The 57,263-nt window shown below is 60.1% G+C and carries 54 protein-coding genes and 2 riboswitches (1 of these 56 running past the window's edge); of the genes, 27 read left to right on the plus strand and 27 right to left on the minus strand.

Going from position 1 to position 57,263, the window contains the following annotated elements:
• Positions 1-545 precede the first annotated feature (545 nt).
• The 9 genes from FHT82_RS00005 to FHT82_RS00040 form a co-directional block, all read right to left on the minus strand.
• Entirely contained in the window at positions 546-1,667 is a 1,122-nt protein-coding gene (locus tag FHT82_RS00005) for a hypothetical protein (protein WP_183725098.1), read from the minus strand.
• Between the two features lie 290 nt (positions 1,668-1,957).
• Positions 1,958-2,416: a M15 family metallopeptidase gene (locus tag FHT82_RS30205; protein WP_348647578.1), complete on the minus strand. Its 459-nt coding sequence runs from the start codon at positions 2,414-2,416 to the stop codon at positions 1,958-1,960.
• A 52-nt stretch (positions 2,417-2,468) separates the two neighbouring features.
• On the minus strand, positions 2,469-3,080 hold the full coding sequence (locus FHT82_RS30210; protein ID WP_246698013.1) for a hypothetical protein: 612 nt from the start codon (positions 3,078-3,080) through the stop codon (positions 2,469-2,471).
• A gap of 2 nt (positions 3,081-3,082) precedes the next feature.
• The gene (locus tag FHT82_RS00015; RefSeq protein ID WP_183725101.1) at positions 3,083-4,741 is read right to left on the minus strand and encodes a hypothetical protein; all 1,659 of its coding nucleotides are present in this window, start codon (positions 4,739-4,741) and stop codon (positions 3,083-3,085) included.
• Positions 4,742-4,960: 219 nt separating this feature from the next.
• Positions 4,961-5,785 (minus strand): hypothetical protein, encoded by an 825-nt coding sequence (locus FHT82_RS00020; RefSeq protein WP_183725103.1) that lies wholly within the window; start codon positions 5,783-5,785, stop codon positions 4,961-4,963.
• Positions 5,786-6,205: 420 nt separating this feature from the next.
• Positions 6,206-7,405 carry a mandelate racemase/muconate lactonizing enzyme family protein gene (locus FHT82_RS00025; protein WP_183725105.1) on the minus strand — a complete coding sequence of 400 codons (1,200 nt, stop codon included), beginning with the start codon at positions 7,403-7,405 and terminating at the stop codon, positions 6,206-6,208.
• Between the two features lie 17 nt (positions 7,406-7,422).
• Positions 7,423-8,784 (minus strand): mandelate racemase/muconate lactonizing enzyme family protein, encoded by a 1,362-nt coding sequence (locus tag FHT82_RS00030; protein WP_183725106.1) that lies wholly within the window; start codon positions 8,782-8,784, stop codon positions 7,423-7,425.
• 55 nt (positions 8,785-8,839) lie between these two features.
• Complete coding sequence (locus FHT82_RS00035; RefSeq protein WP_183725108.1) at positions 8,840-10,006, minus strand: mandelate racemase/muconate lactonizing enzyme family protein; 1,167 nt, start codon at positions 10,004-10,006, stop codon at positions 8,840-8,842.
• A gap of 54 nt (positions 10,007-10,060) precedes the next feature.
• Positions 10,061-10,771 (minus strand): GntR family transcriptional regulator, encoded by a 711-nt coding sequence (locus tag FHT82_RS00040; RefSeq protein WP_183725110.1) that lies wholly within the window; start codon positions 10,769-10,771, stop codon positions 10,061-10,063.
• 205 nt (positions 10,772-10,976) lie between these two features.
• Here FHT82_RS00040 and FHT82_RS00045 point away from each other — a divergent pair, with 205 nt between their 5' ends.
• The 6 genes from FHT82_RS00045 (at position 10,977) to FHT82_RS00070 (ending at position 17,451) form a co-directional block, all read left to right on the plus strand.
• On the plus strand, positions 10,977-12,455 hold the full coding sequence (locus FHT82_RS00045) for a sugar ABC transporter substrate-binding protein (RefSeq protein ID WP_183725112.1): 1,479 nt from the start codon (positions 10,977-10,979) through the stop codon (positions 12,453-12,455).
• Positions 12,456-12,530: 75 nt separating this feature from the next.
• A complete protein-coding gene (locus FHT82_RS00050; protein ID WP_183725114.1) occupies positions 12,531-13,490 on the plus strand; it encodes a sugar ABC transporter permease in 960 nt (319 codons plus the stop codon).
• Positions 13,487-14,377, plus strand: a complete 891-nt coding sequence (locus tag FHT82_RS00055) for a carbohydrate ABC transporter permease (RefSeq protein WP_183725116.1) — start codon at positions 13,487-13,489, stop codon at positions 14,375-14,377. The genes FHT82_RS00050 and FHT82_RS00055 overlap by 4 nt, the downstream gene beginning before the upstream one ends.
• Positions 14,378-14,388: 11 nt before the next feature.
• Positions 14,389-15,486, plus strand: coding sequence for an ABC transporter ATP-binding protein (locus FHT82_RS00060; RefSeq protein WP_183725118.1), 1,098 nt, complete (start codon positions 14,389-14,391; stop codon positions 15,484-15,486).
• A 33-nt stretch (positions 15,487-15,519) separates the two neighbouring features.
• Positions 15,520-16,683, plus strand: a complete 1,164-nt coding sequence (locus FHT82_RS00065; RefSeq protein WP_183725120.1) for a mandelate racemase/muconate lactonizing enzyme family protein — start codon at positions 15,520-15,522, stop codon at positions 16,681-16,683.
• Between the two features lie 21 nt (positions 16,684-16,704).
• Positions 16,705-17,451: a ribonuclease activity regulator RraA gene (locus FHT82_RS00070; protein WP_183725122.1), complete on the plus strand. Its 747-nt coding sequence runs from the start codon at positions 16,705-16,707 to the stop codon at positions 17,449-17,451.
• Positions 17,452-17,571: 120 nt separating this feature from the next.
• Here the strand turns inward: FHT82_RS00070 and FHT82_RS00075 are convergent, their stop codons facing one another.
• Both FHT82_RS00075 and FHT82_RS00080 read right to left on the minus strand, forming a co-directional pair.
• Positions 17,572-18,171: a gamma carbonic anhydrase family protein gene (locus FHT82_RS00075; RefSeq protein ID WP_183725124.1), complete on the minus strand. Its 600-nt coding sequence runs from the start codon at positions 18,169-18,171 to the stop codon at positions 17,572-17,574.
• Positions 18,172-18,199: 28 nt separating this feature from the next.
• On the minus strand, positions 18,200-18,580 hold the full coding sequence (locus tag FHT82_RS00080; RefSeq protein WP_183725126.1) for a nuclear transport factor 2 family protein: 381 nt from the start codon (positions 18,578-18,580) through the stop codon (positions 18,200-18,202).
• Positions 18,581-18,670: 90 nt separating this feature from the next.
• Here FHT82_RS00080 and ftrA point away from each other — a divergent pair, with 90 nt between their 5' ends.
• Entirely contained in the window at positions 18,671-19,723 is a 1,053-nt protein-coding gene (ftrA, locus tag FHT82_RS00085) for a transcriptional regulator FtrA (protein ID WP_183725128.1), read from the plus strand.
• 30 nt (positions 19,724-19,753) lie between these two features.
• On the opposite strand, the gene FHT82_RS00090 is transcribed toward ftrA, so the two are convergent.
• The 6 genes from FHT82_RS00090 to FHT82_RS00110 all read right to left on the minus strand — a co-directional run bounded on the left by FHT82_RS00090 (position 19,754) and on the right by FHT82_RS00110 (position 24,901).
• Positions 19,754-20,800: an MFS transporter gene (locus FHT82_RS00090; RefSeq protein WP_348647563.1), complete on the minus strand. Its 1,047-nt coding sequence runs from the start codon at positions 20,798-20,800 to the stop codon at positions 19,754-19,756.
• A gap of 41 nt (positions 20,801-20,841) precedes the next feature.
• A complete protein-coding gene (locus tag FHT82_RS30215; protein ID WP_246698094.1) occupies positions 20,842-21,012 on the minus strand; it encodes a hypothetical protein in 171 nt (56 codons plus the stop codon).
• A gap of 92 nt (positions 21,013-21,104) precedes the next feature.
• A complete protein-coding gene (locus FHT82_RS00095; RefSeq protein WP_183725132.1) occupies positions 21,105-21,518 on the minus strand; it encodes a type II toxin-antitoxin system VapC family toxin in 414 nt (137 codons plus the stop codon).
• On the minus strand, positions 21,515-21,763 hold the full coding sequence (locus tag FHT82_RS00100) for a type II toxin-antitoxin system VapB family antitoxin (RefSeq protein WP_183725134.1): 249 nt from the start codon (positions 21,761-21,763) through the stop codon (positions 21,515-21,517). Before FHT82_RS00100 ends, FHT82_RS00095 begins: the two co-directional genes overlap by 4 nt.
• A gap of 100 nt (positions 21,764-21,863) precedes the next feature.
• Positions 21,864-23,906 (minus strand): NADH:flavin oxidoreductase, encoded by a 2,043-nt coding sequence (locus FHT82_RS00105; RefSeq protein WP_183725136.1) that lies wholly within the window; start codon positions 23,904-23,906, stop codon positions 21,864-21,866.
• Positions 23,907-23,995: 89 nt separating this feature from the next.
• Positions 23,996-24,901, minus strand: a complete 906-nt coding sequence (locus tag FHT82_RS00110) for a DMT family transporter (protein WP_183725138.1) — start codon at positions 24,899-24,901, stop codon at positions 23,996-23,998.
• Positions 24,902-25,015: 114 nt separating this feature from the next.
• Between FHT82_RS00110 and FHT82_RS00115 the strand changes: the two genes are divergently transcribed.
• Positions 25,016-25,891 (plus strand): LysR substrate-binding domain-containing protein, encoded by an 876-nt coding sequence (locus FHT82_RS00115; protein ID WP_183725140.1) that lies wholly within the window; start codon positions 25,016-25,018, stop codon positions 25,889-25,891.
• Here FHT82_RS00115 and FHT82_RS00120 read toward each other — a convergent pair.
• Entirely contained in the window at positions 25,866-26,915 is a 1,050-nt protein-coding gene (locus tag FHT82_RS00120) for a GlxA family transcriptional regulator (RefSeq protein WP_183725142.1), read from the minus strand. The genes FHT82_RS00115 and FHT82_RS00120 overlap by 26 nt on opposite strands.
• A 41-nt stretch (positions 26,916-26,956) precedes the next feature.
• Here FHT82_RS00120 and FHT82_RS00125 point away from each other — a divergent pair, with 41 nt between their 5' ends.
• The 9 genes from FHT82_RS00125 (at position 26,957) to FHT82_RS00165 (ending at position 38,631) form a co-directional block, all read left to right on the plus strand.
• Positions 26,957-27,859, plus strand: a complete 903-nt coding sequence (locus FHT82_RS00125; protein WP_183725144.1) for a 3-keto-5-aminohexanoate cleavage protein — start codon at positions 26,957-26,959, stop codon at positions 27,857-27,859.
• A gap of 7 nt (positions 27,860-27,866) precedes the next feature.
• Positions 27,867-29,357, plus strand: coding sequence for a carnitine 3-dehydrogenase (locus FHT82_RS00130; RefSeq protein WP_183725147.1), 1,491 nt, complete (start codon positions 27,867-27,869; stop codon positions 29,355-29,357).
• Between the two features lie 10 nt (positions 29,358-29,367).
• Positions 29,368-30,528, plus strand: a complete 1,161-nt coding sequence (locus FHT82_RS00135; RefSeq protein WP_183727181.1) for an acyl-CoA dehydrogenase family protein — start codon at positions 29,368-29,370, stop codon at positions 30,526-30,528.
• A 3-nt stretch (positions 30,529-30,531) separates the two neighbouring features.
• Positions 30,532-32,586, plus strand: coding sequence for an acetate--CoA ligase family protein (locus FHT82_RS00140; protein ID WP_183725149.1), 2,055 nt, complete (start codon positions 30,532-30,534; stop codon positions 32,584-32,586).
• A 6-nt stretch (positions 32,587-32,592) separates the two neighbouring features.
• Positions 32,593-33,375 carry a carnitinyl-CoA dehydratase gene (locus tag FHT82_RS00145; protein WP_183725151.1) on the plus strand — a complete coding sequence of 261 codons (783 nt, stop codon included), beginning with the start codon at positions 32,593-32,595 and terminating at the stop codon, positions 33,373-33,375.
• 119 nt (positions 33,376-33,494) lie between these two features.
• Positions 33,495-35,084 carry an ABC transporter substrate-binding protein gene (locus FHT82_RS00150; protein ID WP_183725153.1) on the plus strand — a complete coding sequence of 530 codons (1,590 nt, stop codon included), beginning with the start codon at positions 33,495-33,497 and terminating at the stop codon, positions 35,082-35,084.
• Positions 35,085-35,175: 91 nt separating this feature from the next.
• A complete protein-coding gene (locus FHT82_RS00155; RefSeq protein WP_183725156.1) occupies positions 35,176-36,183 on the plus strand; it encodes an ABC transporter permease in 1,008 nt (335 codons plus the stop codon).
• Positions 36,180-37,007, plus strand: a complete 828-nt coding sequence (locus FHT82_RS00160) for an ABC transporter permease (protein WP_183725158.1) — start codon at positions 36,180-36,182, stop codon at positions 37,005-37,007. The genes FHT82_RS00155 and FHT82_RS00160 overlap by 4 nt, the downstream gene beginning before the upstream one ends.
• Complete coding sequence (locus FHT82_RS00165) at positions 37,000-38,631, plus strand: ABC transporter ATP-binding protein (RefSeq protein ID WP_183725160.1); 1,632 nt, start codon at positions 37,000-37,002, stop codon at positions 38,629-38,631. Before FHT82_RS00160 ends, FHT82_RS00165 begins: the two co-directional genes overlap by 8 nt.
• 59 nt (positions 38,632-38,690) lie before the next feature.
• On the opposite strand, the gene FHT82_RS00170 is transcribed toward FHT82_RS00165, so the two are convergent.
• A complete protein-coding gene (locus tag FHT82_RS00170; protein WP_183725162.1) occupies positions 38,691-39,476 on the minus strand; it encodes a helix-turn-helix transcriptional regulator in 786 nt (261 codons plus the stop codon).
• Positions 39,477-39,597: 121 nt separating this feature from the next.
• Here FHT82_RS00170 and FHT82_RS00175 point away from each other — a divergent pair, with 121 nt between their 5' ends.
• Both FHT82_RS00175 and FHT82_RS00180 read left to right on the plus strand, forming a co-directional pair.
• Positions 39,598-41,178, plus strand: a complete 1,581-nt coding sequence (locus tag FHT82_RS00175; protein ID WP_183725164.1) for an ABC transporter substrate-binding protein — start codon at positions 39,598-39,600, stop codon at positions 41,176-41,178.
• A 21-nt stretch (positions 41,179-41,199) separates the two neighbouring features.
• The gene (locus tag FHT82_RS00180; RefSeq protein ID WP_183725165.1) at positions 41,200-43,203 is read left to right on the plus strand and encodes a CocE/NonD family hydrolase; all 2,004 of its coding nucleotides are present in this window, start codon (positions 41,200-41,202) and stop codon (positions 43,201-43,203) included.
• 3 nt (positions 43,204-43,206) lie between these two features.
• On the opposite strand, the gene FHT82_RS00185 is transcribed toward FHT82_RS00180, so the two are convergent.
• On the minus strand, positions 43,207-44,121 hold the full coding sequence (locus FHT82_RS00185) for an alpha/beta hydrolase (protein ID WP_183725167.1): 915 nt from the start codon (positions 44,119-44,121) through the stop codon (positions 43,207-43,209).
• Positions 44,122-44,535: 414 nt separating this feature from the next.
• On the opposite strand from FHT82_RS00185, the gene betC reads away from it, so the two are divergent.
• Positions 44,536-46,050, plus strand: coding sequence for a choline-sulfatase (betC, locus tag FHT82_RS00190; RefSeq protein ID WP_183725169.1), 1,515 nt, complete (start codon positions 44,536-44,538; stop codon positions 46,048-46,050).
• 95 nt (positions 46,051-46,145) lie between these two features.
• On the opposite strand, the gene FHT82_RS00195 is transcribed toward betC, so the two are convergent.
• From FHT82_RS00195 to thiC, 6 genes are all read right to left on the minus strand, one after another.
• Entirely contained in the window at positions 46,146-46,409 is a 264-nt protein-coding gene (locus FHT82_RS00195; RefSeq protein WP_246698014.1) for a hypothetical protein, read from the minus strand.
• A gap of 51 nt (positions 46,410-46,460) precedes the next feature.
• Positions 46,461-46,925: a YbhB/YbcL family Raf kinase inhibitor-like protein gene (locus FHT82_RS00200; protein WP_183725171.1), complete on the minus strand. Its 465-nt coding sequence runs from the start codon at positions 46,923-46,925 to the stop codon at positions 46,461-46,463.
• 367 nt (positions 46,926-47,292) lie between these two features.
• Positions 47,293-48,066, minus strand: coding sequence for a thiazole synthase (locus tag FHT82_RS00205; RefSeq protein ID WP_183725173.1), 774 nt, complete (start codon positions 48,064-48,066; stop codon positions 47,293-47,295).
• Between the two features lie 3 nt (positions 48,067-48,069).
• Positions 48,070-48,267 (minus strand): sulfur carrier protein ThiS, encoded by a 198-nt coding sequence (gene thiS / locus FHT82_RS00210; RefSeq protein ID WP_183725175.1) that lies wholly within the window; start codon positions 48,265-48,267, stop codon positions 48,070-48,072.
• A complete protein-coding gene (gene thiO, locus FHT82_RS00215) occupies positions 48,267-49,238 on the minus strand; it encodes a glycine oxidase ThiO (RefSeq protein WP_183725177.1) in 972 nt (323 codons plus the stop codon). The genes thiS and thiO overlap by 1 nt, the downstream gene beginning before the upstream one ends.
• A 1-nt stretch (position 49,239) precedes the next feature.
• The gene (gene thiC / locus FHT82_RS00220; RefSeq protein ID WP_183725179.1) at positions 49,240-51,066 is read right to left on the minus strand and encodes a phosphomethylpyrimidine synthase ThiC; all 1,827 of its coding nucleotides are present in this window, start codon (positions 51,064-51,066) and stop codon (positions 49,240-49,242) included.
• A gap of 92 nt (positions 51,067-51,158) precedes the next feature.
• Positions 51,159-51,291, minus strand: a riboswitch (TPP riboswitch).
• Between the two features lie 410 nt (positions 51,292-51,701).
• On the opposite strand from thiC, the gene FHT82_RS00225 reads away from it, so the two are divergent.
• Positions 51,702-51,905 carry a cold-shock protein gene (locus FHT82_RS00225; RefSeq protein WP_183725181.1) on the plus strand — a complete coding sequence of 68 codons (204 nt, stop codon included), beginning with the start codon at positions 51,702-51,704 and terminating at the stop codon, positions 51,903-51,905.
• Between the two features lie 116 nt (positions 51,906-52,021).
• On the opposite strand, the gene FHT82_RS00230 is transcribed toward FHT82_RS00225, so the two are convergent.
• Positions 52,022-52,315, minus strand: a complete 294-nt coding sequence (locus tag FHT82_RS00230) for a DUF2934 domain-containing protein (protein ID WP_183725182.1) — start codon at positions 52,313-52,315, stop codon at positions 52,022-52,024.
• A 325-nt stretch (positions 52,316-52,640) separates the two neighbouring features.
• On the opposite strand from FHT82_RS00230, the gene FHT82_RS30220 reads away from it, so the two are divergent.
• The 6 genes from FHT82_RS30220 to FHT82_RS00255 all read left to right on the plus strand — a co-directional run.
• On the plus strand, positions 52,641-52,946 hold the full coding sequence (locus tag FHT82_RS30220; protein ID WP_246698063.1) for a hypothetical protein: 306 nt from the start codon (positions 52,641-52,643) through the stop codon (positions 52,944-52,946).
• 220 nt (positions 52,947-53,166) lie between these two features.
• A riboswitch (guanidine-I (ykkC/yxkD leader) is annotated at positions 53,167-53,278 on the plus strand.
• A gap of 71 nt (positions 53,279-53,349) precedes the next feature.
• Entirely contained in the window at positions 53,350-54,423 is a 1,074-nt protein-coding gene (locus FHT82_RS00235; RefSeq protein ID WP_183725184.1) for a putative urea ABC transporter substrate-binding protein, read from the plus strand.
• 58 nt (positions 54,424-54,481) lie between these two features.
• The gene (locus tag FHT82_RS00240; RefSeq protein ID WP_183725186.1) at positions 54,482-55,300 is read left to right on the plus strand and encodes an ABC transporter permease; all 819 of its coding nucleotides are present in this window, start codon (positions 54,482-54,484) and stop codon (positions 55,298-55,300) included.
• Complete coding sequence (locus FHT82_RS00245; protein WP_183725188.1) at positions 55,297-56,121, plus strand: ABC transporter ATP-binding protein; 825 nt, start codon at positions 55,297-55,299, stop codon at positions 56,119-56,121. Before FHT82_RS00240 ends, FHT82_RS00245 begins: the two co-directional genes overlap by 4 nt.
• A complete protein-coding gene (locus FHT82_RS00250; protein ID WP_183725190.1) occupies positions 56,118-56,939 on the plus strand; it encodes an urea amidolyase associated protein UAAP1 in 822 nt (273 codons plus the stop codon). The genes FHT82_RS00245 and FHT82_RS00250 overlap by 4 nt, the downstream gene beginning before the upstream one ends.
• 10 nt (positions 56,940-56,949) lie before the next feature.
• Positions 56,950-57,263, plus strand: partial view of an urea amidolyase associated protein UAAP2 gene (locus tag FHT82_RS00255; RefSeq protein ID WP_183725192.1) — the beginning only. 337 nt of this gene lie beyond the right edge of the window; the window shows 314 of its 651 coding nt (coding positions 1-314); its start codon is at positions 56,950-56,952; the stop codon falls past the right edge of the window.

The following is a 57,263-nucleotide window of genomic DNA, read 5'->3' on the forward strand; positions in this document are numbered from 1 at the left end:
CGAGGGTCAATTGCAAATAGCATCGAGACATTCCAAAATCTCCAAAGGGAAGCCATTGTTTTTCTGGCATGTCGCGCTTGGAAATAGAATGTACCGTTTGTGCTTTTAGTGTCGCATAACATACGGTATGGAATTTCAGGGGTTTAGTGACAGTGTATTTTCAATCACTTAGGGAGTTTCTCGCCGCTACAACGCGGCGAACAATTCATGTACATCTGATTTGCAGGTTTTCGTCAACTACCCACACCACGGAATGTACTTTTTTCCACCGCCGCCGCCCTTAGAACGGGCTGCTTTTTTGCTGTCAGGACGCTTTTTACACGTATTTACTTCGCGCGCCACAGGGGACGACTTCCTAGCGTCAGGCTCAGTGTGAGGCGTCAGAGACAGCTTGGATTGAGGACGGTGTTTTTCCGTTATGGTTTTTTCCGCCTTCCTCGCTTGCGCCGAGGAGGGCAGGGAGGTGGGAGCGGGGTCACGATGATTAGAGACCCCAAGCGACGACCGCACATCCAAGTGAACCGGAGCCGACTTGGATAGCTGCATTACTCGCCTTTTGACTGTTGCCGGTAGCCCGATAAGTACCCGCTGTCCGGGTCTTTCTTCGCGCGCGGATTGCCTTGGAGCAACACGCGCTTTTGCGGCCTCCGGTCGGACGTTCTGTTTGCGTCTGGTCTTATGCTTTCGTGCCATACGGCATCTCCATCGGTATCGAATGAATACCACAGACGCTTGTCGCCTGTGTCAGTGAAATAGCAGTTTGCTTTCTCGCAAAACTGCACCCTCGCACCTTCGAAAGGAGCCGCCACAGGGACGGCACCCTTCGCCTTGCGCTCGAAACGAGGTTCTTCGATTCGGGCGAGATACGCTTCGAGGAGCTTATGTTCATAGGCCCACAATGGTTCCGATCGCGGCGGATCGTCCTGGTAGACTTCCCGCCACCGATCGAGGAAATAGCCGAGAAAATTCTCGGCCGTCTTTCCACCCATGCGGAACTGCACAGGCTTAGCCTTCTCACGCAGCGACTTAGCGCCGGAGGCGCGCACGTGCTTATTGATCCGCCGAACATCGGGGAACGAATAGAAAAGGCTCTGAGGGGATAAGCCTTGCTGGACATGCTCATCCGCCAACCAGCGGAAGTAGTCATGCCCCAGCGGCGGCTTTTTAGATGGCATTGGCCCCCAGCCCTGCTGCTCTTCGTCCGCAGGGTCTTTCAGCAGGTACTTGCACGCATAGCGCACCGCCTCAGGCGATGCTTTGTCCCAATAGGACCAACCGTGCGGCCAATGCTTCTCCATGAAGTTTTCACGGAGCTTATGGTCAGGGACTTCGCCCTGCCAATAGAGGATGATGTGCCAGTGTGCGCGGCCCTTCATCGAGCCGTATTCGCCCACAACGAAATACCTCGGAGGATACCCGTTTGTACGCAGACGCTTGAGGTATTTTTGCACATCGGAGTAAGTCAGCACGGCTGCGCGGATATGGTCGATATCGCCCGTTGTGCGATCCTGCCCGTAGGTCAGCGTGACCACATGCGAGGCCTTTGCAGTCTTACTTTCGGCAATGTTCCGGCCAACCCAATCATCGATTTTGGTTTCCCGGCATTGCCAGCATTCGCGACAGGCCACAAAGCCGACATCAGCGATTTTCACGGGGTTCAAGCACATGCGTTTTGGTGTCCTGTCACTAAATGCACCTAGTACCAAGGGGAGGGTGTGCCCGCCGCGCCTATCCCCCAGCCCTACAGCCAGCTTTGATCCAAGCGGGCTGGGGGATAGGCACGACTACGCGACCGCCGAACGAACGGCGGGCGCGCTTCTCATATGCCGAAGGGGAGCTCTACAACTTACGGGATGCGGCGCGGCTCATAGCACGCTGATCCGATATCCCGCTAGTTTCGCTACGCTCAATTCACCGGGGCCATGCAAGCATGGCACGGCCCCGGTGCGGCAGGCCGCTAGACGCGGCCTTCAGGCGTACGCAGCGGCTCGTACCATGACGTGCCGATATCTCGCCAATTGGCGATCTCCCAGTGGGCCGGATCGTAGAACTTCCAGTCGCCGCCCCACTCGACATTAACGCCGAGTTGGCGGGCAACCTCGTGACCAACATGGCCGACCAGCTCCCACTGTTTGCGCGTCAGGTCCCACGCCTTCGTGCCATGCACGATATCCACCGCGAGGCCGTAGTTATGCGGGCTTTGCCCGCCGTGGGCCTTGGACAGGCCAGCCGCAAAAAGGCTGTCCTGTTCCACCATGCCGCGCACGAAGCAGTGCGCGAACATGGGCACGCCGAGTTTTCGAAACCGCGCTGTGAAGCGCCGTTCAAACTCGACGATGTCGGGGTGACTGCCCGCGCGATCCGCGCGGGCTTGCTGCGCCCTGTAGCGCTCCGCCAGGCAAAACGACCTGTCCATGATGGCGCGGAGTTCCGCGCCATAGGTAGATCCGTCAACCACGCCGAGTTCGTCAGGCGCTTGCACCGCTGCCGCCTCCCGGTTGTTCGCCTGCAACAGGCGCTCCGGCAGTTTCGCCGGGTTTTTCACCGGCTGCGCCTTGTGCTGGTACTTCACTTCCACCAGCTGCAACAGGCGCTGGCGCAACGACGGTTTCGGCTGCTCTTGCATCCTCGATTTCCTTGAGTTGGCGCGCATACTGCGCAGCGATTTCATCCGCTTGGAGCGCGAAACGCCGCTCCATGTTCGCTTGCATACGGAACATCATTTCTTCCAGTTCCGGATTGCGATGGCGGCGCTGTGCGATCTTGGTGAAAATCACCGGATCGACCACTTCCGCATGCGTGGGCTCGAGGTCCGCGCTCTGGTATTGGACAATGCCGCTACCCTTCTCGGCGTAGACCTTGAACGAACCGGCAATATTGAACTCGACAGTGTCGAGCCCCGGCCCAAGCGTGCAGAGGAAGCTTTCGCCAGTTTCGTCACCAATGAAAAACGAGGTGACGGCTTCCAAATTGAAATTGATCCGCACGCGGCGCTCCGCAACATCCGAGCCATCGAACACGATGGCATCCGTTGCGGGCAGGGCGGTCCAACGGGCCAGAGAGTTAAGTTTCACGACCATGGTCAAGCCTTCTCGATACGGGCTTGCGGCACCTGCGCAAGCACCTGTTCATAATCATTCGTGGCCTCGACCAGATGGCCGCCGAACACGGTGTTTCCTTCGATGTAAACATCGCCCTGGGAGACGACTTCGAACGGATCGCGGTTCGTCACGACGAACGGCTTGGTGTGCATGTTCGTGCACAGATAGAAGTCCGTCGAAAGCGTCGGGTTGAGCGTCTCGACCGACCAGATACGCTGGCGATCCTCGTCAAACGACGAATTCACCGTCGGACGGTAGAAGACGCCGCCGACGCGCGGGGCGTCGATATTCCACCGCGCATTCAGCGGCTCATATGCAAACGTCCCGTTGGGCGTTGCATGGGATACGTCGATGCGGCTGTTTTTCACGACATCGACCTTTTCAGGGTCGAGCGTGTCGCGCAGATATTGCGGCAGATCATCGACTGACAGCGCCGTCAGGAAGGGGTCTTCCTGCCGCTCGAACAACTGATCGGGCGTGATCTCGGCAACGATCATGATGACGCCGCCCATGCCGACGCGCGGCAACTGGATCGACATATCCAGCGCCGTCATTCCGTTGACGACGCTTTCCGTCAGGTTTCCGGCGTCCGACGCGTAGCGCTTCGCCTGCCCGAAGATCGTCCGCTTATCGGCCAGGAGCATCGGCTGCTTAAACGCCTGATCAGGGATATTGATGGCATCCATCAGCAGATTGATGATGTAATCATCATGCTGATTGTATTGGCGCCGAAGTTCGGCAAACGCCTGCGTCTTCCGCGCCATCTCGATATTGGAGAGCGACACGGTAATGCCGTTCGCTTGCAGCTCGGCATAGACGCCCGCCAAACCAGCGGTTAGTCCGGCCATCCCCGTTACCGAGCGATTGTTGGTAGCGGCCGGCGTCGTGTAAACGTCGCCAGTCGTCACTTTGACGGCAATATCCTTGTTGCCTTCTGCCGTCACGAACTTCGGATTACCGCTCACCGGGATCGTGTTGCCGCCGCCTGCCGAATAGACGGCCAGTTGCGACCCGACAATGTTAAGCGGCACCTCGCCGTCGATAATCGCCTGATCGAAATCCGGCACCATGTGGCGGAACTGATCATGCGCCCAAAAGGCTGGTGCCAGATCGGCCTGCAGACGGGTACGCAGGGAAAGGTCCGGCGAACGGTTCTTCGCTCGGAAGTTCCAGATTTGGTTATAGGCCTCGACATAGGCCGAATTGACCATCTGCGTTTCACGGCCATGCATGCCGAGATACCGATAAATGGCGTTCGAGCCATGCGCGCCGAACGCGACCTGCTCGATATATGGCACAACCGCTTCGCCTTCTAGCGGCGGCTTGCCTTCATAGGAGAGGTTGAGCTGATCCATTGAGCCGTTGAACCGGTCGAGGGCCAGCATGGGCACGAAATAGGCCAACATGCGGACGTTGATGGCATTCATGAGGACTTCCGCCGTCTCCATGTGCTCGAAGTTGAACCGGAGACGGCCCGATTTCACAGCGTCTTCACGCAACAGCGGAAAGGCCGCAATCGGCACCATCTTGCCAGCGGGCAGGGAGGTAATCCCGCGCGCCGACTGGCGGCGCATGGTACGCGGCGCAACAAGCGGCTGCGTACGCATACGGTTCATGTCACTTGCATTCGGTGCTTTCACTTTCGAGTTCCTTTCTTGAATACTCGTAGAAGTTTCTTTATCTTCGCCCGTCGCCGCATACAGGCGGCGCAGGGTTTTCTCTTGGAGGACATATGCCGACCCTCATTAAGTTATACATCGAACTATACGTGTGGATTTTCCGCCTATTCTTGCGTTTACTACCGTTTGCACTCGCAATAGGCGCAATCGCAGCCCTCGTTGCTATCGCCACTGACTAGATCAGCGCGCGAGCGATGGCACACTTTCACGTATATTTCTGAAATACTCGTCGCGATACTTGGGATCGAACTTGACGTCGGGCTTAGACTTCCACCACTTCTTACCGGCCTCATAGGCCGACCAGCCGTTGCGATAAACGCTGTACGCACCATCCATCGGTATCTTCACAGCCGAATAGAGGGTGCTCAAAATCTCGTTGTCGCCATAAATGGTCTCAACCGTCTCACCGTTCGGCATAAACGGAGCATGGAACAGACCCCATGTTCCGTCATTCCACCCCATACTCGACACCTCTGGATTATCGCCGCCGACAATGGTTCCTTCGCCCGGCCTATTCGCCTTGCTCAGTGCACCGGCCCCGCCAGACGGGCGGCGCTCAAAATCGCCCTGGGCGAACGATGCGGCACCACGCGGAGCGCCGGAAAGCGCGCCCGCGTTGAGCGCGGAAATCTGGCTTTCAATCAGCCGATATTCCTGCTCGCGCTTCTGATCCGCGAACGGATCAAAGTTTGAGATGAAATCCCCGATCCCGGTCAGCGCATCGCCTACCGCCGAGCCGCCAACCGCCTGCTTCACAGGCGCTTTGCGGGAGAGGGGAGCCATACCGGCAGCGGCGTTATAGTTCGCACCGCCGCCGTTACGCAGCGCGGTCAGCGGGTTGAACCCCGCCGCTTCCGCGTCTTCGACCAGCATTGAATAGACCTGACGAGAATAGGCCCGCGCTTCGTCGCGGTCCTCAAGGTCCCATTGACGCTGCAATTCCATCGCAGCCATGTCATTTTTGAACTGCTGATCGGCCTGCTTTTTCGCAGACTTATCCTTCATCGCCCCGCCAAGAAGGCCGAACGCGCCCCCGATAACGGGAGCGAGGAAATTCAGGAATTAACGACCCTCCTGTGACTTGGCCCGCTTCGCTGACAGCAGCAGGTCCGCCAACAGGAGGACACCGGCAGCGGCCCACGCTTCAACGCGGGCCGACAGAGCCGGATCAACGGCCATAGCGCCGGAGACAGCGCTTGCGCCCAACGCACCAATGCGAGAGGCGAGAGGCCGGATTAGAACGGATACGATACGGTTCATGAACAATCCTCGACAGGTTGTTCACTAAAATCCCCAAAAAGATCGCATAACATACGTTATGGAACTTCTCATCAATTTCGTACCGTGCATTTCAACGGTCGCCTGCCGCATCTCCGCCGGAAACGGTGTCGGTCGCGAGATTGACGACCGCATTGGGAGGCAGGTTCAGTCGAAAAAGCCCGCATCCTCTTCGCTGAGATATCTCCTGGCTCCTTCAGCGTCGATATCGAGACCCAGGCCCGGCGCTTCCAGTAGGTCCACCATGCTGTCCTTCACGATCTGCGGCGGCAAGCCGATTACCAAATCTTCCCACCAGGGATCGGAGGCACTCGGATATTCGAACGCGACGTAATTTGCCGGCAACGTGGCGCAGACATTGATCAACGCGCCGAGGCCCAGCAGGCCGTTGGCGGTGCCGTGCGGTGCCATCAGGATCGAGTGCATGTAGGCGTGCTCGGCAACCCATTTAAGCTCGGCAATGCCGCCAATATCGGCTGGATCGGGGCCGATGACGCGCACCGCCTGCGTCTCGATCAGTTCCTTGAAATTGTGCCGCAGGTAGATCTGCTCACCCGTGTGGATTGGCGTCGAGGTGGAGGTGGTCAGTTCCCGATAGGCCTGCGGATTGACCCACGGCACATAGTCGCCCGTCAGCATGTCCTCGAGCCACATCAAATTGTACTTCTCGACCGCGCGAGCGAACTTGATCGCATCGGGCAGCATCCAGCCCGGGCCGCAGTCGAGCGCCAGGCTGACTTTGTCGCCCAGCACTTCCTTCATTGCGATCACGCAGTCGAGCATGTGATTGAAACCGCGCTCGCTGATCACGCCCTGATCCATGGCGCCGTGATAGCCGGCCTTCTTCTGCGTCACGCCGTAATGGAAGCCTTCGATGGTATCCTTCATGTTGGAGTGGAACGAGATGCCTTGCTTGACCATGAAGAAGTTCTGCGGCTGCGCCATCATCCATTTGACGTCAGCGGCGTAATCCTCCGGCCGGTCACCCGTGCGTTTCTGGCGGATCGAACCGTTGTAGACGCGCACCTTGTCGCGCACCTTGCCACCGAGCAGCTTATAGACGGGCACTCCCGCGGCCTTGCCGGCAATATCCCACAGCGCATGCTCAATTGCGCTCACCGCCGCGCCGTACGGCTTGAAAGAACCCCGCTGGCGGATCTTCAGCATCACTCTCTCGACATCAGTCGGGTCCTCGCCGATCAGCGCCTCGCGGAAATGCAGCACAAAGGGCTTGAGGTAGGACTTGGTGAATTCGACTTCGCCCAAACCATAGAGGCCCTCGTCCGTCACGATGCGGACGATCGGGTGTCTGCCGATAACGGCGCAGCGGAGATCGGTGATCTTCATCTTCGTTCCCTTTCGCTTCAGCTCCACGTGCGATCCCAGGAATACTCATCGTCCCAGTGATCCGTAGGCCGCCAAATGCCGGTGACACCCGGCTGCAGATGCTGCGAGATCACTTCGTCGACGACGTCGTCAATCCCCAGACCCGGCTTGTCCGGAACAGTGATGAAACCATCCTTCACCAGAGGCTTCGGAGGGCCGGTGACGATATCGTCCCACCAGTCGACATCGGCGGAGTGGTATTCGAGCGCCATGAAGTTTTCGGTTGCTGTGGCGACATGTGCGGCGGCCATGGCGGCGATCGGGCTTTCTGCCATGTGGATGGCCATGGCGACGCCATGGTCCTGTGCCATGTCGCCGATCTTCTTGGTCTCCAGGATGCCCCCGCTGGTGAGCAGGTCAGGGTGGATAACGGAGACGCCGCCGCTGTTGAGCAGAGGCTCGAAGCCCTCCTTGAGGTAGATGTCCTCACCGGTGCAGATCGGTACCGTGGTGGCGTCCTGCAGTTGTCGGTATTGCTCGGTATACTGCCATGGGATCACATCCTCGAGCCAGGCTGGCACGTATTTTTCAATTCGCCTGGCAAGGCGAATGCCGTTCTGCATCGAGATATGGCCGATATGGTCGATGGCGAGCGGCACATCCATGCCGATGACCTCACGAACCTCGGCGATGTATTGCTCGAGCAGGTCGAGGCCCTTGTCGGAAAAATGCAAGCCGGTAAACGGGTGCTGGACGTTATGCACATCGTAGGCAGCGTTGCGCAGACGCCGCTCTTCAATGGTCTTCAGCGGCCCGCGACGGGGATCGTCACGGTATCCTTCCAGAGAGCCGGCCGGAAACACGACCGCACCGGGCACATCCGCGATCTGCATCAGCCCCAGATCCATCTTGAGAAAGGTGTATCCGAGCGCCATGCGCTCTCTGAGACGCTTGCCGGTCTCGGTACCGCTCGGCACGGTGGCGTCGGTATCGCAGTAGACGCGCACTTTGTCCCGAAACCGGCCACCGAGCATCTGGTAGATGGGAACGCCATAGGCCTTACCGGCAAGATCCCACAAGGCGATTTCAACCGCCGACACGCCGCCGCCTTGCCGCCCGTGCCCGCCGAACTGCTTGATCCGGCGAAACAGTCGATCGATGTCGCAAGGGTTCTCGCCAAGCAACCGGCTCTTCAGCATCAGCGCATAGGTGGCACTGGCACCGTCGCGCACCTCGCCAAGCCCGACGATGCCCTGGTTGGTGTAAATCTTGAGCAGCACTGAGGTGAACGGCGCGCCGACGATTTCGGCCACCCGCATGTCGGTGATGCGAAGATCGGACGGCCTGGAATGCGTGTTCACCCGATTAAGCGCTTCGTCGGCTCCATCTGCCTCTAGCATGATTTATCCTCGTTCTGGTGGGAGGGCACTTTGGGGTGGCGTCGGGCGTGGCCAGCTAGTCCAGCTCTATCTCGTGATCTTGGAGGTAGTCGCGGTTGATTTCGACGCCGAGACCGGGCTTGGAGGTAAGCGTGAGGCTGCCGTTCGAGACATCGAGTGGTCTGTCGACGAGGTGATCATATTTGCCCAGGTTCCATTCCGACGTTTCGAGTTTGTAGAAATTCGGAACGGTCATCATCACCTGCGCGCCCGCAACCACGTTGATCGGCCCTGCGGCGTCATGCGGCGAGACCGGGATGTAGTAGGCTTCGCATAAGGCAGAAATCTTCTTGAGTTCGGTGATGCCGCCGGTCCAGGTGACATCCGGCATGATGTAGTCGGCGAGCTTGTTTTCGAGCACCGGCACGAAATCCCATTTCGTGTGGCCGCGCTCGCCCCACGAAATTGCGGCGCTGACCTTCTCGCGGACCTGCTTGAGGGCGCTGAGGCTCTCCGGCGGACAGGGCTCTTCGAACCAGTCGATCTGACCAGCTTCCTCGAGACTGCGACAAAGACGAATGGCGGTCGGAACGTCGAACCGGCCATGCGCATCGATGAGGATGTCGACATCAGGCCCCGCCGTTTCGCGGATCAGGGCCGTGAGTTCAGCGGCTTCGCGCTCATCTTTGCGGGTCATGCTGCCATCGAGGTAGCCGTCCCGCTGTTCGCGAGGCAGCCCATCGGCAGTGCGGCCTTGGTAGGGGAAAGGATCGAACTTGAGTGCAGTGTGGCCAGACTCGACGATGTCTCGAATCTCCCGGACGACCGCCTCCTTGCTCGTAAAGTTGCGCTGGTTGGGATGGGTGTAGAGCGAAATTTCATCGCGCAGCGGTCCGCCAAGCAGTTCGTAAATTGGCTTGCCAAGAACTTTGCCGCGGATGTCCCAGAGGGCGATGTCGATGGCGCTTATACATTCGACTGCGGCGCCGCGACTGCCCATGTAGGTGAAGCTGCGGAATATCTTGTGCCACAGATACTCGATCCGCGCCGGGTCTTCGCCGGCAATAGCGGCACCGATCTGCCGCAGGATCGTACAGAGGGCGCGATTGGCGAGCCTTGTCGTGGTGGTGATCTCGCCCCAGCCGCTCACCCCCTCGTCGGTCGTCACTTCAACGAACAGGAACTCCCCCCAATAAGAAGCATCGGATTTGATAAGCCACGGCCGAACGCTGGTGATTTTCATCTCGACTGCCTTTAACTGAAGTGGTGGGGATAACGATATTAAGGGTTATGGATTCTATCCTGCCCGAGCGGCATTACGCGCACGCATATGTTCGAGGATGTGCCGGCCGGAGCCCTCGACATGGCGTGCAATAAGGTCGGCTGCCTCGTTCGCATGTCCCGCTTTTACATGCGCGATGAGCTCGCGATGCTCGCTAAGGATCGCGGCACGTCGGGCGAGCGTGAAGTCGAAACGCCGGCTCACGGCTCGCAGCACTTCGCGATGCTTCCACCAAAGCTCGGCGGCATGGCGGTTATAGTGCTTCTGGTACATGACGGTATGAAAGGCGGTGTCCAGCTCGCTGTGCCTGAACGGGTCGGCGAAGTTATTCTCTTCAATCAGGCTCTGGATGCGTTCGAGTTCAGCAATATCCTCGACGGTGGCCATATTCACGAACCATTTCGTCAATGCGGGCTCGATCAAGACCCCGATCTCGTAGATGTCCCGAACGAAATCCTGATCTATGGGCCTCACGCGCGCTCCGCGGTTGGGAACGAAGGTGACAAAGCCCTCCCCGCGCAACAGTTGCAGAGCCTCGCGCACGGGGTTGGTTGAGGTGCCGTGGCGCCGGGCGAGATCGGTGACAACAAGCCGCTCGTTGGCAGCAAGCCGCCCTTCGATGATGTCTTCCCTGATCAGTTGATAAAGCGAGGCACCCTCACTGGAGGCCCCGATAGCGTCGATGCCTTCGGGTGGCTGCGCTTTAAAATCGCTCGTTTCGGCCAAGATGGTCCCCAATCAATACACAGATCATTCCGATATCACGCGAATTTTCCCAAAACAATGTACGATTTCTCTCATTGACAGACAATCTGTGATCTGAAAACGTATGATCAGGTCGAAGGGATACATCAGGGAAGGTCCTGCGGCCGGGGAGAAGACCGCTCGCCTCGACGCAGAGCGGCATGGGAGAAAACCTGGGAGGTTACCTATGACGAGGATTTCACTCCGCCGTGCGGTTTTGCGCGGCACTATCTCGACTGCTTTGATGGTATCGTTGATGTCCGTGTCTGCGCGGGGTGCGCCGGTCGACCTGAGCAAGTGGTCGCCGGAATACGTACGCTCCATCGCCGGCACACAGGAGTTCGACACGGCCGGCGATTGCGCCAAGGTCACTCCGCTCGACTACAAGGGGCGACTGACTTTCTGGTATCAGGGCGTGTTCGAGGGCGACCCCGACCTCCTGCGCCAGTATTACAAGGACTTCTTCGAGACTTTCCGCAAAACCTATCCAAACATCCAGCTTGAGGAACAAGCGCTCACCTATAATGATCTTCTGGACAAGTTCCGGACTGCACTTCTAGGCAATGCAGCGCCCATGGCAGTGCGCCTGCAAATCCTTGGTGGCACCGAATTCGCCTCTAAGGGCTATCTGGAACCGCTCAAACCCGAAGATATCGGGTATTCGACCGATGACTTCTGGCCCGGTGCGATGAAGGCCGTAACCTGGGAGGGGGTGACCTACGGCATCCCAACCAATAATGAGACGATGGCGTTCATCTGGAACGCCGACATCTTCAAGCGTGCTGGCCTTGATCCGGACAAGGCTCCGGCAACCTGGGACGACGTCGTCAAATATTCCAAGCAGATCCACGACACGCTCGGCATTGCCGGTTACGGCCTCGTGGCGCGCAAGAATGCCGGCAATACGCCGTACCGTTTCATGCCGCAGCTATGGGCCTATGGCGGCGGCGTCTTTGACGAGGCCACCGCGAGCCCGACCTATAAGCAGGTCGAGCTAAACACCGCCCAGAGCAAGGCGGCGCTGCAAGCCTCGTACGATATGTATGTTCGCGACAAGTCGGTTCCGGTTTCGGCGCTCACCAATCAGCAGGCCGACAACCAGCCCCTCTTCCTCGCTGGCCAGCTCGGCATGATGATCTCGCACCCGTCCGACTATAACGTCATGCTCGACCTGCAGAAGAAGACGACGGGCAGCGACAAGGAAAAAGCGCAGACCGTCATCGACAACATGCGCTACGGCCTGATTCCGACAGGCCCCGACGGCAAGCGTGCCGTCGTGTTCGGCGGCTCCAACATTCACATCTTGAAGCCCGAATATGTCGAGGGCGGCAAGGTAGACGAGCCGGCTGCAAAGGCTATCATCTGCATGTGGACGAGCCCCGAATGGTCACTGAAGATGGCCTATGCCGGCTCTAACCCGGGAAACCTTAACGGCTTCAAGACCAAATGGATGAAGGAGCGTCTTGATAGTATCAAGTTCCTTGATGTCACGACCTCGATGCTGCCATACGGCATCCCGTTCCCGGCGCTGCCACAGTCGCCCGAGATCATGAATATCATCATACCGGACATGCTGCAGAATGCCTTGACCGGCGCCATGTCCGTCGACCAAGCAGCGGACGACGCGGCCAAGAAGGTCAAAGACCTGATGGATGGCGGTCTCTAGTCCGAGCCTGACCACGATCTGACCGGCTGCGCCGAGATTGCAGCCGGTTTCTTCCGAAGAACGAGGGCAGGCACAGTGACGATCTTGACTGATAAGGCCGATGCGCGCCGAGGACTGCAACCCGACAGGTCCGGCGTGCTGCAAAAGATTTGGGAGCATCGCGCTGACTATGCGTATGTGCTTCCTTCGATCGCCGTGATGCTCATCGTCATCGCCTACCCTATCTACTATACGATCGAGCTGTCGTTCTTCAATACACCGCCTGGCCTGCAGCTTCGTGACAAGATTTTTGTCGGCCTCGACAACTACACCGCCATCCTCACAAGTCCGGTGTTCTGGAAAGTCACCTCCAACACTCTTATCTGGACACTGGGATCCACTTTCATCTCATTTGTCCTGGGGTTTGCCTGCGCACTGGCGCTCCATCGCGACTTTGTCGGCCGCGGCATCCTGCGTGCCATCCTGATCATTCCCTGGGTCATCAGCGCGGTCGCCGCGTCCTATATCTGGAAGTGGATCTACCATTCGGACTTCGGGATCATCGGCGCGGTGCTGGTCGGCCTCGGATTGGCCGATCGGCCGCCGAACTTCATCGACAGCGTCAGCACGGTGCTGCCCTCGCTGATCGTCGTCAACATCTGGCGAGAGTTTCCGTTTGCCATGATCATGATGATGGCTGGCCTGCAGACGGTTCCCGACCAGTTGCTGCGCGCCGCGAAAGTCGACGGAGCCAATGCGTGGCAGCGGTTCTGGCACGTCACCTTTCCGCACTTGAGAAACGTCTCGACGGTGACGGTCCTTCTGCTCGCAGTGGCCAATTTCAATTCTTTCATCATCCCCTGGATCATGACCGGCGGGGGGCCGTCGAACGCATCGCATATCTGGATCACCCACATTTATGAACTCGCCTTTGGCCGCCAACGCTGGGGGGTGGCATCGGCCTATTCGGTGCTCTTGTTCCTGATCCTGATGTCGCTCGGCTATTTCTACGTCCGTGCGCTGAGCGGTAACGAACGGAAGGACGGAAGCGAATGAGCGCGATTGCCGAGACGGTTCATCGAAGCCAGACACGTCGCCGTACGCGCATCGATGGATGGCGGTGGGGCGGACGCATCTTCCTCGTGTTCATGCTGCTTTACACTGCATTGCCGATGGTCTGGATGCTTCTGACCTCGATCAAATCCGGCTTCGCGGCCATGCAATTCCCGCCGCAATGGTGGCCGGACCAACCGACCCTCGACAGCTACCAGAAGCTGCTCGATCCGCAAAACAGCGTCGGCCAGGACTTCCTGCGCTTCTTCTGGAACAGCCTTTTCGTCTCCACTGCCACGACCATCCTTTCGGTGATCGTGGCAGTTCCTGCGGCCTACGCCTTTTCGCGCTTCACCTTCCCGGGCAGGAACTTTCTGTTCTTCGCCGTCCTCCTTCGCAACATGTTCCCGGCTGTGATCTTTCTCGTGCCGCTCTTCATCCTGATGCGCGCAATCGGGCTGGTGAACACGCATGGGTCGCTCGTCCTCACCTACCTCACATTCGGCCTGCCGCTGGCAATCTGGCTCCTGAAGGGCTTCTACGACAACATCCCGGTCCAGCTCGAGCAGGCCGCACGCATCGACGGGGCAACGCGGTTCCAGGCCTTCCTCCTGATCGTGATGCCGCTCTCGGCGCCGGGCATCATCGCCACGGCGATCTATTCCTTCATCGGCGCGTGGAACGAGTACATCTACGCCTACACCTTCCTCTCCAAGAACGAGCAATTGACGCTGCCGGTCGGCATCCAGCGCTTCTTCTCGGAAAACACGACGGATTTTCCGGGCCTGATGGCGGCAAGCTTCATGATGAGCGTGCCCGTCGTGGTCCTGTTCCTCGTTCTTCAACGATACTTCGTACGCGCCCTCACGGAAGGCGCAGTCAAGCACTAGGGGAGTTGCCTGTGGCCCACGTGGTCCTCAAAGATCTGGTCAAGACCTATGGCGCCTTCAAAGCTGTCAACGATGTTTCGCTGACGGTCAATGACGGCGAATTCGTTGCGCTTGTCGGCCCTTCAGGCTGCGGCAAGACAACCACGCTCAATCTTGTGGCAGGGCTTATCCCCATCACATCTGGGGACATCGTCATCGGCGACCGGGTGGTCAACGACCTCGACCCCAAGGACCGGGACATCGCAATGGTGTTCCAGAACTACGCGCTCTATCCGCAGAAATCTGTCTACAAGAATCTGGCGTTCCCGCTGCAGATGCGCAAACTGCCGCGAGACGAGATCGACAAAAAGGTCAGGGAAGCAGCGCGCGTGCTCGACATGACGCAGCTGCTCGAGCGCAAGCCACGCGAACTTTCGGGCGGCCAACAGCAGCGCGTGGCGCTCGGCCGCGCGCTCGTTCGCGATCCGGCGGTATTCCTGATGGATGAGCCGCTCTCCAACCTCGACGCAAAGCTGCGCGTGCAGATGCGCTCGGAGATCAAGCGTTTCCACCAGGACCTCAAGGCGACGATCATCTACGTGACGCACGACCAGCTCGAAGCCGTGACCATGGCCGACAGGATGGCGGTGATGAACGGAGGCTACCTGCAGCAATACGATACTCCGGCGCAGGTCTTTGCCCATCCGGTGAACATGTTCGTCGCCAGCTTCGTCGGCAGCCCGGCGATGAGCCTTGTCCCGCTAGAGGCGTCAACGGCAGGCGGCGAGGCCGTGTTGACCAGCGCGGAGGGCTGGCGCCTCGAACTCTCGCCACGCAACGCCCAGAAGGTCGCAAGGTCATCCACCAAGAAAGTCGTGCTCGGCGCACGCCACTCGACGATCAAACTGCATAAAAGTGCGATGCCTGGAAGCGTCCCTGCCAAGGCCTACACGGTGGAGCCGACCGGAGACGTCACCTTCGTGCAGGCGTTTCTCTCCGGCGCCATCGTCAATGTCAGCGTTCCGCCAACCATTGCCGTCACGCCCGACGAACAGATTTGGCTCGAGTTCGATCAGGAGCGGATGCATCTGTTCGACGGCGAAACGGAAATGGCCCTCAAGGCCAACTGAGACCAGGCGGATGCGTGCGAAACGAGGGCGTGGATGACTGCGAAGCTTAAAATCACGGCGATCAAGCCCTATCCAGTATGGGTGGGAACGCGTAATCAGATGCTGGTCAAGGTTGAGACCGACAACGGCATCTTCGGCTGGGGCGAGAGCGGCTTGAGCGGTCGCGAGAAGGCCGTGACCGGCGCGATCGAGCACTATCGCGAGTTTCTCATCGGTCGCGATCCGATGCAGGTTGGCCGAATCTGGCAGGAAATTTATCGCAGCCAATATTTCGAAGGCGGGCGCGTTCTGCAGGCGGCGATTTCGGCGATCGACATTGCCCTTCACGACATCAAGGGCAAGGCGCTGGGCGTGCCGGCCTACCAACTCTTGGGCGGCAAGCAGCGCGACCGCATTCCGACCTTCGCCTCGACCGGCGACGAGGCCGAGGGCGATGTTGCCATCGAACGAGCCCGCGAACTGCGCGCACAGGGGTGGCAGGCGATCCGCTTCTTCCCCATCGGGCAAAGCAGCAACGACATCTTCGAGCCGCGCGAGTCGATCGGCGCGACCGCACGGATGCTGAACAAGGCGCGCGAGGCGCTCGGCGACGACGTCGTCCTCGGCATCGACTATCATCACCGGCTGTCGGTGGCAGAGGCGGCGAGCTTCTGCAACAAGCTCGGCCGTGGCGTGCTTGATTTCCTCGAAGAGCCGATACGAGACGAAACGCCGGAGGCCTATGAATCCCTGCGCAGGATGACTGACATCCCCTTCGCCATTGGCGAGGAATTTGCCAGCAAGTGGCAATTCCTGCCCTATATCGAGCGCGGCATCCATCAGTTCAACCGGCTCGATGTCTGCAACGTTGGCGGGCTCACTGAAGCGATGAAGGTCGCGGGCTGGAGCGAGGCGCACTATGTGGACCTGATGCCGCACAATCCCCTTGGTCCAGTCTGCACAGCCGCGACCATCCATCTCGCCGCTGCGGTGCCGAATTTCGCCTGGCTCGAGACCAGGGCGCCCGAAGCAAAGCTCGGCTTCGATAATTCCGACTTCTTTCCCGTGCAACCACGCCTCGACGGCCCTGACTATCCGGTGAGCGACCTGCCGGGGCTCGGCGTCGAGGTCAACGAAGAGGCGATCAAGGCGGAGAGCTTTCGTTTCTGGGAAGCGCCTCACCTGAAGCGCCGCGACGGTTCTGTCACAAACTGGTAGTTTCATCCACCGGAGCCTAAAATGACGCATACGCCCGATATTACGCGACCGCCCAGAGAGCTGATCGATGCGCTGAAGGAGATCGGCGCCGCGACCATTGCCGGTACGCTCGGCCACATGGGCTTCCGCAATCCGCATATGGTCGGTCCGGTATCGCAGAGCCGAGGGAAGTCGATCGTCGGGCCGGCCCTGACGCTTCAATTCATGCCGCAGCGGCCGGACCTCTTCACCGAAGGGGAATATGCAAATCCGGAGACGCAGTTGCACCGCCATGTGCTCTATTACGTGCAGGAGGGCGATGTGGTCGTGGTCGACGCGCGCGGCGACATGAGCTCGGGCGTCTTCGGCGATATGATGTCGACCTATTTCAAGGGTAGAGGCGGCGCTGGCATCGTGATCGACGGCTGCATGCGCGATCGGCCCAATGTCGAGAAGCTGGATCTCCCTCTATGGCTACGCGGCTGGACGCCCAACTATCATGTGCAGACTGGCATCTATCCCAACGCCGTCAACGTTCCGATTGCCTGCGGCGGCGTCACGGTCATCCCCGGAGACATCATCGTCGCCGACGATGACGGGGTGGTGGTGCTTCCAGTCACAATGGCCTCGAAGGTAATCGAAGAATCGCAAAAGCATCACGATTGGGAAGAGTTCTCGCGCATGAAGCTCATGGGGGGCGGGTCGTTGCAGCGCTACTATCCGCTGCATGACGATGCCCGCGGAGAGTACGAAGAGTGGCGCAAAATGAACAGCTCGGGAACTCCTTAGCCAATGGATTACCCGCTGGCCAGCCTCTATGCAAGGACGATGGCCGACGCCGCCATGGAAGCCCTAATGGCAGCGGTAGAGCCAAGGCGAATCTCGAACCGGTCGGGGTTTTCGTGGCATCTAACAACTGCTTTCGGCTCGATGAATTCCAAGAACATCGGACAAGCGCGACGTAATTGTTTTCATCACATCGGGTGAGCTTCTATCTACGCCATAAACGAAACCGGGAAAGTCCAGTGACTTCTGGAGTGCCCATATGGCTTCGTGCTGATCGGAGGACAGAATTTCCGCCGGGTCACCGACGGCGACCCATCCGATCGGCACGGTTGAGCCCGGCTCCAGCCGCGTTCGCAAATGCACGGTTCCGTTGATGCGGACTTCTGACCCGCGTCCGATCTGCGCCCCGTGAAACACGGCTGCCCCGGTTGCGACGAAAACTTCGCCGTCAATTTGCGCGCCTACCACATGGCTGTTAGGGCCGACTATGCAATGGTCTCCAATGGAACAGTCATGACGACTGGTGGCTCGGATCACGGCATTTTCGAACACGATGCAATTCCGTCCGATGTGGATGGATCCACCGGCTTCCGCCACCAAGCGAGCACCATGCATGATTCTGCTACCCGCACCGATGGTAACATCGCCACAGACCGTCGCGTCCTGCGTTACCCAGGCATCGGGATCGATCGATGGCGACTGTTCTTCGTACGATAAGATCATGTTTTACCCTCCTGCCTCGATCTCGGCGCTACGACGACGCCCTCACACTTTCAAGGTGCCAGACCTTTACGACGATCCGCCAGCCATCAATGCCTTTCACGAAGCAAAGATGATCGATAAAGATGTTGGCGTGGATCCGCAGCCTGACCTTCACGGTGGCCGCAGCTGGCGAAAGCCAATCAATCAGAATGATTTCGTCCTCACGGTCTTGCGAGCGGCTCGCGGGAGACTCTCGCCTGGCGATCACCTGGCGATAATTTGCAATCGGGTCCACCGTGATTGCGCCTTCGTCAGCGTCGAACAGGCTACAGGCTGGATGAAAGATCTGGTCAAAGAGCGAGAGATCGCAAGCGTAGAGCGCATCGAAATAGGTTTGTATCGCATTTAGCAATTCGGTATCGCGGCTCATCTGGTTTCTCCATATTTGTTGGCGGGTGACCGTGTCGCATGCCGACAGCACGAGTTGCCAGCGGCAGGATTGCCAGATAAGACGGCATTCATGCCAAAAACTGAGAACGCACGCTTTCCTGCAAACAGGCGTGTCGTCAGCCTCGTCTATGATGGCCTCTGTACCTTCGAGTTCGGGATCACGGCCGAAATCTTCGGTTTGGCCCGACCTGAGGCAGGACCCGACTGGTATCAGTTCAAATCGGTCTCGCTGGAGGATCAGGTGCTCAATGCCTGTGGAGGCTTAACGGTCGCGGCAACAGGCACTGAGACGGATCTGCACCAGGCCGGAACAATCATCGTCCCCGGCTGGCGTGGACCCGACGAGCCTGTACCCGATCAGATCTGCAACGCATTGGTTCGCGCTCATGAGGGCGGCGCCCGCATCGTTTCCATCTGCGGGGGCGCGTATGTGCTCGCGGCCGCCGGCTTGCTCAATGGCCGCCGTGCCACAACGCATTGGCGTTTCGCCGAGGGCCTGGTTCAGCGCTATCCCGCCATCAAGATTGACGCGAATTGCCTCTATATCGATGAGGGCGATATCCTCACCTCGGCAGGCAGCTCAGCAGGCATCGATCTGTGCCTGCATATCGTCCGTTCGGATTTCGGGACGGAGCTCGCCAATACGGTGGCGCGCCGGCTGGTGATGTACAGCCATCGCCAGGGTGGGCAATCCCAGTTCATCGAGCGCCCCGTGCCGCTCAGGCGGGAGGCAGATCGGCTGTCATCGATCCTGGACCACATTCTGGCCAACCTGCACTACCCGCACACAATCAGTTCTCTCGCCCGCCATGCCGGCATGAGCGAACGTACCTTTCAGCGCCGCTTTCACGCCCTGACCAGCCTGCCACCGCTCAAATGGATCCAGAGGGAGCGACTTGAGCAGGCCCGCATTCTGTTGGAGACCAATTCTGCCGTGCCTGATGACATCGCAAGGGTGACAGGACTCGGAAGTGCTGAAAACCTACGACTTCAGTTTGGTCGACATTACGGGGTTAGCCCAGTGATTTATCGCAATCGTTTTGCGCAACGACCGGAAATAGGCCAGGCGCTTGCGAAGCACACTGGCCAAAGTTCCTCGAACACCGATTTCCTCGTTGATTGAACTGGAGATCCTCCCCGCGAATGTCACTATTCATGCAACACGATAGGCGTCGCGCAAATATGGCCCGGTTGCAGCTTCCGGCGAACCGGCCGAGGATTGCTGTGCCGCTGCTTTCGGTGGCGGCATGCGTGTCCCTATGGCAAACAAAATCGCGCTGATGGCCGCGAACCCGGCGAATAACAGGAACATGCCAGGCCCGCCAAAAGCACCAAGCATGGCACCGCCCAGAGTCGGTCCAATGAAATTGCCGATGGTTGAGAACGAGTGAGCGCCAAAATAGCTGCCTCTGCTCCGATCGTTCGCAATGCCGTCGACCAGCATGTATTCGCAAGGTACGACGAGAATCTCTCCGATCGTGAAAACAACCATCGAGACCGCAAGCCCCCAGAAGCCGGCGGCGCTGAGAAACCCGACTTCGCCGAAGGCAAACAGCATACAGCCGATCACAAGGCCGTTGAGTGCGCCTGCACGTTCGACGAACCTGTGGGCAAACGGATTCCCGATCAGAACAGCCGCACCGTTGATCGAAACGAGATAGGCGTAGATTTGCATGCCTTCGGCGACATTTGCCGTGAGATACGGAGCGAGTGTCGCTGACCATTGGCCATAGACGGCGATCAGCAATGTGCCGCCACTGACAAAGAAGGCCAACCGCGGATCGCGGATCGCCGCCTTCAGGCTCTCAAGCAATGGCGGCGAAGCCGGTGCTTTGGAAACATCGTCGCTCTGGTGAATTGGAACGTGCAACATGTTCAGGGCAAGCGCGAACATCGCGTAGACAACACCTGCAATGACGAAAAGAATGGTGGAGGCAGCCCCAGCAGCAATCCCCATCAAAGGTCCGATGGCCCAGCCGACATTCGTGGCCGTGTAACGCCAGGAGAAATACTTGAGGCGCAGCGGCTGCGGACAGACGTCGCTCATCAGCGCACGTGAGATCGGTTCATAGATTGCCAGAGCGATGGCAGCAACGATCTGGGCAATGCAAAATGTCAGCACGGTCTCAGCCAACCCCATACAGGTTAGCGCAACAGCCATGGAAAGCAGGGTAAGCGTTAGCATCGTCTTGCGTCCCACCCTGTCCGACAGGGATCCCGCGAAGGGAGCCGCGACAGCGCCTACCAGGGGCCAATGCCCAGAAGCGCGCCAATCATGGCCGGACCAAGCCCGAACGACTGCTGCAGCTTGATGGCAAGGAAAGAGAGCGTCATTGCGCGCGCGATGGTCACGAGTCCTGACCCCGCGATGAGGAACAGGACGTAGCTCAGTCGTTGATTGTCGTGCCTCATCGGCGCCCCTCAGCAATTCGTGATCGTCAATATAGCTGTTGCGGCTGCCAAGCGTCGGAAATCGGGCCAGCAAAAACTGGAGACGGATCAGATCAAAAATCCCACGGGTTGACGAGATCGAGACCTGTTGTTTCAAAATCCTTGAGATTGCGCGTGGCTAGGCGTCCGCCGTTCACGCGAGCAACTGCAGCGATCATTGCATCGGGTGCTGACATTCCTCGCCCCTGACGAACCGCCCGCCCCATAATTTCTCCGTAAGCAAGCGCGGCTTCCTCCGTAAGCCCAAACATCCGATCGGCAAACCGGCGACGCCACTCTGTAAGTCCCTGTTCGAGGCGATCGGCACGCTGGTCCGGCTTGATCTTTTGAATGCCGAAAGCGATCTCGGCGATTGTCACAGTGGGCAGGGCCAATTCCGCGTCGAACCGAACCAGCCAGGCCATTAAGGCTTCGTTGGGATCCCTTCTCAACGTCTCGGAGACGACGTTCGTATCGAGAAATATCAAAGCTCAATGCCCTGATGAGGACGACGGCTTTCTCGGATGACAGCATCCAGATCGATATCTGCGGCAGCCTGCGCATTTACACGCGAGTAGAAGCTGGACGCAGGTTCGCGCCCCGCCTCGCGTATCTCGTAAGCTTCTAGCGCTCGTTCGACCACTTCAGCGATCGAACGATTTTCGCGCCGAGCCAGCCTGTGTGCCAAATCACGTGCTTTGGAGCTTCGAACAGAGAGTTGTGGTGCGGCCATTGCGGTCTCCTTCGCAGAAAATATAAGGTAGCCCGGTCTCGCCATCAAGATGGCAGATGACGGCTTGCCATCTGACAAACGCAGGGCAATTGCCAAGAGGTCAAAACAACGAACATAATCTCAGAGCGTCATAAACGGCAGCATGGATGTTGCGGCTGGAAATCGCATCGCCGATTCGCACGAGATCGAAACGCCCCTGACTACCGAGCTTCGGCAGTGGCGCCCGACGATTGATCAAGGCGGCATAATCCACGGCTCCAAGATTTCGCGAAAGCGGCTTCAGTTCAAGATAAAGCCCATCATTGGCAAGCGTGCCATGCTCTACAACGACCTGAGAGACACGCCGCTCCCACTGTGCGCCGTCTGCAAAATCCGATCCGAGTACGGCGACAAGAGCATTGCCGTCGCGCCGGACGGATTTGAGCCGCGTGTTGATGGTGACCCTGACGTTCCGTTCTGCAAAGGTACGGGCGTAGGGCACGTGGTTCATGCCCCCCATATCGGGCGCGAAAAAGCGTTCGGGTGACACAAGCTCGAGCTCGGCGCCGCTTCTAGCAATCACTTCGGCGGCCGACATGCCTGGATGTCCGCCATTGTCATCGAAGAGTAGGACCGCATCCGCAATCCTGACGCCGCCAGAAAGGATGTCCCAGGAGGAGGTCACGAGTTCATCGCCGGCATCGAGTTCGGGCTGCTGCGCAATGCCGCCGGTCGCAATGACAACGAGGTCGGGTTCAAGAGCAAGGACATCGTTTGCCTCTGCGTAGACATCATAATGCATGCGAACACCCAACCGCTCGAGTTCCGCCAGCCGCCAGTCGATGATGCCTATCATCTCCCTGCGTCTGACATTGCGGACGAGCAGATTGACCTGTCCGCCGGCTTTTCCCGTTGCTTCCAGGACATCGACCACATGCCCGCGCTCCGCGAGCACACGGGCGGCCTCGAGGCCGGCCGGTCCCGCACCGACCACGACGGCCTTGCGGCGAACCTCGGCCTTTTCGATCTCATGCGGGATCTGTCCCTCGCGTCCGGTCGCAGCATTGTGGATACAGAGTGCCTCCCCGCCTTCGTAGATCCGGTCGAGACAATAGGTAGCGCCGACACAGGGCCGGATGCGCGCCTCCTCGCCGCTCTCGATCTTGCGCACGATATGCGGGTCGGCGATATGGGCGCGCGTCATGCCGACCATGTCGAGCTTCCCCTCGGCGATCGCATGACGGGCTGTTGCTACATCCCCGATGCGCGCGGCGTGGAAGACCGGAAACTTGGTGATCGCCCTCACCTCTCCGGCAAAATCGAGATGCGGGGCAGATGCCATGCCCTGGATCGGGATGACCTCATTGAGCGCGACATCGCTGTCGATATGGCCGCGAATGATGTTGAGAAAATCGATGTCGCCGGATCGGGCAAATCGTGATGCGATCTCAATGCCTTCCTCCCGCGACAAGCCCTTCTCCCAGTCCTCGTCTGCGACGAGACGCATGCCAACGATGAAATCCGGCCCGACCGCCTTGCGAACCGCCCGCGTGACCATGACAGAAAAACGCATACGATTGTCGAGCGAGCCGCCGAATTCGTCCTCACGCCGGTTGGTTGCCGGCGACCAGAAACCATCGAGCAGATGGCCGTAAGCCTCGATTTCGATACCGTCGAGGCCGGCTTCCTGCATGCGCTGCGCGGCGCTTGCATAATCGGCGACGATACGCTCGATGTCCCAGTCTTCCACCTCCTTCGGGAAGGCCCGGTGCGCCGGCTCGCGGATCGGCGAGGCCGCCAGAACGGGCAGCCAGTCGCCCTTGTTCCAGCTTGTGCGGCGGCCAAGATGCGTAAGCTGGATCATGACCGCCGCACCGAACTCATGACAGTCGTCGGCAAGTCTCTTCAGCCAGGGCACCATCTCGTCGCGATAGGCGTGGAGATTGCCGAAGGATGGCGGAGAGTCAGGCGAGACGACCGCCGATCCCGCCGTCATGGTCAGCGCGATGCCGCCTCTCGCCTTTTCTCTGTGATAGAGCCGGTAGCGATCCGTCGGCATGCCGTTTTCCGAATAAGCCGGCTCGTGAGCGGTCGACATGACGCGGTTTTTCAGCGTCAGGTGCTTGAGTTGGAAAGGCTGCAGCAGGGGGTCTTTGGAGGACATGTCCGCACTCTTTGCTTGGGTGGGAGTGGCAATCGAACCGGTATTCTGACCCATGGCGCCTGAAATGACGATCCGATCGGCGTCGCTTTCTAGCCGGCATGCGCCCGCCGGCTGCGGCTGAGATCGACGGCGGTATGCCAGAGAACGGCTGCGAAGATGATGGCGCCGCCGAAGAAGGTGGCGACAGGCGGCTGCTCGGAAAACAGCAGCCAGACCCAGAACGGGGTCAGCACGATCTCCATCGTCCCGATCAGCGCAGCTTCGGCCGGCGGCATTCGCCTGGCCCCGGCCAGGAAAAGCACAAGCGCCAGCGAGAAATTGGTCGCACCGAAAGCTGCCAGCACGATCCAGTTGTGAAGATCAAGCGAGCCGACCGAGCCGAATGGAGCGAAGATGACGAGCGTCAGGAAGGCGCTGACAACCGTTGGCGGCAGGCTCGGCACCTCGGGATTGATGCGCGGGATGATGATGACGAGCGCGAAGGAGACCGTCATGCCAAGCGCCAAGAGGTCGCCGAACCCGGTGCCACCGCCGATCGACGAGGCGACGATGACCACGACACCCAGAAGAGAAATGCCCCCGGCAATCAGCGTGCGCCGTCCGACGCCCTCTTTTAGGATGATCCAGCCGAACAGGGCGGCGATGAAGGGTGCGGTCGAATAGATCATCGTCACATTCGCGACGCTGGTCATATAGAGCGCCCCGATGAAGCAGCCCTGGCTGACGGTCTGGCAGACAATCATCGCCAGGCCGGACGGATGCAGGACCGAACGCCATTGCTTTCGTGATATCCCGCCTTCGAGGAACAGGCAGGGTATCAGCAGGAACAACCCGCCGAACAGCGAGCGCCAGGCGATCGCCGTCCAGACGTCTGTCGTCAGGAGCCGCGAGTAGACCCCGCTGGCACTCCAGGCAAGTGTCGCCCCGATGACGAGGAGGATGCCCTTCTCGCGCTCGCCGGCACCGAGGTGCCTGGCCGGATGGTCAATGGTCACGCGGGTTATTCTCGAAGGAGGAAAAGTCGAACGCACCTCCTTTCTGCACCCGCGATTGACATCAGACAAACGAATAGTAGAGATGGATGGCATCGATTTTTTCTATGGCTGTCCATGCGCGAGCCCATCGAGAGTGATCTTCTCCGGACCTTCCTCGTCGTCGTCGAGACCACCAATTTTTCGGCGGCCGCCCAGCGCGTCGGCAGAACGCAGTCTGCGATCAGCGCGGCGATCAAGAAGCTGGAAGACACGATCGGCGAAGCACTGTTCGAACGCGGCGCTCGAGGGGTCGTCCTTACACGTCAGGGCGTCCAGCTTGTCCCCTATGCGCGGCGCGTCATCGATCTCCTGAGCGAGGCGGCAGCGACGATCCGCAGCAAGCCGCTCGGCGGACCGGTTCGCATCGGTATTCCCGAGGAATATAGCCAGACCGTGCTGCCCGCCGCACTTGCGGCCTTCGCCGTGCGTCATCCGGCTGTCGAGGTTACGATCTCCTGCGATTATACCGTCCGCAACATCGCCGCCCTTGAACGCGATGAGCTCGATCTCGCCGTCGTTTTCGACTGGAGCGATCAGATGAGTGGCGAAGTGCTCTGCATCGACCCAACCGTCTGGGTGACCTCGATCGTCCACCGGCTGCACGACATCGATCCGCTGCCGATCGCAACCTACAGAGACTCGAGCTGGTGTCGCGATTTTGCGTTGAAGTCGCTGCACCAGCTCGGGCGCAACTACCGGGTCGCTTTCATTGCCGATACCAGCTCCGGACTGAAGAACGCCGTGACTGCCGGTCTTGCCGTCACCACGCTGTCGCGCAGCAACATCCCGCCCGGCTGCCGGGAACTGACGACCGAGGATGGTTTCCCGCCGGTCGATTCCTCAAGGGTCGTGCTTCGTCGCAACACCTTCCGGTCGAGCGAAGCGGTTCGCGAGCTTGCTGAGATGGTGCGCGACGCCTTCCAGCCTATGGCCGGGCTTCCGATGGCCTGACCGGACGCCGCAGCCGTCGCCGCGTTTCCGAGGGACTTTCGGAATAGCTTGCCCGATAGCTTCGCGCGAAGGCGGAGGCAGAATTGAAGCCCGTCGCCGCGGCAATGTCGGCGAAGGACGCCGTCGTCTCGATCACCTTGCGCCGCGCCGCGTTCAATCTGAGCGCAAGATAATGGATATGGGGCGGCGCGCCGATCGAGGCCTGGAAGAGATCCTGCAGGTGCCGGGCGCTGATCCCGACCCTGCGGGCAAGACGCGTCAGCACGATCGGCTGCTCGATATTGTCCTCCATCAGCCGTACGGCGTGGGCAACCCGCGGATCGTCCATGCGCAAGCCTGCCGACAGCGCCTCGTCGGCATGAAAGGCTGGCTGCTCGTAGCGGAACAGCCGGCTGACCTCGAGCGCCAGCGAATAGCTCTGGCGCCGCCGGATGATCTCCAGCATCAGGTCCACGGTGGGCAGCGAGCCTGATGTCGTCACCCGCTTGCCGTCGATGACGAACCGGTCCTTGACCGCGGACACCTGCGGATAGGCAACCACGAAATCCTCGTAATCCTCCCAATGCACGGTCGCCGACAGGCCGTCGAGCAGGCTTGCTTCGGCAAGCAGCCAGGTGCCGGATTCGATGCCGGCGATCATCGTCCGGTGGCGTGCCGCCTGCGATAGCTGCATCTTCAGGCCCGGCGTTGCGCTTTGCCGCCAGTTGTAGCTCGCCAGCACGAAGAGCGGCGTATCCGATGCCGTCGTCTGGAACGTTCCCTGCGCCGGTATGGCAATGTGGCTGGTTGTCGGTACAGCTTCGCCGTCAGGCGTGAAGATGTGCCAGCGGTAGAGCTCGCTGCCGGAAATGCGGTTTGCTCCGCGCAGCGGTTCGATGACGGAGGCAATGAGAATGAGATTGGTATCCGGCAGGACAAGAAGATCGATGTCGAGCCGTTCGGTCGATCGCTGCAGCAAACTCCCCTCCCCGGTGTTCCGATAATGTATCGATCGATTCCGAAAATGCAAAGCATCCTCGCTCATCCTGGCGCGTAATGGCCTCAAGACGAGGGAGAACAACAAACATGCCTCTTGCGATGAACCGCGATGTCTTCATCACTTGTGCCGTCACCGGTGCCGGCGATACGGTTTCGAAATCCAGCCACGTTCCCATTACTCCCAAGCAGATCGCGGCCTCCGCGATCGATGCCGCCAAGGCTGGGGCGGCAGTCGTTCACTGCCATGTCCGTGATCCGGAAACCGGCGCCGCAAGCCGCCGCAACGACCTTTATAGGGAGGTCACGGACCGCATCCGTTCGGCCGACGTCGATGTGGTGCTGAACCTGACGGCCGGCATGGGCGGAGATCTGATCTTCGGCGATGTCGAAAGTCCCCTTCCCTTGAAGACCGCGGGAACGGATATGGCGGGAGCAACCGAGCGCGTCAGCCATGTCGCCGAATGCCTGCCGGAAATCTGCACGCTCGACTGCGGCACGATGAACTTCAATCTCGGCGATTACGTCATGACCAACACGCCCGCCATGCTGCGGGCAATGGCCAAGAAGATGACCGATCTCGGTGTGCGCCCCGAGATCGAGGCGTTCGACACCGGCCATCTTTGGTTTGCCAAGCAGCTCGCCGAAGAAGGCCTGATCCAAGATCCGGTGCTGATCCAGCTCTGCATGGGCATTCCCTGGGGTGCTCCAGACGATCTCAATACCTTCATGGCCATGGTCAACAACGTGCCCGATAGCTGGACCTTCTCGGCCTTTTCGATCGGTCGCAACGCCATGGCCTATCCGGCTGCCGCGGTTCTGGCGGGCGGCAATGTCCGCGTTGGCCTGGAGGATAATCTCTATATCGGCAAGGGCGCTCTCGCCACCAATGCGCAGCTCGTCGAAAAGGCCGCGCAGGTGGTCGAAGGCATGGGTGCCAGGATCATCGGTCCTGAGGACGTCCGCAAGAAACTGAATCTGACGAAGCGCTGAGGACGAAATGACAGGGATTACCAAAGCGGCCTGTATCGGCGGCGGCGTCATCGGCGGCGGATGGATTGCACGTTTTCTGCTTGCCGGCATCGACGTGAGCGTCTTCGATCCGCATCCGGAAGCAAGCCGCATCGTCGGCGAGATCCTTGCCAATGCGGAAAAAGCCTATGCCATGCTGACCGGCGCACCGCTGCCGCCACGTGGCCGGCTGACCTTCGAAACGTCCCTGCAAGAGGCCGTCTCCGGTGCCGACTGGATCCAGGAAAGCGTGCCGGAACGGCTCGACCTGAAGCGTCGCGTGTTGACGGAGATCGATGCTGCGGCACGACCGGATGCCCTGATCGGTTCATCCACTTCCGGCCTGCTGCCGAGCGACCTGCAGCGTGACATGCGGCATCCCGAGCGTCTCTTCGTCGCCCATCCCTATAATCCCGTCTACCTGCTGCCGCTGGTGGAGATTGTCGGTGGCGAGAAGACATCAAAAGCCACCATCGAGGCAGCGATGGAACGTCTGATCCCGATCGGCATGAAGGGCGTTCATATCGCCAAGGAGATCGAGGCCTTCGTCGGCGACCGACTGCTCGAAGCGCTGTGGCGCGAGGCGCTCTGGCTCATCCATGACGATATCTGCACCGTCGAGACGCTCGATAACGTCATCCGCTATTCTTTCGGACTGCGCTGGGCGCAGATGGGCCTGTTCCAGACCTATCGCATCGCCGGCGGCGAGGCCGGTATGCGCCATTTCCTCGCCCAGTTCGGCCCCTGCCTTGCCTGGCCCTGGACGAAGCTCACCGACGTCGTCGACCTCGATGAGGCGCTGATCGAAAAGATCGGAAAACAGTCGGACGAACAGGCCGCCGGCCTTTCGATCCGCGCACTGGAGCGCATCCGCGACGAAAATCTCGTCGGCATCCTGCAGGCGTTGAAGGGCGGAAACGACGGCAAGGGCTGGGGCGCCGGCCAGTTGCTGAAGGATTTCGAACGGTCCCTCTGGGCCGCAGGCGGCGGGAAAACCACTGCTGCTGATCCTGCAGGCCCTCTCAAGCTCGTCGAGACGAAGGTGAGCCCAGCCTGGGTCGACTATAACGGCCATATGACAGAGCATCGCTACCTACAGGTCTTCGGCGATACGTCCGATGCGCTTCTGCGGCTGATCGGGGTCGATCTTGCCTATGTCGAGGCAGGGCGGAGCTACTATACGGTCGAGACCCATATCCGCCATCTTGGCGAAGCAAAACTCGGGCAGGCGATCCATTCGACCTGCCAGATCCTCGCAGTCGATGAGAAGCGGCTGCACCTCTTCCATACCGTCTGCGACACCGAGAGCGGCACGGTGCTCGCCACTGCCGAGCAGATGCTGCTGCATGTCGATACCGAGGCCGGCAAGGCGACCTTGGCGCCAGCCGCAGTCCTCGACAAGGCAAATCTGATCGCCGCGGCCCATGCAAAACTGCCTCCCCCCGATGGGGTCGGCCGCCATGTCGGCCAGAAACGATAGGGAGATCGCTATGGATTTCGGCCTCAGCGAAGAACAGGAAATGATCGTCGAGACGGTCCGCGACTTCGTCGAAACCGAAATCTATCCGCATGAGAACGACGTCGAGCGCACCGGCGTCGTCCCGCCGGATCTCGCGGCTGAGATCCGGCGCAAATGCATCGACCTCGGCTTCTACGCCTGCAATTTCCCCGAAGAGGCCGGCGGCGCCGGCCTCGATCATGTCACCTTCACGCTGGTCGAGCGCGAGCTTGGCCGCGGCTCCATGGCGCTGACGGTCTTTTTTGGCCGTCCCTCCGGCATCCTGATGGCCTGCGAGGGCGAACAGCGCGAACGCTATTTGCTTCCGGCGGTCCGCGGTGAAAAGATTGACGCGCTGGCGATCACCGAGCCCGATGCCGGCTCCGACATGCGCGGCATGAAATGCACCGCTCGCAACGACGGCGGCGATTTCGTCCTCAATGGTACCAAGCATTTCATCTCGCATGCCGATGTCGCCGATTTCATCATCGTCTTTGCCGCAACCGGCGAAGAGGAAACGCCAAGGGGTCTCAAGAAGAAGATCACGGCGTTTCTGATCGATCGCGGCACGCCGGGCTTTGAAATCCTCAAGGGCTACGATTCCGTCTCCCACCGCGGCTATCACAATTGCACCTTAAGCTTTGCCGATTGCCGGATTCCGGCCTCCCAAGTGCTGGGCGAGGTGCATCGCGGTTTCGAACTCGCCAATCACTGGCTCTACGGCACGCGGCTGACGGTCGCCGCCACCTGCGTCGGCCGGGCGCGGCGCGTCTTCGACATGGCCTTGTCCTATGCCGCCGAGCGCAAGCAGTTCGGCAGGCCGATCGGCGCCAATCAAGGCGTCTCCTTCAAGCTTGCCGACATGATCACGGAGATCGACGCAGCCGACTGGCTGACGCTTTCGGCGGCATGGCGCCTGGATGCCGGCCTGACTTCCGATCGCGAAATCGCGTCTGCCAAGCTCTACGCCTCTGAAATGCTTGCCCGCGTCACCGATGAGGCGATCCAGATCTATGGCGGCATGGGCCTGATGGACGACCTGCCGCTTTCCCGCTTCTGGCGGGACGCGCGTGTCGAACGTATCTGGGACGGCACGTCGGAGATCCAGCGCCACATCATCAGCCGCGATCTCCTGCGGCCTCTGGGAGCGTAGCCGATGACAGCACGCGCGCTCGACCGCCTGTTCAGACCGCAAACGATCGCCGTCTTCGGCGGTCGTGAAGCGCGCCGTGTGATCGAGCAGTGCGACCGGATGGGGTTTGCGGGCGAGCTCTGGCCCGTTCACCCGACGCTCGACGAGGTCCTCGGGCGACGCTGCTACAGAAGCGTTTCCGAACTGCCGTCGCCGCCAGACGCGGCCTTCGTCGGGGTCAACCGGACATTGACCGTCGAGATCGTGCGCAGCCTGTCGGCGGCTGGTGGTGGCGGTGCGGTCTGTTATGCCTCGGGCTTCAGCGAGGCCGTCGCGGAATTAGCCGATGGCAACAAGCTGCAACAGGCGCTGATTGCCGCCGCAGGCGACATGCCGATCCTCGGGCCGAACTGCTACGGCTTCATCAACGGCCTCGACGGCGCGCTGCTCTGGCCCGATCAGCACGGCATGAGGCGCGTCGAACGCGGCGTGGCGATCCTGACCCAATCGTCGAATATAGCGCTCAACCTGACCATGCAGACACGCGGCCTGCCGATCGCCTATGTCGTGACGTCGGGCAACCAGGCGCAAACCTCGCTCTGCGATATCGCCTGCGGCCTGCTTTCCGATCCGCGCGTGACGGCGCTTGGCCTGCATGTCGAAGGCTTTGGAGACAAAGCCGCGCTCGAGCGCCTTGCCGCCACAGCCCGCCTGACGAAAAAGCCCGTTATTATCTTGAAAGTCGGCAAATCCGAACAGGCGAGACAGGCAACGCTCTCCCATACCGCATCCCTTGCCGGCGGCGATGCCGTGGCCGATGCGGTGCTTGCCCGCCTCGGCCTTGGCCGCGTCGAAACGCTGCCGGCTTTGCTCGAAGCGCTGAAACTCCTGCATGTCGCAGGCCCGCTGCAAGGTGCCGCGATCTCCTCCATGAGCTGCTCGGGTGGCGAAGCCTCGCTGATGTCGGATGCTGCCATCGGACGCGCCATCACGTTCCGAGACCTTGAACCAAAGCAACTGCCGCGCCTGAGAGGCATCCTCGGCAACATGGTGACGATCTCCAATCCGCTCGATTACCACACGTTCGTGTGGGGCGATCTTGCGCGTCAGACAGAGGCCTTCACCGCCATGTTCGAAGGTAGCTACGACCTCAATCTCGTCGTCCTCGATTTTCCCCGCGCCGATCGATGCGAGGCGGCAGATTGGGTGACGACGGCTGACGCGGTCACCGCTGCGGCGTCTGCAACAGGCGCGCTTGCGGGGATCCTGGCGACTCTCCCCGAAAACATGCCGGAGGCTGTCGCCGACCGTCTGATCGCCGACGGCGTCGTCCCCTTCTGCGGTATTGATGAAACCCTGATTGCCGCAGAAATCGCAGCCGGCATCGGTGATACCTGGCGCAAGCCGCCTTCCCTGCCGCTTCTCAATGTGGCGTCTGTCGAAGGCGCAATCGAAACGCTGACGGAGGCCGATGCAAAGACCGAACTCGACCTCGCCGGCCTCCGGATCCCCAAAGGCCGGGTTGCAGGCTCGCCGCTTCAGGCGGCAGATTGTGCCGAGCGGCTCGGCTTTCCTGTTGCCCTGAAAGCTCTCGGCGTCGCGCATAAGACCGAAGCAGGCGCCGTCGCACTCAACCTGAAGGATACCAAGGCCGTATCGGATGCCGCATCAAAGATGACTGCGACACGCGGTTTTCTGGTCGAGCAGATGGTCGACCGGCCCGTCGCCGAGCTGATCGTCGGCGCCTCCCGCGACCCGGTCTTCGGATTATCGCTAACGCTTGGCGCTGGCGGAATTTTCGTCGAATTGCTGGAGGATTCCGTCATCTTGCCGTTGCCGACAACGAGATCGGAAATTTCCGAGGCAATTTTACGCCTGAAGATCGCAAAATTGATCGAAGGGTATCGCGGGCGCCCGAAAGGAGACCTCGAAGCGACCGTAACGGCTGTCGCACGGGCGGCAGATTATGTCGTAATGAATGCGGCACGGCTGGAGGAACTGGACATTAATCCATTGATGGTTCTTCCCGAAGGTCACGGCGTGGCCGCAGTCGATGCCCTGATCCGGCGGAGGAGGTAGCATAGGTTGAGCGACGCCATTCGCACCCGACAGGTTGGCACAGTGCTGGAAGTCATCATCGACCGGCCGAAGGCGAATGCCATCGACCTTGCCACCAGCCGCGACATGGGACTGATCTTCCGCGATTTCCGCGACGATCCAGCGCTCCGCGTGGCAATCATCTCCGGCGCAGGCGAGAAATTCTTCTGTGCCGGATGGGACCTGAAGGCCGCCGCGGCAGGCGACGCGGTCGACGGAGATTATGGTGTTGGCGGTTTCGGCGGGCTGCAGGAGTTACGGGATCTCAACAAGCCTGTCATCTGCGCTGTCAACGGCATCTGTTGCGGAGGCGGCCTGGAGATCGCGCTCTCCGCCGACCTGATCCTCGCCGCCGAGCACGCGACCTTCGCACTTCCGGAAATCCGCTCCGGCACGGTTGCCGATGCTGCCTCGGTGAAGCTGCCGAAGCGCATCCCCTATCATATCGCCATGGACATGCTTTTGACCGGCCGCTGGCTTGACGTCCAGGAGGCGCATCGCTGGGGCTTCGTCAATGAGATATTGCCAGCAGACAAGCTGATGGACCGGACCTGGGATCTCGCCCGCCTGCTCGAAAGCGGACCGCCGCTCGTCTATGCGGCAATCAAGGAAATCGTCCGTGAATCGGAGGGTTCGACCTTCCAGACTGCCATGAACAAAATCACCAAACGGCAGTTTGCAACGGTGGACCGGCTTTATTCGAGCGAGGACCAATTGGAAGGCGCACGGGCTTTTGCCGAAAAACGAAGCCCTAACTGGAAAGGACGGTAATAAGGCGGCAACCGCATCATCTTCCCGCAAGCGTGCGGGCACCTCGGACGGAAGAGGAAACCGTTTGGGGATCATGCCCAAAAAATCGAAGTCAACGCACCATAAGAAGGAGAAGGGGAATGAACGACTATACGAAATATCTCGCAAGCCGGGTGACCGCCGGTGGCCTCAGCCGCCGCGAATTCCTGGGACGCGCCATGGCAGCCGGCCTGACGCTTGCCGTTGCCGACAAGCTCTTTACCGAAAGTGCCGAGGCCGCCGAACCGAAGCGCGGCGGTCATCTGAAGCTTGGCCTGGAGGGCGGGGCAGCAACCGACTCGAAGGACCCGGCGAAATTCCTGTCGCAATTCATGTTCTGCGTCGGCCGCTGCTGGGGCGACATGCTGGTTGAATCCGACCCGCTGACGGGCGCCGCCGTACCGGCGCTTGCCGAATCCTGGGAGCCGTCGAAGGATGCTGCAACCTGGACCTTCAAGATCCGCAAGGGCGTCAAGTTCCACAATGGCAAGGAACTGACGATCGATGACGTGGTTGCGACCCTCAAGCGTCATACCGACAAGGCGTCGGAATCCGGCGCGCTCGGCGTTCTCGGCTCGATCAAGGAAATCAAGGCGGACGGCGGCAACCTCGTGCTGACGCTTTCGGAAGGCAATGCCGATATGCCACTGCTGTTGACCGACTATCATCTGGTCATTCAGCCAAATGGCGGTGTCGACGATCCGCTCGCCTCGATCGGCACAGGCCCCTATAAGCTGACGAACTTCGAGGCAGGCGTGCGCGCCACCTTCGAGAAGAACAAGGACGACTGGCGCACCGACCGCGGTTATGTCGATTCCATCGAAATCATCGGCATGAACGATGCCACGGCGCGCATCGCCGCGCTCTCGTCCGGCCAGGTGCATTACATCAACCGTGTCGATCCGAAGACCGTCAACCTCCTGAAGCGTGCTCCGAATGTCGAGATCCTTTCGACCGCCGGACGCGGCCACTATGTCTTCATCATGCATTGCGACAAGGCGCCGTTCGACAATAACGACCTGCGCCTGGCGCTCAAATACGCCATGGACCGCGAGACCATGGTGGAGAAGATCCTCGGCGGTTACGGCAAGGTCGGCAACGACTTTCCGATCAACAGTACCTACGCGCTTTTCCCCGAGGGCATCGAGCAGCGCGTCTACGATCCCGACAAGGCGGCCTTCCACTACAAGAAATCGGGCCATAGCGGCTCGGTCCTTCTGCGCACGTCCGAAGTCGCTTTCCCCGGCGGTGTCGACGCGGCCGTCCTCTATCAGGAAAGCTGCAAGAAGGCCGGCATCGACATAGAGGTCAAGCGTGAGCCGGGCGACGGTTACTGGACCAACGTCTGGAACGTCCAGCCCTTCTCGACCTCCTATTGGGGCGGCCGCCCGACGCAGGACCAGATGTATTCCACCGCCTATCTCTCGACGGCCGACTGGAACGACACCAAGTTCAAGCGCCCTGACTTCGACAAGCTGTTGCTTCAGGCCCGCTCCGAACTTGATGAAGCCAAGCGCAAGGACATGTATCGCGCCATGGCGATGATGGTCCGCGACGAGGGTGGCGTCATTTTGCCGATGTTCAACGACTTCGTGAACGCCTCCACCAAGCAGGTGAAGGGCTACGTCCACGACATCGGCAACGACATGTCGAACGGCTACGTCGCGACCCGCGTCTGGCTGGAAGCCTGACGCCGGGCGCCTGCCCTCCGATCTCCAGGCAAGCCGGGACCGTGGGACAAAACCCGCGGTCCTCCTGACGTTTCAGCGCGAGGCCTTCATCATGTCCAGTCCAACCTCCGGCAATATCCTGCCCGGCCTCAGGTTCCGGCAGCGTTTTCCGCTGCTTGCCCTTATTCTCGAGCGCTTCGTGCTCAGCATCATCCTGCTTTTTGCCGTCTCCGTCCTCATTTTCGGCGGCCTGGAAGCCCTTCCCGGCGATTTTGCCACGACCTATCTCGGCCAGTCGGCAACGCCGCAGGCGGTTGCCAATATCCGCAAGGATCTCCGGCTCGACCGACCGGTGACGACGCGATATGTCGAGTGGCTCGGCAATGCCGTGCAAGGCGATTTCGGCACATCCTGGGCCAGCAAGAACTCCGTCAGCGAGCAGATCGGCAAGCGGCTCGGCAATTCGCTGTTTCTGGCGGGCTTTGCAGCACTGATCTCCGTGCCGCTTGCCGTCGGGCTTGGCATGGTTTCGGTGCATTTTCGGGGCCGCCTGCCCGACAAGATCATCAACATCATTTCGCTGGCGGCGATTTCGTTGCCGGAATTCTTCATCGGCTACCTGCTGATCATGTTTTTTGCGGTGAAGTTCGGCGTCGCCACCTTTCCCGCAACCGTCTATGAGAGCATGGGCTTTGCAGACCGTCTGAAGGCAATCGCACTACCGACGGCGACCCTCGTGCTCGTCGTGCTGGCCCACATGATGCGCATGACACGCGCCGCAATCCTCTCGGTCATGTCGTCGGCCTATATGGAGACGGCCGAGCTGAAGGGCCTTTCTGCGTTCCGCTCGATCGTCAAGCATGCCGCACCGAACGCGCTTGCGCCGATCATCAACGTCGTGGCGCTGAACCTCGCCTATCTGGTGGTCGGCGTGGTCGTCGTCGAGGTGGTCTTCGTCTATCCCGGCATGGGCCAGTACATGGTCGATGCCGTGACGGTACGAGACATGCCGGTGGTGCAGGCCTGCGGCCTGATCTTTGCCGCCGTCTATATCTTCCTCAACATGCTGGCCGACATTCTCGCCATCATTGCCAACCCCCGGCTGAGGCATCCAAGATGAGATTGAGAGACATCCCCATCACCGCCTGGATCGGCATGATCGGCATCGCCGTCGCCTTCATCTTCGCGCTTTTTGCACCTTTGATTGCTCCCTACGGGGAGACCGAGGTCGTCGGCAGCGTCTGGCAGATGCCGGACGCGCAATATGTCTTCGGCCTCGACAATCTCGGCCGCGACATTCTCTCCCGGCTGATCTACGGCGCGCGCACGACGCTTTTCGTGGCGCTTGCCGCAACGGTCATCTCCTTTTCGCTCGGCGTCATCTTGAGCTTCATGGCGGCCGTCTCTCGCGGGCTGATCGACATGGTCTTCTCGCGCTTCAACGACCTGATGATGTCGATCCCGACGCTGATTTTCGCGCTCGTGGTTCTGGCAGTCCTGCCACAGAACATCATCGTCCTGATCCTCGTCATGGCGATCCTCGATTCCACCCGCGTCTATCGTCTCGGCCGCGCCGTGGCGCTCGATGTCGCTGTGATGGAATTCGTCGAGGCGGCCAAACTTCGCGGCGAAGGAAAACTCTGGATCATCTTCCGGGAGATCTTGCCGAACACGCTGACGCCGCTGCTCGCCGAGTTCGGCCTGCGGTTTGCCTTTTCGATCCTCTTCCTCTCGACGCTCTCCTTCCTCGGCCTCGGCATCCAGCCGCCATCGGCTGATTGGGGCGGCATGGTCAAGGACAACAAGGACGGCATCATCTTCGGCATTTCGGCAGCGCTCGTGCCGGGTAGCGCGATCGCCATCCTCGCCGTCTGCGTCAACCTGGTCGTCGACTGGCTTTTGAAACGAACCTCGAGCCTCAAGGGAGGGCGTGGCGATGCCTGATCTTCTTTCCGTCCGCAATCTCAAGATCGAAGCCACCAGCTATCCGCCAGGTGAAGCGCCGAAACGCGTGACCATCGTCGACGGCGTTTCCTTTGATTTGCAGAAAGGCCGGGTGCTCGGCCTGATCGGCGAATCCGGTGCCGGCAAGTCGACGATCGGGCTCTCGACACTTGCCTATGGTCGAGGCGGCGCCGAGATCACCGGCGGAGAGGTGCTGCTCGATGGCGACAATATTCTTGGCCTTGGCAGGAGTGGCATCAGGCATATCCGCGGCGCCCGCGTCTGCTACGTCGCACAGTCGGCCGCGGCCGCCTTCAATCCTGCCCACCGGCTCGGCGACCAGGTGATTGAGGCTTCCGTCAAACACGGGCTCATGAGCAAACAGGAGGCGAAAAAGCGAGCGCTCTACCTCTTTCAAGTGCTTGGTCTTCCCCATCCCGAAAGTTTTGGCGAACGTTTCCCCCATCAGGTTTCCGGCGGCCAGCTGCAGCGCGCCATGACGGCCATGGCGCTCTGCTCCAACCCCGAACTGATCGTCTTCGACGAACCGACGACGGCACTTGACGTCACCACCCAGATCGACGTGCTGGCCGCAATCAAGCATGCGATCGAGGAAACCCATACGGCCGCTCTCTACATCACTCATGATCTCGCCGTCGTTGCCCAAATCTCCGACGACATCATGGTGCTGCGCCACGGAAAGACAGTGGAATACGGCAGTGTCCAGCGGATCATCGAAAAACCACGGGAGGATTATACCCGCGCGCTCGTCAACGTCCGGCAGACGCTGAGGGACGAAGCCGCCGATCAGTCCGATGCGCTGCTGAAGTTCGAAAATATCAGCGCGGAATATTCCAATGGCTTCAAGGTGTTGAACGATGTCAGCCTGCATGTACCGAAGGGACAGACATTGGCGATCGTCGGTGAATCGGGCTCGGGAAAATCGACGCTCGCCCGCGTCGTCACCGGGCTCCTGTCACCCACGTCAGGGACGATCTCTTTTGCCGGCAAGCCATTGACGCCCGACGTCCGACACAGGCCACGCGACGACCTGCGCCGCATCCAGCTCATCTACCAGATGGCTGACACGGCGATGAACCCGCGTCAGACCGTGCGTGACATCATCGGTCGGCCGCTGACCTTCTACTACGGCCTCAGGGGAGCTGCGAAGACGGACCGCGTGAAGGAATTGCTCGACCAGATCGAGATGGGCAACGGCTTCCTGAACCGCTACCCGGCCGAACTCTCCGGCGGCCAGAAGCAGCGCGTCGCCATCGCCCGCGCGCTCGCGGCCAAGCCGGAACTCATACTTTGCGACGAGCCGACGTCGGCACTCGACCCGCTGGTTGCCGAAGGCATTCTGAAACTACTGCTGAAGCTGCAGGAAGAAGAACATCTCTCCTACGTCTTCATCACCCATGACATCGCTATCGTGCGCGCCATCGCCGACAGCGTCGCGGTGATGCATCGCGGCAAGCTCGTCCGCTTCGGTCCCAAATCCCAAGCGCTATCGCCGCCCTTCGACGATTACACCGACCTGCTGCTGAAATCCGTACCCGAGATGGAGATCGGCTGGCTGGAACGGGTACTGACGACGCGGAAGATGGCAAGCGCTGGAAATTGAAGGCTCGAAATTTTCCGGCATTCATCCGGATCTGATGGCGTCGTCGCAAATCGGTGTCTTCAATACTCTGTCGGCACCGCATACACTTCCGCGGAAGGATCTGCGAGGAATGAGCGCACCGTTGGTGGCAGCTGGCGTGAAGACAGCGGCAGTGGTCCGCAGCGCGACAGAAGCTCGCGCAGGTCGGGCTCGGCGCCGATATGCCGCCAGATCATTCGCGATGCATAGGGGAGATTTTCCCTTCGCCAGGAAACTCCCATTGTCGTTCCACGCAGATAGACGCGCTGGTACTCGTCGAAGGGCAGGAGGATCGTCTGTGACAATATCGGATTCGGGCCGACGACCCGCTCCGTAATGAAGATCCGGTTTCGATAGAAGGCCGCAAGGCCGACATATTTCGAAAACTGCTGGATGCCGTTTCCAGGGTCCCGCAGACGCTCCATTGATTTGACATGCACAAGCCCACCCTTCTCCACAATGCGGCTGCACGAACAGACAACCATTCCCGGCCAGGACGGTGAGCGATGATAGGTCTGGAAATAGCCGATATGGCGCCGGAGCGCGGTCAGATCTCCTGGGAACGCCTTTAACAGTTCGGAACTTTGATTGAGATCTAGAGTCGGTTTGCGAAGCCGCTCGCGAAAGAGCCTGGGAGCGAGACCAAAGTCGGCTGCGTCGAGATCGAAATACTTAGCTATGCGCGTGAGATTATGGGCAGACGGCCTCGTCTGGCCGTTGATATATCGATTGAATTGCTGCCTGTTAATATCGATCGCGCGGCACAGATGCGAAATGGAACGCTGCGTGGCACAGGCAATCTTGAGGTTCTCGACCAGGTGAGGCATCGGCGGCTCCGACTTAATCATAGTAGCGTAAACTCGCTCAAAAATGCGTCAAGTCGCGAAATTGCGTGAAGCAGCCTGACCTCTACGTTCCTTTCTAATAGAGTTGAAAAAGGGGACTGCAATGACACGTGAAAAGGATCAATCCGCACCTCTGAGTATAGGCCGCCGTCACTTCCTGGGCGGTGCCGTCGCGCTGGGCGCTTTGCCTGCCCTCACCTCCGGCCTCCTGATGCCGCACGATGCCCGCGCGCAGGAAGCAAAGCGCGGTGGTCATCTGAAACTCGGCCTCAAGGGTGGCGCCACCAGTGATACGCTCGACCCTGCGACCTATAGCGCCTCCGTGTTGTTCGTCATTGGCCGTCTCTGGGGCGACACACTTGTCGAATCCGACCCCAAGACCGGTGCGCCCTTGCCGTCGTTGGCGACGTCCTGGACGCCATCGGCGGACGCATCCGTCTGGACTTTCAAGATCAGGAACGATGTGCAGTTTCACGACGGCAGCAAGATGACCGTGGCCGACATCGTCGCGACACTGAAGCGACATGCGGACAAGAATTCACAGTCGGGTGCTCTGGGACTCATGGCCTCGATCACCGGTATTGAAGAAAAAGCGGGCGACCTTGTCTTGACGCTTTCGGAAGGCAATGCAGACCTGCCTTTGCTTTTGACCGACTACCACCTGATCATCCAGGCGAAGGGCGGCCTCGAGAAGCCTGCGGCGGCCATCGGTACAGGTCCTTACATTCTGAAAAGCTTCGAACCGGGCGTTCGCGCAACCTTCGAGAAGAACCCTGGGGATTGGCGCTCCGACCGCGGCTTTGTCGACAGCGTCGAAATCCTCGTCATCAACGACAACACGGCCCGCGTTGCCGCACTTGCCTCCGGCCAGGTCCATTTCGTCAACAATGTCGACCCCAAAACCGTCCCGATGCTGGAGCGAGCACCGACCGTCGACATCCTCCGGAATGCAGGCAAGGGCTTCTATTGTTTCCTGATGCATTGCGACACGGCTCCCTTCGACAACGCAGATCTTCGGCTTGCGCTGAAATATGCCATCGATCGTCAGGCGATCCTCGACAAGGTTCTGGGCGGCTACGGAACGATCGGCGACGACTATCCGGTCAATTCCAATTACGCCCTCGCCCCGACCGATATCGAGCAGCGCCCTTATGATCCGGACAAGGCCGCCTTCCACTTCAAGAAATCGGGGCTCGACCGCTCCATTCAGCTGCTCACGTCAGACGCAGCCTTTCCGGGCGCCGTGGATGCGGCGATCCTGTTCCAGCAAAGCGCGGGCAAGGCCGGCATCACGATCGACGTCAAGCGCGAACCGGAAGACGGCTACTGGACCAATGTCTGGAACAAGCAGCCCTTCTGCGCCTCGTTCTGGGGCGGTCGTCCGACCCAGGATTCGCGCTATTCCACCTCCTACCTGTCGACCGCAGAATGGAACGACACGCGTTTCAAGCGCCCTGACTTCGACAAATTGGTTCTGCAAGCAAGGTCTGAACTCGATGAGGCCAAGCGCAAAGTGCTTTATCGGCAATTGGCGCTTATGGTGCGAGACGATGGCGGTCTGATCCTACCCGTCTTCAACGACTACATCATGGCCTCTTCGAAAATGCTGAAGGGATATGTCGACGATATCGGCAACGATATGTCCAACGGCTACATCGGCAGCCGTGTGTGGCTTAATGCCTGAAGCTCTTCTGGATATATGACCATGTCAGACCGCAGCTTCACGACCATCGAAAATCAGTGGATCACCTTGAAGGACGGCACGCGGCTCGCCGCACGCATCTGGATGCCCGACGGCGCGGAGAGCGACCCGGTGCCGGCGGTCTTCGAATTCCTGCCCTACCGCAAGCGCGATGGAACCAGCCTGCGCGACGAATCCACCTATCCGGTCTTTGCGGCAGCCGGCATTGCCGGCGTGCGTGTCGACATCAGAGGCTCCGGCGAATCCAGCGGCATTATCGATGGCGAATATACCGAGCTTGAGCTTGCCAATGCTTGCGAGCTGATCGCCTGGATCGCAGCACAGCCCTGGTCGAACGGGTCGGTCGGCATGATGGGTATTTCCTGGGGCGGCTTCAACTGCCTGCAGGTCGCAGCCTTGAAGCCCCCGGCGCTGAAGGCAGTGATTTCAATCGCTTCCACGGTCGACCGCTATAATGACGATATCCACTACAAGAACGGCTGCCATCTCTCTGCCCAGCTTTCCTGGGCGGCGACCATGCTTGCCTACCAATCGCGCTCCCCCGATCCGGCCATTGTCGGCGACGAATGGCGCGATATGTGGCGGCAGCGCCTGGAGCAGGAACCCTTCTTCATGGAAGAATGGCTGGAGCATCAGCGCCGTGACGATTTCTGGCGGCATGGGTCGATCTGCGAAGATTTCGCGGGCTTTGATATCCCCGCCATCGTCATCGCTGGCTGGGCGGATGGCTATCGCAACACGCCGTTGCTGGCCGTCGAGGGTCTCGGCGAGAAGGCGAAGGCGTTGATCGGTCCATGGATCCACAAGTATCCGCATTTCGCCTGGCCGAAGCCGCGGGTCGATTTTCATGGCGAAGCCATCGCCTGGTGGAACCGATGGCTGCGCGGCGAGCGCAACGGCGCGGAGACCATGCCATCCTTACGTGCCTATATTCTCGATGCCATAAAGCCCGCCACGCGCCGCGATTTCGACCCCGGTTTCTGGATCGCCCAGCGTATTTGGCAGCAGCCGGACATGCAGTGCTTCTATGTCGAGCAGTTCGGTGCCTTGATGGAAGGCATGCCGATCCCACATGCGCCGGAACATCCTGTTTATCTGCGCTCGCCGCTCGATACGGGCACGGCCTCGGGCGAATGGTTCACCTTGAAGCCGGATGCGGAACTGGCGATCGATCAGCGCCTCGATGACGCCGGATCGTTGATCTTCCAGACCGCGCCGCTGGTAGAGGACCATGATTATCTCGGACGCCCGGCCCTCACATTGACGTTGAGATGCGACGCCGAAACCGCCAATCTCTGCGCAAGGCTCGTCGATGTCCATCCAGACGGCACGGCAACGCGCGTCTCCTTTGGTCTGCTCAACCTCGCTCATCGCAATGGCAATGATGCACCGGAGCCGCTGAATAAGGGGGAACTGACAACTATTACCATCACGCTCGATGCCTGCGGCTACCGTTTCCGCAAGGGGCACCGTATCCGCCTGTCGCTATCAACGGCCTATTGGCCGATGGTGCTGCCCCCGCCGGAAGATCCGGGGCTGACAATCGACATCGCCTCCATCGGTCTAGCTTTGCCCAAGCTCGGCGCGCATGAGATCATCGACATCAAGCAGCCCGACAATCCCGATCCCCTACCGAAATATATCGAACACGCACCCGCCTCCACAAAACGGCAGGTGGTGCGCGATCTCTCGGCCGGCGTCACGCGCTATGAAATTCATGAGGATACTGGCCTTTTCGAGCATCCCGGCACCGGTCTTTCCACCCGGCAACTACGCGAGGAAACCTGGTCGATCGCGCCGAACGATCCGCTATCAATGACGGGCACCTCGACCTGGACTTGCGACATGCAGCGTCCTGGTTGGTCAGTGACGACGGTTGCGACAGCATCGATCCGTTGCACGGCAACACACTGGATCATCGCCGCCTCAGTCGTTGCCCATGAAGGCGGAATAAAGATTTTTGAGAAGGATTTCGGCGACACGGCAATCGCCCGCGATCTGATGTAGCCGTCAGCGCGACGCGAAGAGCCGCACCGCCTCGCATACCGCCTTGAAGCCTGCCTGGGCACCTTCGCTCATGTGGCGCGCGCGCAGCCACGCATGCACCATCTGCGGTTCCTCCCGGAACCAGACTTCCACGCCGGCCTCCGCAAGCCGGGCAGCGTAGGCTCGTCCATCGTCTCGCAGCGGATCGAACCGCGCAACCGTGATGAAGGCAGGTGCAAGCCCTTCGACCGATACCGCGTGAAGCGGCGCGGCGACAGGATGGCGCAGCGGTGCCTGCAGAACGCGGCGATAATAGGCGACTTCAGCCGTGGTCAGGCCCGGTGCATTTGCCATTTCAACATAGGAACCCTTCTGCAGGTCTCCACCCAGCGCCGGATAGACGAGGACCTGGCCGGCGATACCAGGCAGGGCCTCCTCCAGCGCCCTGATGGCGAGTCCCGCCGCCAGATTGGCGCCGGCGCTGTCGCCTATGATGACGACCTTGCCACCGGTGGACGACAGCAGATGCTTCAAGACGAGGAAGCAATCCTCGCTCTGCGCCGGCCAGCGGTACTCGGGCGCCAGCCGGTAATCGACGGAAACGAGTTCGGCGCCGGCGAAATCGGCGATTTCAGCACAGATCGAGTGATGGCTTTCGAGCGAGCCGACAACAAAGCCTCCGCCGTGCAGATAGAGGAGAACGGTTGATGTGGTTATTGTCCTTGGCCGATACCGGCGGATTGGTATCCGCAGCACCATGCCATCAGCATAGACCATCCCCTGCGGCAGAGCATGGTCGAACCGCGCGCAGAGTGCGTCATACCATTGGCGTTGCTGCTCGATCGATGCCTCGACTGCGTCAGGCGGATAAAAGCCTTCGCAGACATCAAGGAACTCCAGAATGCTCTCTTCGGTGGGCATCGGTCGGTCGATCGACATGAAGATCCTTCCGCGTGCTCGCAAGATACTGCCGAGGTGGCGACAAGCCAGCCGATACCGCATCATGCACGCGCTGCTCCGCGACGCCTGTCTTGCTGCGACCCCCGGTGTCGCCGGCAAGTCCGCCCCTGGAAAACAGGCATGAGCGAGCGCCCGGAACAACGGATGTCGGCAAGGCGATAGCGTGCAATCATCAAGCTGGTTATCGTGAGGTGATAACTGCGACCCACGCCGCCGAGAGGATCAGTCATGCGACGACCAGTGCCGCTTGTGAAGAGGATAATGGATCTGATCGGCGCTCGCCGAGCCAGACCAGCCCCCGTCGGCGGCATCCGATTCCCTCAGACGAACTGGTGGCGGACGCATCCGTAGATCACCTCCCCCACCCCCGAACTTGAGCAGCGTCGATATATCATGGCCCGTCCCAATATTCTCATCATCATGGTCGACCAACTGAACGGCACGCTGTTTCCGGACGGCCCGGCCGATTTCCTGCATGCGCCGCATCTCAGGGCACTCGCTGCCCGTTCGGTCCGCTTCGCCAATAGCTACACGGCGAGCCCCCTCTGTGCTCCAGCGCGTGCATCCTTCATGTCGGGCCAGTTGCCGAGCCGGACGCGAGTCTATGACAATGCGGCCGAATTTGCCTCCGACATTCCGACCTATGCGCATCATCTCCGGTCTGCTGGCTATCACACCAGCCTGTCGGGCAAGATGCATTTCGTCGGACCCGACCAGCTGCACGGTTTCGAAGAGCGTCTGACGACGGATATCTATCCGGCCGATTTCGGCTGGACTCCCGACTATCGCAAGCCCGGTGAACGGATCGACTGGTGGTATCACAATCTCGGATCGGTAACCGGCGCCGGCATCGCGGAAATCACCAACCAGCTCGAATATGACGACGAGGTCGCCTATAACGCAACCCGCAAGCTCTATGACCTGTCGCGCCGTCAAGACGAGCGTCCCTGGTGCCTGACCGTCAGTTTCACCCATCCGCACGATCCCTATGTCGCCAGGCGCAAATTCTGGGATCTCTACGAGGATTGCCCGGCCCTTGATCCGACTGTTCCGGCCCTGTCGTTCGAGGAGATGGACGCGCATTCGAGGCGCTTGCTGGAAGCCTGCGACTACAAGGCTTTCGACATCACCGCCGAGCAGATCCGCAGGGCAAGACGCGGCTATTTCGCCAATATCTCCTACATCGACGAGAAGGTCGGAGAGATCCTTGACGTACTGGAGCGCACACGGATGGGCGAAGACACCGCCATCCTGTTCGTGTCCGACCACGGCGACATGCTGGGCGAACGCGGTCTCTGGTTCAAGATGTGCTTCTTCGACGGTTCCGCGCGCGTGCCACTGATGATATCGGCACCGGGCTGGCAGCCTGGCCTGATCGATCAGCCGGTCTCCACTCTTGATGTCACTCCGACGCTTGCCGGCCTTGCCGGGCTTGATATTTCTGCGATTGCCCACTGGACGGATGGCGAGGATCTGGCCCAACTCCTGGGCGGCAGCAAGGCACATGGTCCGGTCCTGATGGAATATGCCGCTGAAGGATCGATTGCACCGCTTGTGGCTATCCGCGCCGACCGTTTCAAATTGACGGTCTGCGAAAAGGATCCACCTTTGCTGTTTGATCTTCGGGCCGATCCCCACGAACTCTCCAATCTCGCAGGTGATCCAGCCCATGCGGAAACGCTGGACGCCCTGCTTTCTCAAGTCCATCTCCGTTGGAACCTGTCAGGCTTTGATGCGCAGATCCGCGAAAGTCAGGCCCGTCGGTGGGTCGTCTATCCCGCATTGCGGCAGGGGTCCTACTATCCGTGGGACTATCAGCCACTGCAGAAAGCCGCCGAGCGATATATGCGCAATCATATGGATCTGAACGTCTTGGAGGAGAACCAGCGATTTCCTCGCGGCGAATGACGGGCAGGAGGAATAATCGCGACACCCGGACACTGGCCCTTCGCCCCGGGCGATTTCGGCCCGACTTCGCTCCGGCGGTCGAAACTGGCGCAGTTCTAGCGCAATGCACCCCATCGTGCGTCCCATTCTACCCCCTCGGATAGTTCGATGAGGATCTCACTGGCCCCGTGCAGGTGGCTGCGGGCGATTTGAAGCGCGGCTGCCGGTTCCATCTCCTCGCCGGGAAAAACACTGTAGTCCCTACCCCGGCCAGTCACTTTGCGCACGAAGCCGCGGATCTCGTCACCGGAATGATAGAGCTTGATGACCATGTCGCCCGGCTTTTCCAGACCTTTTTGAAAGCGCCGATAAATAGCCAATATATCCTCCTGCGCACGGCCGTCAGCCGAGCAAGGTGAGCCAGCGGCCGGTTACGTTTGTTCAAACGTGCCGGTCAGTGAGGTTTCAGCGATCGTATGTTTCCGTGCCTCTCGCCACATCGCCTGGATGCCGGCCGAGGCCGGAATTGACAGAGCGGGGACGTCGAGTGCCGCCAGCCTGAAGTGATAGTGATGGACGCCGTGGCCTTTGGGTGGCTGTGGGCCGTCATAGCGGCCATTGCCGAAATCATTGTCGCAAAAACGCGGCCCTCCATTCGGTGCCATATTGCTGTTTTCCGGTAACGCGTTGCGATCGCCCGGTATATTGAAGACGCCCCAATGACGGAAGGTTCCATTTGGCGCATCGGGATCTTCAACGATAAGCGCAAAGCTGCGTGTCTCATCCGGCGCTCCGGCCCATTCAAGGCGCGGTGCTATGTTTTCGCCAAGCCGTGTGTGCTTGTTTGGAATTGTGGATCCGTCCGTGAATGCGGAACTCGTGAGTGTGAACGACATGAAGACCTCCTTCGGCCGTCAGGACCGGCAAATGCCTTCACCGGTCCACAATCTGAGGATTGTTTCAAACATGCAGGTCCAACATGGATCGGGCGCCAAAGTTCCAGCCTTGGCCACGTTTGACCGGCGCATGTGGAACCTTTTCCGGCAGCTGTGGTTCGAATTGTAAGAGGCATACCCTTACCAACGACATGAAAGGGAAAGTGGTGCGCGGGGGTCCGCATTCGTCTCTCCGGCGGTCCCGAGATCCTGAAAATCGAGACGTGACGACGAACAGCGTCTCAAGCGTATCACTCGCACCGGTGCGGACGCGTTAGCCTTTCGATCCAGGCGGCGCTGTCGACGATCAGATAGAAGGGATCGAGCTTCACGCGAATACTGCCTTTCCAATCACGGGTGTCGACGGAACCGCCATGTCGCGCGGCTCCAGCATGCCGGCGCCGAATGCCTGTCGGCCGGCCTCAATTGCCCCAGCGAAGGCTTCCGCCATTGCCGCGGGGTCACCCGCGCCGGCAACCGCGGTGTTGAGAAGGACCGCATCGAAACCCAGCTCCATCACGGTCGTTGCATGCGACGGACGGCCGATGCCTGCGTCGACGATCAGCGGCACGTCGGGAAAATGTGCGCGCATGGATCGAAGGGCCGTAAGATTGAGCGGCCCTGAAGCGGTGCCGATCGGGGCGCACCAGGGCATCAGCACCTTGCATCCTGCTTCCAGGAGGCGCTCCGCCACTATCAGATCGTCGGTCGTATAGGGAAAGACCTCAAAGCCGTCAGCGGCGAGAATGCGCGCCGCCTCCACAAGGGCGAAGACATCCGGCTGCAGCGTATCGTGATTGCCGGTCACCTCCAGCTTGATCCAATTGGTCTGAAACACCTCGCGCGCCATCTTGGCCGTCAGCACGGCCTCGGATACACCGTGGCAGCCGGCCGTGTTGGGAAGAACGCGGACACCAAGCGCCCGGATCATATCGAAAAATGCGCCGCCATTGCGCCCGCCGGCCATTTCGCGCCGTAGCGACACGGTGACGATCTCCGTCCTGGACCGCTTGACAGCCTCGGCCAGGATGTCTGGCGAGGGGTAACGCGCTGTTCCGAGCAGGAGGCGCGACCCGAGCTGGGTTCCGTAGAGATCAAGCATGGGTCAGCCTCCCTGCATCGGGGCCAGGATCTCGATCCTGTCATTGTCGTTCAGAAGGTGATCGTCGCGATCCTCGCGATGAATGAGCTCGCCGTTGACGGCGGTTGCCAGCCACTCGCCCTCATAATCGAGTGCCGCCAGAAGCTGCGACAGCGTGGTTGCGACAATTGTCTCGGGTTCGCCGTTTATGATCAGGTGCATCAGGGGCTCCTTTGCTTCGTCTGTCCGGAAAAGACCAGATCCGCGGCTTCAGCCGCCATCGCTGGCGCCAGCAGAAAACCGTGGCGATAAAGGCCGTTGAGGATGATGATATTGCCCTCCCGCATCACGCGGGGAAAGTTGTCTGGAAAGGCAGGGCGGATGCCGGCGCCGGTTTCGACAATCGCAGCATCGGCAAAAGCAGGATGCAGTGCATAGGCGGCATTCAGCAGTTCCATCAGCGAGCGGGCGGTGATCGGCCCTTGGAATTCCGTTTCGATCATCGTCGCGCCGACCATGAACAGGCCTTTACCGCGCGGCACGATATAGACGGGAAAACGCGGATGCAGCAGGCGGACGGGCCGCGCGAGGGTGACCTCCTCAGTCTGCAGATAGAGCATTTCGCCCCGCACACAACGCAACTCCTCGCACTGGCCGATCTGGCCCACCCCGGTGCAATCGACGATTTCCGCGAATTCACCGTCATCGGCGATCTCTTCGGCAAAAGTGACGCCCTTTGCCGACAGATCATCTTTCAATGCGTGCAATACTTCGCGGGGATTGAGGTGCGCTTCCTGCGGAAAGAACAGGCCGTGCCTGAAGCGACCGGCGAGAGAAGGTTCGAGGGTGGCGATTTCGCGTTCCTCAACCCAACGATAGCCGGTCGTGCGGCCGGCGAAGCGCTTCAGCTCGCTCTCATCGCGGTTCGGTGCGACGACAAGCGTTCCCTTGCGGACGATCTTGCCCGGCGAAATCGCTTCCCATCGATCAGCGGAATCGCGGCCGCGTTCGAGTACGGCTTCATCGGCACTTTCCCGCTCGCACCATGGTGCCAGCATGCCGCCGGCAAGCCAGGAGGCTGCCCGGCTGAAAGTCTGACTGGGATCTGAGATCGTGACCTCAGCGCCGCGCCGAAACAGCTCGTGAGCGACCGTGAGGCCGGCGACGCCGCCCCCTTTGACGAGGACGCGCATGTCACTCGGCCGGATGCGCGCTGCCGTTGATCGGCATATAGAGATCGCCGCCTTCTCGATATTTCGCCGCCATCGCGTCCAGCCCCTCCTTCTGCGCCTCCGCGCGGATGTCATGCGAAATCCGCATGGAGCAGAATTTCGGGCCACACATCGAGCAGAAATGCGCAACTTTATGGGCTTCCTTCGGCAAGGTCTCGTCATGGAAACTGCGGGCGGTATCGGGATCGAGCGACAGGTTGAATTGGTCCTCCCAACGGAATTCGAAGCGGGCGCGAGATAACGCATCGTCGCGGACACGCGCCGCTGGATGTCCCTTGGCGAGGTCTGCCGCGTGGGCGGCGATCTTGTAGGTGATGACACCCGTCTTGACGTCGTTGCGGTCGGGTAGGCCGAGATGCTCCTTCGGGGTGACGTAGCAGAGCATGGCAGTACCGAACCAGCCGATCATCGCCGCACCGATCCCCGAGGTGATATGATCGTAGCCCGGCGCGATATCGGTCGTCAGCGGCCCGAGCGTGTAGAAGGGCGCTTCGCCGCAGACGGCAAGCTGCTTGTCCATGTTTTCCTTGATCTTGTGCATCGGAACATGGCCAGGCCCTTCGATCATCGCCTGACAGTCTTTTGCCCAGGCGATCTTCGTCAGCTCGCCAAGCGTTTCGAGCTCGGCAAACTGCGCTGCGTCGTTGGCATCGGCAATCGAGCCGGGGCGCAGGCCGTCGCCGAGCGAGAAGGAGACGTCATAGGCGCGGCAGATGTCGCAGATTTCCTCGAAATGCTCATAAAGAAAGCTCTCGCGATGATGATGCAGGCACCACTTCGCCATGATCGAGCCGCCGCGCGAGACAATGCCGGTGACGCGGTTGACAGTCAGCGGGATGTAATGCAGCCGCACGCCGGCATGGATGGTGAAATAATCGACCCCCTGCTCGGCCTGCTCGATCAGCGTGTCGCGATAGACCTCCCAAGAGAGGTTCTCGGCGATCCCATCGACCTTCTCCAGCGCCTGATAGAGCGGTACCGTGCCGATCGGAAGCGGCGAGTTGCGGATGATCCACTCGCGGATGTTGTGAATGTTGCGGCCGGTCGACAGGTCCATGACGGTGTCGGCGCCCCAGCGAGCCGCCCAAACCATCTTCTCGACTTCCTCTGCCATAGAGGAGGTGACGGCGGAATTGCCGATATTGGCATTGATCTTCACCAGGAAATTCCGGCCGATGATCATCGGCTCGCTTTCCGGGTGATTGATATTGGCCGGGATGATCGCGCGGCCGGCTGCGACCTCCTGACGGACGAATTCCGGGGTCACATGATCCGGAATATGGGCGCCGAAACTTTCGCCATCGCGAATTATGGCTTCGACCTTCGCTTTGCGGCCAAGGTTTTCGCGGATGGCGATGAACTCCATTTCCGGCGTGATGATGCCGGCGCGCGCATAGGCAAGCTGGGTGACCGCCTTGCCGTCTCTGGCACGTAGCGGCTGACGTTTGGCAGGAAATTGCGGTGTCAACCGCTCGCCGGTAACAAAGCCATTGTCTTCGGGGCGCAGATGGCGGCCTTCATAGGCCTCGACATCGCCGCGCGCGAGTACCCAGTTGCGGCGAAGCTGTGACAGGCCCCGCTCGATGCGGATATCTGCTCCGTCGGCGGTATAAGGGCCGGAGGAATCGTAGACGACAACAGGCGGCTCGCCCGATGTCGGATGCACGCTGATCTCGCGCATCGGCACGCGGATGTCGGCGTGAATATCCCCCGCGACATGGACTTTCCGCGACGCCGGCAGCGGGCCGGTGGTAACGGTCGGAGTGAGGTTTTTTGCGGCAATGGTCATGGTTTGAGGCTCCAAGTTGGTGTTGGAGACCCAGTCAATCAGCCGGAATGATGGAAAGACGCCGGCATGGATTCTACGCGTGAATCCAAAGTCTTCGAGCGCTTGCACCGTCCCTACGCCAGTATGAACTGGATCAGGTTCAACGGGTCACTGCGCCCACAATCGGCAAAGCCGTATTGCCTAGCAGTATCTCAGCCCCTTGCCGGGACACCCCTGGTGAATGTCGCAAAGACTATGTGCTCGGCCGAGTTCATGTCAACCCGGAACTGCGGAACTTCGGGCAAACCAGCACGCAGGGTGAACCGCACCGAGCTTGCCCTGAGAGCAATAATATACGACAAGCGCGATCCGCATAACGCAACCCGGAAGCCTTTCGGCGCCCCTCTAATGAAGGGCGATTAATACGAACGCGCGTGGGACGCACGACCAGACACGACACGAGGTTTAGGAACGTTCTCTGCCAGCCAAAGAGGCTCTATCCAACCTCCAGCTCATGCAAACACATGCCAGCACCAGAGCGTGCTGGCTAAGGCCGGTCGTTGTTTCCCATTCGCTCCCGGTAGATCGGGTTGATCGCGCGACAGCTGATCGCTAGATTGCCGGCGCGATTAAACCGCAAGCACACGAGGATTCTCATGCCGACTGGCAAAGTAAAGTTTTTCAACAACGACAAGGGTTTCGGCTTTATCACGCCTGACGACGGCGGAGCTGATGTTTTCGTGCACGTATCCGCATTGCAATACGGTGGTACACTGAAGGAAGGCCAGAACGTGTCCTTCGATATCGGCCAGGATCGGAAGACAGGCAAGTCAAAGGCCGAAAACGTCAGACCGCTCTAAACCGCACGGGATCTCCTTTTCGACAATCAGAATTCATCGCAGGGCGCTCATCGAGGGCGCCCCGCTCTTTCAATCCCATTCAACCAAGTCGAATGGGCCGCCAGGAAGCAGCCCAGTTAGTGCTTGGTAACGCCTGTGGCAATCTTAGTTGACTTCGGCGGCGGAGCCGTCGTCGGAACGCTCTGGGCGCCGCCCTTGGACTTGCCTGCTGCTTTTACCTTAGGGGCTACGTCCGCCTCCCCAGCCTTCTTCGACCGGGGTTTCTTGACCGGCTGACCACCGGTCTCGGTGCTCGCGGCGATTTCCTGAAACGCCTGCAGCCAGTGCTTCATGTCCTCCCCGTGAGGCCGACCCTCCTGCTCCCAGATCTCATAGGCGCGTTGTCTGAGACGGTCTTCGTTCATTGCCATCCGTTCCTCCCTGAGCTAGACCTTAAGACCACTGACATGGTGCGGCACATATCAGAGGCAAGTGCCACCGCGTATTTCCGGCAACGAATAATTGGCAGCACGGTCATGCCTCCGTTCTCCGGCTTGCTGGCCGTGCCAGCGATCTATTGGTAATGGCTGCTCTCCGGGCCGGCGTCGCAATTTGCCGATTGCGAATGCGGTTGTTCACCATTTCCTGAGAAGTCAAAGCCGATTGCGTGCCGTTGAATGATCTAGCAAGCAATTTCAGATAATAGCAAAGGCATCGGTAGCTGAATCGCCTCGGAGTAACGTCGTGAAATCTCGATTGTCGTCCAAATTTGTACTTTCAGCATCTGCGTTGCTCATCGGTTCGACGCTGGCTTCAGCCCAGGGATGGCAAACAGACACGCAAGGTACGTCCAATTGGCATGTTTCACCGCCGATCGGGCAGTGCAATGTCAGTCGAGCCAGAAACAGAGCGATACGCGCGGGCATTTACCGAAGCGAGATCGTCTATCGTGACGAGAATGTGCTGACCTTCAGGGGGCTGACGATTAACGGAGATCGCAAGGAGATCACCTTCGGAAACGAGCCAAGCTGTCCGGAACTGGAGTCGAGAGATATCCCATAGATCGCCGAACGAATGAATGATCTCCTAACTCAATTTTTTATAGCCGCCGACTGCCTTAAGAATCTTAATTTTTATGCATATCGCTAATGCGATCCAGCGAATTGCCTATTTTGTAGGCATTGGTATGCACTTTTTCGACCATTGCCAATACACAGCATACGTCATCCTAGTAAAATCAAACAGATACACGACCTGGCATGACGCTTGCTTCGATAGAGGCAGAGTTGGTGGCTAGGGTTCCGGCGTTCTCGGAGAGCGCGGCTGGTCCGAGAGCCACCACCGGCGGGGGAGAAATCCCGCCGGGTGCACGGCGGGACAAAAGCCCGGGAGACCTCGTAAGCCAAGGGATTGGCACGATGGTCATTGCCGATCCCTTTTGAAGAAAAGCAAAAGGGGAATTTCAATGCAGACTTTTTCGAAAATCCTTTCCATGACCGCGCTCTCTGTCTCGCTGGCTCTCGGGTTCGGCTCCATCGCCAGGGCCGAGCAGAAGACCGAATTCAAGATCGCATGGTCGATCTATGTCGGCTGGATGCCTTGGGGCTATGCCGCTGACCACGGCATCGTCAAGAAATGGGCCGACAAATACGGCATCAAGATCGATGTCACGCAATTCAACGATTATGTGGAGTCGATGAACCAGTACACGGCCGGCGCCTTCGATGCCGTGACCCTGACAAATATGGACGGCCTCTCGATACCCGCCGCCGGCGGCGTCGATACGACAGCGGTCATTGTCGGCGACTTCTCGAACGGCAACGATGCCGTCATTCTGAAAGACAAGGCGAGCCTCGCCGATATCAAGGGCCAGAACGTCAACCTCGTCGAGTTCTCCGTCTCGCACTATCTGCTGGCCCGTGCGCTCGAAAGCATCAAGCTGACGGAGCGGGACGTGAAGGTGGTCAACACCTCGGACGCCGACATGGTTGCCGCCTACAAGACGCCCGATGTCAGCGCCGTCGTCACCTGGAACCCGCTGGTTTCCACCATTCTCGAAGATCCCACGGCCAAGAAGGTTTTCGACAGCTCGCAGGTGCCGGGCGAGATCATCGACCTGATGGTCGCCAATACCGGCGTGCTGAAAGACAATCCGAATTTCGGCAAGGCGCTTGCCGGCATCTGGTATGAGACGGCGGCCCTTCTGAGGGCCGACACCGCCGAGGGCAAGGCGGCCCGCGAGGCCATGGGTTCGGCATCCGGCACCGATCGTGCCGGCTTCGAAGCCCAGCTCGCCGCCACCAAGCTCTTCGACAAGCCGGCTGATGCAGTTGCGTTCACCGCCTCGCCGGGCTTGCCGAAGACCATGGACCTGGTCCGCGCCTTCCTCTTCGAAAAGGGTCTGCTCGGCAATGGCGCCCCGTCTGCCGATGTCATCGGCATCGAAATGCCTGACGGCAAGGTGCTGGGCGATACGGGCAATGTGAAGCTGCGTTTCACCGAGACCTACATGAAGGCCGCCGCCGACGGTTCGCTCTGATCGCAACGGAGGCGCAGCCTACCCGCGCCTTCCCTCCTTCACCAGCGGAGCATTTCCCATGCGTTGGATCAACACGAGGCCGAGCCGGGGCGCACAGTTCGCCTTGATGATGCTGCCCTTCGTGCTGCTCGTCGTCGCCTATGCGTTCGGTTCGGCCGCGCGACTGGCGGAAAACACCAATGACAAGCTTCTGCCAAGCCTTGCTGGCTTTGCCGATGCGATCAACCGCCTGGTTTTCGTTGCCGACCAGCGCACAGGCGAATTTCTGCTCTGGTCGGATACAGGAGCAAGTCTGATCCGGCTGCTCTCCGGCCTCGGGATCTCCACTGCAATTGCGCTCGTCGTCGGCATGCTGATCGGCATGCTGCCCTATCTGAGAGCGCTGCTTTCCCCTTTCGTTGCCGCCATCTCCATGGTGCCGCCGCTCGCGCTCCTGCCGATCCTCTTCATCGTCATGGGGCTCGGCGAAACCTCGAAGATTGCCCTCATCGTCATCGGCGTCGCGCCGACGATGATCCGCGACCTGGCACTGAAGGCGCTGGAGCTGCCCCGCGAACAGATCGTCAAGGCCGAGACGCTCGGCGGCTCCTCATGGCAGATCGGCCTGCGTGTCGTGCTGCCCCAGATCCTGCCGCGGCTGATCACCTGCCTCAGATTGCAGCTCGGCCCGGCATGGCTGTTTCTGATCGCGGCGGAAGCGATCTCCTCGGATTCCGGCCTCGGCTACCGCATCTTCCTCGTCCGCCGCTATCTCTCGATGGATATCATCTTTCCCTATGTAGTCTGGATCACCCTGCTTGCCGTTGTGATGAATTATCTGCTCGACCGCCTGCGCATCGCCGTCTTCCCCTGGTCGGAACTGGAGAGGCAGGCATGAGTGAACTCAGGGTCGAACGGGTCTGGAAGGAATATGGCGACCAGATCGTGCTCGAGGACGTTTCGCTGACCGTCGATGCACGCGCTTTCGTCGCGCTGGTCGGCCCCTCCGGCTGTGGCAAGTCCACATTTCTGCGCATGCTGCTTGGTCAGGAACGGCCGACGAAGGGCAAGATCCTGCTCGACGGTGAGCCGCTGCCACCGGAACCGGGGCCAGATCGTGGAGTCGTCTTCCAGCGCTATTCCGTCTTCCCGCACCTGACCGTGCTCGGCAATGTGCTGCTCGGCAAGGAATTGACTGCCGCACGCTACAGGGCGAGGCTCTTCGGAGCAGCCCGCCGCAACGCGTTGGAAGACGCGCGCCGGCTGATTGCCGAGGTCGGTCTTGCCGGTTCCGAAGGCAAATATCCGGCCCAGCTTTCAGGAGGCATGCAGCAGCGCCTTGCGCTGGCCCAGGCGCTGATCATGAAGCCGAAGGTGCTGCTGCTCGACGAGCCCTTCGGTGCGCTCGATCCCGGTATCCGCGCCGAGATCCACATGTTGATGAAACGGCTCTGGCACGAGACGCAGATGACCGTCGTCATGGTCACGCACGACATGCGCGAAGCCTTCACCCTTGCGAGCCGAGTCGTCGCCTTCGAACGCCGCCGCGACCGGCCGGAGGAGAAGGAGCGTTACGGCGCCACCATCACCAAGGACATTTCCATCTGGCCGCCGCGCCTTGCCGGCCAATCATCAATCTTCAGCCCCGACCGGGACGGCCCGGTCGCTTCCCTGGGGCACGGCCGGGACGACCTGGCACCATCAGGAGAGATGCTATGATGCATATGAGACGCTCGCCCGAAGAGATCGCCGCCAACCGCGCGCGCTACGAGGAGCATCAGAAGAAGGGTCTGGAATTCGCCCCCAAGGTGCTACCCGGCCCGAGCCCGCTGCCTGCGCTGTCCATCGATGCCTCGACCATCGTCCATCAGGAGACCATCCCGGGCGGCTGGTACTGGTCGACGAAGCTCTTACGTGGCGAGGCGATCCGCATCGATCAGGCCGAGGGCAATTCCACCGTGGCGCTCGTCGCCTGGAACGCGGCCGACACCAGCGAGCGCATTAATCTGGTCGATACCGCCAAGGTCCAGTGGACGACGGCGCTCGGCAAGGGGCGTGTGATCTTCTCTGACATGGGTCGCGTCATGTTCTCGATGATCGAGGACAGTTCCGGTGCCCATGACTGCCTGATGGGTGGCTCGACGGCCGCCTCGAATGCAGACAAATATCCCGGCGAGAAGACGCGCAATACCCGTGACAACTTCGTCCTCGTCGCCGGCAAGCTCGGCCTCGACCGCCGCGACATACCCGGCATCCTCAATCTCTTCGCACCCGTTCGCCTCGCCGAGGCCGGTGGCTTCGGCTGGCAGAAGAAGCTCTCCAACAGCGGTGACTATGTGGAGCTGCGTGCGGAAATGGACATGCTGGTCGGCTTTTCCAATTGCCCGCATCCGCTCGATCCCGATCCGGCCTATCAGCCGAAGCCGATCGTCGTCACGCGCTACAAGGCCGCAGTCCCGGCCGTGGACGATCTTTGCCGGACGGCGACCGCCGAAGCTGTGCGCGGTTTCGAAAACAACGCCCTGATGCGGGCCTGAGGATACAACGATGACCGATTTCATCCAGACCTCTCCTGCGCGCACCGTGGAAAATGCCGCGCAGGATCACTTCATTCCGGCAGAAGCCCCGTGGTCCGGCATCGTGCGCATGGGTCAGACGATCCGCATCGAGGACAGTTACGGCCAGCAGGCTATCGACACGCTCTTCTATCGTGCCGATGATTTCTCCGAGCGCTATTCCAACCAGGATACGATGCGTATGCAGGGTGCCGCCTATGTCGGCATCGGCACGAAGATCGTGTCGAACGAAGGCAATGTCATGCTCACCATGACGGCAGACAGCTGCGGCCGCCATGACACGTC

It is taken from the genome of Rhizobium sp. BK275, assembly GCF_014193555.1.
GTDB lineage: Bacteria > Pseudomonadota > Alphaproteobacteria > Rhizobiales > Rhizobiaceae > Rhizobium.

Excerpts from the sequence above, each read along its gene's own strand:
- FHT82_RS00230 (WP_183725182.1), bottom strand. The coding sequence starts at position 52,315 with ATGGCAATGAACGAAGACCGTCTCAGACAACGCGCCTATGAGATCTGG.
- FHT82_RS00055 (WP_183725116.1), top strand. The coding sequence starts at position 13,487 with ATGAGCGCGATTGCCGAGACGGTTCATCGAAGCCAGACACGTCGCCGT.
- FHT82_RS00125 (WP_183725144.1), top strand. The coding sequence starts at position 26,957 with ATGCCTCTTGCGATGAACCGCGATGTCTTCATCACTTGTGCCGTCACC.
- FHT82_RS00035 (WP_183725108.1), bottom strand. The coding sequence starts at position 10,006 with ATGAAAATCACCAGCGTTCGGCCGTGGCTTATCAAATCCGATGCTTCT.
- thiS (WP_183725175.1), bottom strand. The coding sequence starts at position 48,267 with ATGCACCTGATCATAAACGGCGAACCCGAGACAATTGTCGCAACCACG.
- FHT82_RS30210 (WP_246698013.1), bottom strand. The coding sequence starts at position 3,080 with ATGGTCGTGAAACTTAACTCTCTGGCCCGTTGGACCGCCCTGCCCGCA.
- FHT82_RS00005 (WP_183725098.1), bottom strand. The coding sequence starts at position 1,667 with ATGTGCTTGAACCCCGTGAAAATCGCTGATGTCGGCTTTGTGGCCTGT.
- FHT82_RS00020 (WP_183725103.1), bottom strand. The coding sequence starts at position 5,785 with ATGAAGGATAAGTCTGCGAAAAAGCAGGCCGATCAGCAGTTCAAAAAT.
- FHT82_RS00115 (WP_183725140.1), top strand. The coding sequence starts at position 25,016 with ATGCGCGAGCCCATCGAGAGTGATCTTCTCCGGACCTTCCTCGTCGTC.
- thiC (WP_183725179.1), bottom strand. The coding sequence starts at position 51,066 with ATGACCATTGCCGCAAAAAACCTCACTCCGACCGTTACCACCGGCCCG.
- ftrA (WP_183725128.1), top strand. The coding sequence starts at position 18,671 with ATGCCAAAAACTGAGAACGCACGCTTTCCTGCAAACAGGCGTGTCGTC.
- FHT82_RS00170 (WP_183725162.1), bottom strand. The coding sequence starts at position 39,476 with ATGCCTCACCTGGTCGAGAACCTCAAGATTGCCTGTGCCACGCAGCGT.
- betC (WP_183725169.1), top strand. The coding sequence starts at position 44,536 with ATGGCCCGTCCCAATATTCTCATCATCATGGTCGACCAACTGAACGGC.
- FHT82_RS00155 (WP_183725156.1), top strand. The coding sequence starts at position 35,176 with ATGTCCAGTCCAACCTCCGGCAATATCCTGCCCGGCCTCAGGTTCCGG.
- FHT82_RS00130 (WP_183725147.1), top strand. The coding sequence starts at position 27,867 with ATGACAGGGATTACCAAAGCGGCCTGTATCGGCGGCGGCGTCATCGGC.
- FHT82_RS00070 (WP_183725122.1), top strand. The coding sequence starts at position 16,705 with ATGACGCATACGCCCGATATTACGCGACCGCCCAGAGAGCTGATCGAT.
- FHT82_RS30215 (WP_246698094.1), bottom strand. The coding sequence starts at position 21,012 with ATGAGGCACGACAATCAACGACTGAGCTACGTCCTGTTCCTCATCGCG.
- FHT82_RS00140 (WP_183725149.1), top strand. The coding sequence starts at position 30,532 with ATGACAGCACGCGCGCTCGACCGCCTGTTCAGACCGCAAACGATCGCC.
- thiO (WP_183725177.1), bottom strand. The coding sequence starts at position 49,238 with ATGCGCGTCCTCGTCAAAGGGGGCGGCGTCGCCGGCCTCACGGTCGCT.
- FHT82_RS00080 (WP_183725126.1), bottom strand. The coding sequence starts at position 18,580 with ATGAGCCGCGATACCGAATTGCTAAATGCGATACAAACCTATTTCGAT.
- FHT82_RS30205 (WP_348647578.1), bottom strand. The coding sequence starts at position 2,416 with ATGGACAGGTCGTTTTGCCTGGCGGAGCGCTACAGGGCGCAGCAAGCC.
- FHT82_RS00175 (WP_183725164.1), top strand. The coding sequence starts at position 39,598 with ATGACACGTGAAAAGGATCAATCCGCACCTCTGAGTATAGGCCGCCGT.
- FHT82_RS00030 (WP_183725106.1), bottom strand. The coding sequence starts at position 8,784 with ATGCTAGAGGCAGATGGAGCCGACGAAGCGCTTAATCGGGTGAACACG.
- FHT82_RS00250 (WP_183725190.1), top strand. The coding sequence starts at position 56,118 with ATGATGCATATGAGACGCTCGCCCGAAGAGATCGCCGCCAACCGCGCG.
- FHT82_RS00205 (WP_183725173.1), bottom strand. The coding sequence starts at position 48,066 with ATGCTTGATCTCTACGGAACCCAGCTCGGGTCGCGCCTCCTGCTCGGA.
- FHT82_RS00180 (WP_183725165.1), top strand. The coding sequence starts at position 41,200 with ATGTCAGACCGCAGCTTCACGACCATCGAAAATCAGTGGATCACCTTG.
- FHT82_RS00135 (WP_183727181.1), top strand. The coding sequence starts at position 29,368 with ATGGATTTCGGCCTCAGCGAAGAACAGGAAATGATCGTCGAGACGGTC.
- FHT82_RS00225 (WP_183725181.1), top strand. The coding sequence starts at position 51,702 with ATGCCGACTGGCAAAGTAAAGTTTTTCAACAACGACAAGGGTTTCGGC.
- FHT82_RS00105 (WP_183725136.1), bottom strand. The coding sequence starts at position 23,906 with ATGTCCTCCAAAGACCCCCTGCTGCAGCCTTTCCAACTCAAGCACCTG.
- FHT82_RS00200 (WP_183725171.1), bottom strand. The coding sequence starts at position 46,925 with ATGTCGTTCACACTCACGAGTTCCGCATTCACGGACGGATCCACAATT.
- FHT82_RS00100 (WP_183725134.1), bottom strand. The coding sequence starts at position 21,763 with ATGGCCGCACCACAACTCTCTGTTCGAAGCTCCAAAGCACGTGATTTG.
- FHT82_RS00065 (WP_183725120.1), top strand. The coding sequence starts at position 15,520 with ATGACTGCGAAGCTTAAAATCACGGCGATCAAGCCCTATCCAGTATGG.
- FHT82_RS00165 (WP_183725160.1), top strand. The coding sequence starts at position 37,000 with ATGCCTGATCTTCTTTCCGTCCGCAATCTCAAGATCGAAGCCACCAGC.
- FHT82_RS00045 (WP_183725112.1), top strand. The coding sequence starts at position 10,977 with ATGACGAGGATTTCACTCCGCCGTGCGGTTTTGCGCGGCACTATCTCG.
- FHT82_RS00160 (WP_183725158.1), top strand. The coding sequence starts at position 36,180 with ATGAGATTGAGAGACATCCCCATCACCGCCTGGATCGGCATGATCGGC.
- FHT82_RS00150 (WP_183725153.1), top strand. The coding sequence starts at position 33,495 with ATGAACGACTATACGAAATATCTCGCAAGCCGGGTGACCGCCGGTGGC.
- FHT82_RS00185 (WP_183725167.1), bottom strand. The coding sequence starts at position 44,121 with ATGTCGATCGACCGACCGATGCCCACCGAAGAGAGCATTCTGGAGTTC.
- FHT82_RS00240 (WP_183725186.1), top strand. The coding sequence starts at position 54,482 with ATGCGTTGGATCAACACGAGGCCGAGCCGGGGCGCACAGTTCGCCTTG.
- FHT82_RS00235 (WP_183725184.1), top strand. The coding sequence starts at position 53,350 with ATGCAGACTTTTTCGAAAATCCTTTCCATGACCGCGCTCTCTGTCTCG.
- FHT82_RS00245 (WP_183725188.1), top strand. The coding sequence starts at position 55,297 with ATGAGTGAACTCAGGGTCGAACGGGTCTGGAAGGAATATGGCGACCAG.
- FHT82_RS00025 (WP_183725105.1), bottom strand. The coding sequence starts at position 7,405 with ATGAAGATCACCGATCTCCGCTGCGCCGTTATCGGCAGACACCCGATC.
- FHT82_RS00120 (WP_183725142.1), bottom strand. The coding sequence starts at position 26,915 with ATGAGCGAGGATGCTTTGCATTTTCGGAATCGATCGATACATTATCGG.
- FHT82_RS00075 (WP_183725124.1), bottom strand. The coding sequence starts at position 18,171 with ATGATCTTATCGTACGAAGAACAGTCGCCATCGATCGATCCCGATGCC.